Source organism: Flectobacillus major DSM 103, from assembly GCF_000427405.1.
Taxonomy (GTDB): Bacteria; Bacteroidota; Bacteroidia; order Cytophagales; family Spirosomataceae; genus Flectobacillus; species Flectobacillus major.
Map to the genome: position 1 here is coordinate 57,672 of NZ_ATXY01000005.1, position 57,671 is coordinate 115,342.

Annotated in this window: 42 protein-coding genes (2 of these 42 cut by a window edge); 10 read left to right on the top strand and 32 right to left on the bottom strand. The window is 38.6% G+C overall.

Annotated features, from left to right (window positions below):
- The 12 genes from FLEMA_RS0101385 to FLEMA_RS0101440 form a co-directional block, all read right to left on the bottom strand.
- Nucleotides 1-1,193, bottom strand: partial view of a sulfatase-like hydrolase/transferase gene (locus FLEMA_RS0101385; RefSeq protein ID WP_026993910.1) — the 5' portion only. It extends 424 nt beyond the left edge of the window; only the first 1,193 of its 1,617 coding nucleotides appear in the window; the start codon lies at nucleotides 1,191-1,193; its stop codon lies beyond the left edge, outside the window.
- A gap of 37 nt (nucleotides 1,194-1,230) precedes the next feature.
- Entirely contained in the window at nucleotides 1,231-2,019 is a 789-nt protein-coding gene (locus FLEMA_RS0101390; protein WP_026993911.1) for a DUF2490 domain-containing protein, read from the bottom strand.
- Between the two features lie 206 nt (nucleotides 2,020-2,225).
- A complete protein-coding gene (locus tag FLEMA_RS0101395; protein WP_026993912.1) occupies nucleotides 2,226-3,794 on the bottom strand; it encodes a RagB/SusD family nutrient uptake outer membrane protein in 1,569 nt (522 codons plus the stop codon).
- A 98-nt stretch (nucleotides 3,795-3,892) separates the two neighbouring features.
- Nucleotides 3,893-6,958: a SusC/RagA family TonB-linked outer membrane protein gene (locus FLEMA_RS0101400; RefSeq protein WP_026993913.1), complete on the bottom strand. Its 3,066-nt coding sequence runs from the start codon at nucleotides 6,956-6,958 to the stop codon at nucleotides 3,893-3,895.
- A gap of 278 nt (nucleotides 6,959-7,236) precedes the next feature.
- Nucleotides 7,237-8,319 (bottom strand): formylglycine-generating enzyme family protein, encoded by a 1,083-nt coding sequence (locus FLEMA_RS67145; RefSeq protein ID WP_081681230.1) that lies wholly within the window; start codon nucleotides 8,317-8,319, stop codon nucleotides 7,237-7,239.
- An 11-nt stretch (nucleotides 8,320-8,330) separates the two neighbouring features.
- Nucleotides 8,331-8,645, bottom strand: coding sequence for a thioredoxin family protein (locus FLEMA_RS77090; RefSeq protein WP_218918513.1), 315 nt, complete (start codon nucleotides 8,643-8,645; stop codon nucleotides 8,331-8,333).
- Nucleotides 8,646-9,041 (bottom strand): rhodanese-like domain-containing protein, encoded by a 396-nt coding sequence (locus FLEMA_RS77095; protein WP_218918514.1) that lies wholly within the window; start codon nucleotides 9,039-9,041, stop codon nucleotides 8,646-8,648.
- Nucleotides 9,042-9,069: 28 nt separating this feature from the next.
- Nucleotides 9,070-10,722 (bottom strand): arylsulfatase, encoded by a 1,653-nt coding sequence (locus FLEMA_RS0101415; RefSeq protein WP_026993914.1) that lies wholly within the window; start codon nucleotides 10,720-10,722, stop codon nucleotides 9,070-9,072.
- Nucleotides 10,723-10,764: 42 nt separating this feature from the next.
- On the bottom strand, nucleotides 10,765-12,390 hold the full coding sequence (locus tag FLEMA_RS0101420; protein ID WP_081681231.1) for an arylsulfatase: 1,626 nt from the start codon (nucleotides 12,388-12,390) through the stop codon (nucleotides 10,765-10,767).
- 173 nt (nucleotides 12,391-12,563) lie between these two features.
- Nucleotides 12,564-13,472 (bottom strand): sterol desaturase family protein, encoded by a 909-nt coding sequence (locus FLEMA_RS67155; RefSeq protein WP_044170450.1) that lies wholly within the window; start codon nucleotides 13,470-13,472, stop codon nucleotides 12,564-12,566.
- 6 nt (nucleotides 13,473-13,478) lie between these two features.
- On the bottom strand, nucleotides 13,479-13,652 hold the full coding sequence (locus FLEMA_RS77190; RefSeq protein ID WP_169719923.1) for a hypothetical protein: 174 nt from the start codon (nucleotides 13,650-13,652) through the stop codon (nucleotides 13,479-13,481).
- Nucleotides 13,653-13,951: 299 nt separating this feature from the next.
- A complete protein-coding gene (locus FLEMA_RS0101440) occupies nucleotides 13,952-14,872 on the bottom strand; it encodes a hypothetical protein (protein WP_026993916.1) in 921 nt (306 codons plus the stop codon).
- Nucleotides 14,873-15,642: 770 nt separating this feature from the next.
- Between FLEMA_RS0101440 and FLEMA_RS0101450 the strand changes: the two genes are divergently transcribed.
- The 3 genes from FLEMA_RS0101450 (at nucleotide 15,643) to FLEMA_RS0101460 (ending at nucleotide 18,254) form a co-directional block, all read left to right on the top strand.
- Nucleotides 15,643-16,494, top strand: a complete 852-nt coding sequence (locus tag FLEMA_RS0101450) for a chromate resistance protein ChrB domain-containing protein (RefSeq protein WP_026993917.1) — start codon at nucleotides 15,643-15,645, stop codon at nucleotides 16,492-16,494.
- Between the two features lie 65 nt (nucleotides 16,495-16,559).
- Nucleotides 16,560-17,717, top strand: a complete 1,158-nt coding sequence (locus tag FLEMA_RS0101455) for a chromate transporter (RefSeq protein WP_026993918.1) — start codon at nucleotides 16,560-16,562, stop codon at nucleotides 17,715-17,717.
- Between the two features lie 30 nt (nucleotides 17,718-17,747).
- Complete coding sequence (locus tag FLEMA_RS0101460; RefSeq protein ID WP_026993919.1) at nucleotides 17,748-18,254, top strand: hypothetical protein; 507 nt, start codon at nucleotides 17,748-17,750, stop codon at nucleotides 18,252-18,254.
- A gap of 33 nt (nucleotides 18,255-18,287) precedes the next feature.
- Here the strand turns inward: FLEMA_RS0101460 and FLEMA_RS0101465 are convergent, their stop codons facing one another.
- The 3 genes from FLEMA_RS0101465 to FLEMA_RS0101475 form a co-directional block, all read right to left on the bottom strand.
- Nucleotides 18,288-19,109: a serine O-acetyltransferase gene (locus FLEMA_RS0101465; protein ID WP_044170457.1), complete on the bottom strand. Its 822-nt coding sequence runs from the start codon at nucleotides 19,107-19,109 to the stop codon at nucleotides 18,288-18,290.
- A 142-nt stretch (nucleotides 19,110-19,251) separates the two neighbouring features.
- Complete coding sequence (locus tag FLEMA_RS0101470; protein WP_026993921.1) at nucleotides 19,252-21,192, bottom strand: family 2A encapsulin nanocompartment cargo protein cysteine desulfurase; 1,941 nt, start codon at nucleotides 21,190-21,192, stop codon at nucleotides 19,252-19,254.
- Nucleotides 21,176-22,102, bottom strand: a complete 927-nt coding sequence (locus FLEMA_RS0101475; RefSeq protein ID WP_026993922.1) for a family 2A encapsulin nanocompartment shell protein — start codon at nucleotides 22,100-22,102, stop codon at nucleotides 21,176-21,178. The genes FLEMA_RS0101470 and FLEMA_RS0101475 overlap by 17 nt, the downstream gene beginning before the upstream one ends.
- Before the next feature lie 576 nt (nucleotides 22,103-22,678).
- Here FLEMA_RS0101475 and FLEMA_RS0101480 point away from each other — a divergent pair.
- Both FLEMA_RS0101480 and FLEMA_RS75840 read left to right on the top strand, forming a co-directional pair.
- Complete coding sequence (locus FLEMA_RS0101480; protein WP_026993923.1) at nucleotides 22,679-23,626, top strand: ParA family protein; 948 nt, start codon at nucleotides 22,679-22,681, stop codon at nucleotides 23,624-23,626.
- An 18-nt stretch (nucleotides 23,627-23,644) separates the two neighbouring features.
- Nucleotides 23,645-24,550, top strand: coding sequence for a ParB N-terminal domain-containing protein (locus FLEMA_RS75840; RefSeq protein ID WP_052353907.1), 906 nt, complete (start codon nucleotides 23,645-23,647; stop codon nucleotides 24,548-24,550).
- Here FLEMA_RS75840 and FLEMA_RS0101490 read toward each other — a convergent pair.
- The gene (locus tag FLEMA_RS0101490) at nucleotides 24,547-24,789 is read right to left on the bottom strand and encodes a hypothetical protein (protein WP_026993924.1); all 243 of its coding nucleotides are present in this window, start codon (nucleotides 24,787-24,789) and stop codon (nucleotides 24,547-24,549) included. The genes FLEMA_RS75840 and FLEMA_RS0101490 overlap by 4 nt on opposite strands.
- Before the next feature lie 339 nt (nucleotides 24,790-25,128).
- Here FLEMA_RS0101490 and FLEMA_RS0101495 point away from each other — a divergent pair, with 339 nt between their 5' ends.
- A complete protein-coding gene (locus tag FLEMA_RS0101495) occupies nucleotides 25,129-26,673 on the top strand; it encodes a replication initiation protein (protein WP_044170460.1) in 1,545 nt (514 codons plus the stop codon).
- 549 nt (nucleotides 26,674-27,222) lie between these two features.
- Here the strand turns inward: FLEMA_RS0101495 and FLEMA_RS0101505 are convergent.
- Genes FLEMA_RS0101505 through FLEMA_RS0101520 form a run of 4 tightly spaced genes read right to left on the bottom strand, consistent with a single transcriptional unit; the run spans nucleotide 27,223 to nucleotide 34,164 of the window.
- Complete coding sequence (locus tag FLEMA_RS0101505) at nucleotides 27,223-28,845, bottom strand: RagB/SusD family nutrient uptake outer membrane protein (RefSeq protein WP_026993926.1); 1,623 nt, start codon at nucleotides 28,843-28,845, stop codon at nucleotides 27,223-27,225.
- Between the two features lie 19 nt (nucleotides 28,846-28,864).
- The gene (locus FLEMA_RS0101510; protein ID WP_229359319.1) at nucleotides 28,865-32,386 is read right to left on the bottom strand and encodes a SusC/RagA family TonB-linked outer membrane protein; all 3,522 of its coding nucleotides are present in this window, start codon (nucleotides 32,384-32,386) and stop codon (nucleotides 28,865-28,867) included.
- A 36-nt stretch (nucleotides 32,387-32,422) separates the two neighbouring features.
- Nucleotides 32,423-33,433: a FecR family protein gene (locus FLEMA_RS0101515; RefSeq protein ID WP_026993928.1), complete on the bottom strand. Its 1,011-nt coding sequence runs from the start codon at nucleotides 33,431-33,433 to the stop codon at nucleotides 32,423-32,425.
- A 56-nt stretch (nucleotides 33,434-33,489) separates the two neighbouring features.
- The gene (locus tag FLEMA_RS0101520) at nucleotides 33,490-34,164 is read right to left on the bottom strand and encodes an RNA polymerase sigma-70 factor (protein WP_026993929.1); all 675 of its coding nucleotides are present in this window, start codon (nucleotides 34,162-34,164) and stop codon (nucleotides 33,490-33,492) included.
- A gap of 262 nt (nucleotides 34,165-34,426) precedes the next feature.
- Between FLEMA_RS0101520 and FLEMA_RS0101525 the strand changes: the two genes are divergently transcribed.
- From FLEMA_RS0101525 to FLEMA_RS0101535, 3 genes are all read left to right on the top strand, one after another.
- Nucleotides 34,427-34,891 (top strand): GNAT family N-acetyltransferase, encoded by a 465-nt coding sequence (locus FLEMA_RS0101525; RefSeq protein WP_026993930.1) that lies wholly within the window; start codon nucleotides 34,427-34,429, stop codon nucleotides 34,889-34,891.
- Between the two features lie 406 nt (nucleotides 34,892-35,297).
- Entirely contained in the window at nucleotides 35,298-37,874 is a 2,577-nt protein-coding gene (locus FLEMA_RS0101530) for a glycosyl hydrolase 115 family protein (protein WP_026993931.1), read from the top strand.
- Between the two features lie 57 nt (nucleotides 37,875-37,931).
- On the top strand, nucleotides 37,932-39,848 hold the full coding sequence (locus FLEMA_RS0101535) for a sialate O-acetylesterase (RefSeq protein WP_026993932.1): 1,917 nt from the start codon (nucleotides 37,932-37,934) through the stop codon (nucleotides 39,846-39,848).
- Between the two features lie 144 nt (nucleotides 39,849-39,992).
- On the opposite strand, the gene FLEMA_RS0101540 is transcribed toward FLEMA_RS0101535, so the two are convergent.
- The 7 genes from FLEMA_RS0101540 to FLEMA_RS0101570 all read right to left on the bottom strand — a co-directional run bounded on the left by FLEMA_RS0101540 (nucleotide 39,993) and on the right by FLEMA_RS0101570 (nucleotide 48,949).
- Nucleotides 39,993-40,742 carry an outer membrane beta-barrel protein gene (locus FLEMA_RS0101540; RefSeq protein WP_026993933.1) on the bottom strand — a complete coding sequence of 250 codons (750 nt, stop codon included), beginning with the start codon at nucleotides 40,740-40,742 and terminating at the stop codon, nucleotides 39,993-39,995.
- Nucleotides 40,743-40,753: 11 nt separating this feature from the next.
- The gene (locus FLEMA_RS0101545; protein ID WP_026993934.1) at nucleotides 40,754-42,043 is read right to left on the bottom strand and encodes a TolC family protein; all 1,290 of its coding nucleotides are present in this window, start codon (nucleotides 42,041-42,043) and stop codon (nucleotides 40,754-40,756) included.
- The gene (locus FLEMA_RS0101550; RefSeq protein ID WP_026993935.1) at nucleotides 42,027-45,143 is read right to left on the bottom strand and encodes an efflux RND transporter permease subunit; all 3,117 of its coding nucleotides are present in this window, start codon (nucleotides 45,141-45,143) and stop codon (nucleotides 42,027-42,029) included. The genes FLEMA_RS0101545 and FLEMA_RS0101550 overlap by 17 nt, the downstream gene beginning before the upstream one ends.
- A gap of 99 nt (nucleotides 45,144-45,242) precedes the next feature.
- Nucleotides 45,243-46,418: an efflux RND transporter periplasmic adaptor subunit gene (locus FLEMA_RS0101555; RefSeq protein ID WP_052353908.1), complete on the bottom strand. Its 1,176-nt coding sequence runs from the start codon at nucleotides 46,416-46,418 to the stop codon at nucleotides 45,243-45,245.
- 110 nt (nucleotides 46,419-46,528) lie between these two features.
- The gene (locus tag FLEMA_RS0101560; protein WP_026993937.1) at nucleotides 46,529-47,896 is read right to left on the bottom strand and encodes a HAMP domain-containing sensor histidine kinase; all 1,368 of its coding nucleotides are present in this window, start codon (nucleotides 47,894-47,896) and stop codon (nucleotides 46,529-46,531) included.
- Nucleotides 47,896-48,576: a response regulator transcription factor gene (locus FLEMA_RS0101565; protein WP_026993938.1), complete on the bottom strand. Its 681-nt coding sequence runs from the start codon at nucleotides 48,574-48,576 to the stop codon at nucleotides 47,896-47,898. Before FLEMA_RS0101565 ends, FLEMA_RS0101560 begins: the two co-directional genes overlap by 1 nt.
- A gap of 70 nt (nucleotides 48,577-48,646) precedes the next feature.
- Nucleotides 48,647-48,949 carry a winged helix-turn-helix transcriptional regulator gene (locus tag FLEMA_RS0101570; RefSeq protein WP_026993939.1) on the bottom strand — a complete coding sequence of 101 codons (303 nt, stop codon included), beginning with the start codon at nucleotides 48,947-48,949 and terminating at the stop codon, nucleotides 48,647-48,649.
- Between the two features lie 265 nt (nucleotides 48,950-49,214).
- Between FLEMA_RS0101570 and FLEMA_RS0101575 the strand changes: the two genes are divergently transcribed.
- Complete coding sequence (locus tag FLEMA_RS0101575) at nucleotides 49,215-50,129, top strand: ClpXP adapter SpxH family protein (protein WP_026993940.1); 915 nt, start codon at nucleotides 49,215-49,217, stop codon at nucleotides 50,127-50,129.
- A 204-nt stretch (nucleotides 50,130-50,333) separates the two neighbouring features.
- On the opposite strand, the gene katG is transcribed toward FLEMA_RS0101575, so the two are convergent.
- The 5 genes from katG to FLEMA_RS0101600 all read right to left on the bottom strand — a co-directional run.
- Nucleotides 50,334-52,583 (bottom strand): catalase/peroxidase HPI, encoded by a 2,250-nt coding sequence (gene katG / locus FLEMA_RS0101580; RefSeq protein WP_026993941.1) that lies wholly within the window; start codon nucleotides 52,581-52,583, stop codon nucleotides 50,334-50,336.
- A 570-nt stretch (nucleotides 52,584-53,153) separates the two neighbouring features.
- Nucleotides 53,154-53,411 (bottom strand): hypothetical protein, encoded by a 258-nt coding sequence (locus tag FLEMA_RS0101585; protein ID WP_026993942.1) that lies wholly within the window; start codon nucleotides 53,409-53,411, stop codon nucleotides 53,154-53,156.
- A gap of 116 nt (nucleotides 53,412-53,527) precedes the next feature.
- A complete protein-coding gene (locus FLEMA_RS0101590) occupies nucleotides 53,528-55,870 on the bottom strand; it encodes a GAF domain-containing protein (RefSeq protein ID WP_026993943.1) in 2,343 nt (780 codons plus the stop codon).
- Nucleotides 55,871-56,002: 132 nt separating this feature from the next.
- A complete protein-coding gene (locus FLEMA_RS0101595; RefSeq protein ID WP_026993944.1) occupies nucleotides 56,003-56,620 on the bottom strand; it encodes a TetR/AcrR family transcriptional regulator in 618 nt (205 codons plus the stop codon).
- Nucleotides 56,621-57,671, bottom strand: partial view of a TolC family protein gene (locus FLEMA_RS0101600; protein WP_026993945.1) — the 3' portion only. 233 nt of this gene lie beyond the right edge of the window; the window shows 1,051 of its 1,284 coding nt (coding positions 234-1,284); its start codon lies beyond the right edge, outside the window; the stop codon is at nucleotides 56,621-56,623.

Below are 57,671 nucleotides of genomic sequence, written 5' to 3' on the forward strand. Positions count from 1 at the left end.
TTGCCTTTCCAACGCAAGGCAAAAGGCACATTGATACCGCCTTCAAAATGAGAGAATTTTCCGCCTTTGAGGGGTGCGTTAGTTGTGGCGTGTGTGTAGGTAGCACCGCCATTGTCGCTGGCAAAAACGATAAGGGTATTTTCTTCTAAACCTTCGTCTTTTACTTTTTTCAAAATCTGAGCAATGGCATCGTCTAAAGCCGAAATCATGGCATAATACACCCTTTTGTTTTCGTCTTTTATGTGGGCAAAACGGTCGTAATACTTTTTACGAACCTGAAAAGGCGTATGTGGTGCATTGAAAGGCACATACAAAAGGAAAGGCTTCTTTTTGTTTTTATCAATAAAAGCAGTGGCTTCTTCGGCAAATTTTTCTGTTAAAAATGCTTTTTCATCAATAATTGTCGTATCTCTACGGATGCGACCCGTGCCAACTCGACCATTGCCCCAAATCATTTTGTCGGTAAAATCGCTGTGGTGATGGTTGATAATATCGGGATTATCTTCATGGGCAAAAAGCGAAAATGCTTGATAAAAACCATAATGATAATCGAAACCACGCTCTAAAGGCGTAAAGCCCTTGGTATGTCCCAAATGCCATTTACCGATAATTCCTGTGGCATATCCTTGTTTTTTGGCTAAATCGGCAAACGTAATTTCAGATTGTGGCAAACCTTGCGAAGCAATCGACTTGGCACTTGGATAGGTAATTTTGGGATTTGGATGCCAGTCGTTGGTATTCATAAAATATTTTACCGCCAAGTATTCCAAGTTATTTTTAGGGTAACGGTCGCCAGGTTGTAGCTCATGCCCAAAACGCTGTTGGTATCTGCCCGTGAGCAAACCTGCCCGAGAAGGTGAACAAATCGGAGCAGACACATAGCCATCGGTGAACGTAACGCCCGAAGCCGCCAAGGAATCAATCGTTGGTGTGGGTGCGGCCTTGCCACCGTACAAAGAAATATCGTACTTGCCCAAATCATCAGCCAGCAGAATAATTACATTAGGTTTGGCGTGGTTTGGTGTTGAATCAGGTTGAGCCAAGAAATCACGTTTTCCTTTTGCCAACACTTCGTCCACTTTTACCAAGGTATCATCTGTATTAATCGGGCGAAGCAAATACACCGCAGCAAGCCCCAATACGCCCAGTACGGGTAAGCCTATTTTTACGATTTTCTTCTTGAAAAATGCCATTGTATTATTTAGTAATGAGTGGTTTAGTGATTGATTGTCAGACTCTTTTTTTCTTAAACTGACTAAAAAGATTATCAAAGGTCAATACGCCCCAAATGATGTTTGAATAATCGGTTTCTGTTCCAGAAGGTCGCTCTTGGATTCCCCAGATGTACCCAAGACTGGTTTTGATATTTTTGGTTATGGGGTAATTAAAACCTACATAAACCCTGTTTTGGTCGAAAATATTCGGATTTCCACGCACAGCTTTCCCGAATTGGATAAATATTTCATCATTGGCAACCAAGGTGATAGGTTTGGGAAGCCAAGATGGTTTAAGTGTTTTTTCAAAGCGTAACATATAGCGAACCCTCCAATTGGGCTGAAAAACGCCATTGTTGAGTAAATCTCTTTGCCTATATTCAAGCCCATATCTATTTATCAGATTAAAATATTTTCCTTTTACTTCATTATCAACCCTCGCCGAAATACGCCATTCTGTGATTTCGGGTTTTTCTATGTCTGCTGGTTTAGCTACTAAAATCCAGCTTTTGAAATATCCCAAAGGAGAAAATGAGAATTTTGTCGTTGATGAAACTGTATAATGTAACCAACCCCAATAACTCGTAAATTGACTGGCTTCGAATATATCAAAATCCGATTGCTCAACATTTTGTCGCCTATGTTGCAAGTACAACTCCCATCTAAGCCTTTTATGGATGGTGTCGGTAAGGACTAACCTTCCCCAAGAAAGATTATGATGATAGCTTTTTTGAGCTTGTATTTTTATTGAAAAAATAATGAAACTGAAAATGAGTACACTGAATATTCTGTAAAGTTGTTTCATTCATTTTTGGCTTAAATTTGTTTTAATACACATAAGGTTTCTCAAATGAATTATGTGTGTATGTAATTAAGAAATTGAGCAAATTAGTGAGTTGTGAATGAGGTATTTTTATTTCTAAAAGAATGTAAACATATATTATCTAAATGCTTACTGGCTTAGAAGAATTTATACTTTTTAAAATCTCCCATTCACAATTCACTCAATAGTTACTTCCAAAGCGTATTTTGCTCCAACTTAGGGTTATTGTCGATTTCTGATTGTGGAATCGGATATAAGCGGTGCTTGTCGGTAGCGTTGGTTTTACCTACTTTTTGGAGATTAGCCACAAATGTACTTTTGCCCGAAGCGTCTTTTTGACGAATCAAATCGAACCAACGTTGGTATTCAAATACCACTTCTAAACGACGGTCAAGATACACCGCTTCACGGAATTGGTCTTTGGTCAAGCCTGTTTGTAAATCTGGCAATCCTGCTCTACGACGAACACGGTTGAGCGATTTGTAAGCCTTGGCAGTTGGTCCATTCAGTTCGTTTTCGGCTTCGGCATGAATTAATAACACTTCGGCATAACGAATAATAGCAACATTAGCCGCTGACTCGTTTGTGACAGAAGTAGAGTTCGGGTCCCAAGTTTTGTTGAAAAATGGCGTTGAATCGTTTGGCACAGCCAGATTGGCAATAGGTAAGCCGTACTTTCTACCGTTGGTTGGGCTTGTAAAGCTGGTGACAAAGGTTACACGCTTGCGTTTGTCGGCAGGGTCATACAATTTGTATACGCTAAAAAACTTATCATTTCCTACCGTATAGAAACGTACCATGTCGGCATATCCTCCAGACAAACCCGGAATACCAGTCAAAATAGAACGAGGGTTTTGGTTGTTTCCCTGTAGTTGAGCATTTGATTTAAACTGAGCCGAAAAGATATGTTCTTTACCATTTTTGGTAGCAGGCAAAAACACATCTGCAAAATTATCGAACAAATCATAGCCATAATTGCCTGTTCCGCCATCGGCAGGCGAAAGTACTTCTTCTGCTTTTTTTACGGCATCGGCATAATTTTGAGTAAGATTCAACGGTAATGAAGCTTTGGTCAAATACACTTTTGATAACAATGCTTTGGCGGCACCCGAAGTAGCTCTACCTACATCGGGCGAGCTATAGGTAGTTGGTAATACAGCAGCGGCCTCTGTCAAATCCTTTTCAATTTGAGCATACACTTCTGTTGATGGCGATTTGGCAATGGCATAATCAGCCGCATTTACGTACTTTTGGTAAGATGTAATCAATGGTACATCACCATATAGACGCACTAGATTGAAGTAATACAAGGCTCTTAAAAACTTGGTCTCACCCAGCAAACGAGCTTTAAGCGTTGCATCAATATTGATGGCTGGAATTTTTTCTAAAGCTACGTTGGCTTTTTTGATGGCAGCATAGTGTTGTTGCCAAAGTTCATATACACGCAAATTTGATGAAGAATGAGCCAATACTGCCAATGAGCGTACATCGGGGTTGGTTGCTCCTGGCCCTGGGTCTTCGTCGTCGCCTGCAAAATTCATTCCCGTATTAAACAATGTATTGTAAGGTGTTTGCACCGACGGCCCACCCGAGTTTAATAAGAAATAAACCGCATTGACGGCATTGATAGCATCCGTTTGCGTTTTGTAATATTGGTCTTCTGAAATAATAGAAGCGGGGTTTTCTTTCAAAAATGATTCGCAAGAACTCGCCGTTAATCCGATACTTGCAAGAGCGATATATTTTAGTACTTTCATGGTATTCCGAAATTAATTTTGATTTCATGGGGCTATAAGCAATAGGCTTTAAGCAGTTTGGTTGTGCTTATTGCCTAATGCCATTTGCTTACAGCTTTTTAGAATGATACTGATAAACCTGCTTGGTAAGATTTGCTGTTGGGGTATACACCCGAGTCAACCCCTTTATTGATAAGCGATTGGCCGTTTAAGCTAACCTCTGGGTCAAAACCTGTGTATTTCGTCCAAGTAGCAGCATTCTGAGCCGAGATGTATAACCTAAGATTTTTCAAATGCGTTTTTTTCAAAAACTTCGCTGGGAAATTATATCCAAACGAAATGTTTTTTAAACGATAGTAAGTTGCATCTTCAATAAATCTGTCAGAAATAGTAACGGCTGGGTCTTGGAAAGCCGCTTTTACATCAGTATTGGTATTGGATGGTGTCCAACGGTTCAATAAATCACGAGTAGCGTTGGTATAACCTGTTCCCAATTCTAGGTTGGCACGGTTGGCATTATAGATTTTGCCACCTACGTTGGCTTGAAAGAAAATAGACAAATCAAAACCTTTGTAACTAAAGGTGTTGGTTAAACCCGCTGTAAAATCTGGTTGATTAGCAATCACCACTCTGTCTCCTGCTTGTGTAATTACACCATCGCCGTTAATATCTTTATATTTCTGTCCTCCAGGGCTTTTATTAGACTGTGGCGTTAATGGTGTTTCGCCGCTTTGAATTACACCATCGGTTTGGTATACAATAAATGAACCCACAGGATAGCCAACTTTAGCAATAGATGGCGACGAAATAGATGGAATAATTTGTGATACGCCATCGCCTAAGCTCAAGATTTCGTTGATATTTTTAGAATATACCAAGGTTGAATTCCACTTGAAACCTTTGATATCTACATTGTGTGAGTTAATATAAATTTCATATCCTTTGTTTGAAACAGCTCCAATATTTTGATAAATCGTAGAAGCCTGTCCATTATAGAAATCAGATAAACCCGATGTACCCGGAACAGTACGAGTCAATAACAAATCTGTTGTTTTTTTGTAGTAATAATCCGCCACTAAACTAATACGGTTGTTGAATAATCCTACATCAAAACCAGCATCGACTTGGAAGGTTTTCTCCCAGCCTAAGTTTGAGTTTGGTACTGTATTGGGGGCATAACCCGAAACTGTAGTATTAGAGAAGTTGTAACGGAAATAGGCCAATTGCGATAGCGATTGGTAGGCAGGAATACTTTGGTTACCTGTCGAACCTGCACTTAAACGAAATTTAAGTTGATTAATGGTATTTGACTGTTGCCAGAATTTTTCATTGCTGATATTCCAACCAAAAGCTGCCGAAGGGAAATACCCCCATTTGTTACCATCCCCAAATTTGGAAGAACCATCGGCTCTTAATGTCAAAGTCAATAAATAACGGTCATCATACGAGTAGTTGACACGACCTAAATACGATGCCAAAGCCCAATCGTTTGCATAAGAACGAGGAGTACGGTTTGTAATACCAGTACCCAAGTTGTTATAGCCAAAAGCATCTGTTGCAAAACCAGCCGCTTCAGCAACAGTTCCTTCGGTTTTGGATTGTTGAGCTGTAAAACCAACAATAGCGTTTAATTTACCTTTTTGTCCGAGGGCTTTTTCATACGACAACGTATTTTCATTTAGCCAGTTGGTAGTAAACACAGAACCTACTGTTGCTAAGCCACTTAGGGCTTGCCCTTCAGCCGTTGTACTTGGCAGATAGCGGTTTTGTTTGTTGTCGAGGATATCAATACCAAACAAAACTTTCAATTTTAAGCCTTCAACCAATGTCAATTCTCCAGCTACATTACCTAATATACGATTGGTTTTTGTTTCGTTCAACTGGTTGTATAATGAGTTGATAGGGTTTTGTAAAGCAGACTCAAATGGACTTAATACCACAAAAGAACCATCTGCTCTATAAACCGGTAACGACGGAGGAGTTAGTAGTAAGTTACCAACAATAGCAGATGGAGCAACACTTGATTTAGTATAGCTCGTTACTAAACTTGAGGTAATTTTAAAGTTTTTGCTATAATCATGGTCCAAAGCAAAACGACCAGAATAACGAACAAAATCAGTATTTTGTAAAATCCCGTCTTGTTTTAGATAGTTTCCAGAAACAGACAGACGAGTTTTATCGCTTCCTGATAAAATAGAAATACTGTGGCTTTGAATACTAGCTTTGCGAAAGGCTGCTGCTTGCCAGTCTGTACCAACACCCGAAGTGTCTAATGTATAGCCCGAAACCGATGGTAATGTAGCTGTTTTGCCCGAGTTTTTGGCGGCATCTTTACGCAAAGCCCACCATTCGCCTGCATTCAAAAGCGGAATAGTACGGATTACTTCTTGTACACCATAATAGGCATCGTAATTGATAGATGATTTTCCTTTTGTACCATTTTTAGTAGTGATAATCACTACACCATTTGCTCCACGAGAACCATAAATAGCTGTTGCTGAGGCATCTTTCAATACGTCTATAGATTCAATGTCTGCGGTATTAAGGGTTGATAATGGGTTGATTTTTGAGCCATCAGTTACACCTGCATCGTTCAAAGAATAATCGTTGTTGATTGGGAAGCCGTCTATTACATACAATGGGTCTGAACCAGCTGTAATAGAGTTATTTCCACGAATTTGTACACTTACACCACCGCCAGGCTGTCCAGATGTTTGTGTAACAATTGCCCCAGCAATTGAGCCTTGCAATAGGCGTTCTACCGAAACAACAGGCTGTGATTTGATTTCTAGTGGAACAGAGGCTATCGACCCAGTAATATCGCTTCTTTTCTGAGTACCATAACCTACCACAATTACTTCGTCGAGGCGTTGACCTTTTGATTCTACTAGCTTGATATTGAGTGGTTCTATTTCAAACACCTCTATTTCTTGTCTTTTATAACCTACAAAGGTAACCAATACGGTAAATGGTGGCTTCTTGGTTGTTTTAAACGAAAACTCCCCATTGACATTGGTGTTGGCTCCGCCTGATGTTCCTTTTATCGAAATGGCAGCTCCAATAATCGCTTCTTTGGTTTTGGAGTCTACAATTTTACCTGTAATTGTTGCCGCTTGCTGCCCAAAGGTCTGACCTACGACAATAACCGACAGTAGCATAAAGAGATAATAAAATTTGTTTTTCATTGTTTATTTATTCTATAGTTTAACTATACTATTTCGTGATAAAATTAATTTCATATTATGCTTTCTAACACACTTGATTAGCATTACTTTGGTATAAATAATTAATTTAGCGAGCCAATGAATCGTTAAGACCGTATAGGCTAAATAGGTAATAATAACCTCGAAGACAAAGTGAAAAAGGTAGCCTTTAAACAAAGACATAACACACAAGCCACCAAGTAACTATAAGGTATTCTTGCCAAAAAGTTGATAACTAGCCTTTGTATTTTACAGTGTCACTAGAGGTCTTTTACACACCTAAATCCTAAATGATTACAAGCACTAGAGGTTTCGCCTTTGCCACGACTACCAGCTACGTACCTGATACAATATTGGTCGCTACAAAGAAACGATCCGCCTCGCTGAACATGCTTTTCAACGCCTGGCTCGTCGGGGTCGTAGCTACTTGTAGGCCCTTTAGGGTTAATTTTAGGACTATTTTTATAATAATCAGGGCGATACAAATCGCTACACCATTCCCAAACGTTTCCTTCTAAGTCGTAAATGCCTAGCGGATTTTTAGAAAATGACTTTACAGGAGCAGCATCAGCAAAGCCGTCTTCGGCTGTATTATTATTAGGAAAACTTCCCTGATAAATATTAGCCATCCATTTGCCTTGTGGTTTTAGTTGACTTCCCCAATAATATTTGGTATTGGGTCGGCCTGCTCTGGCGGCAAATTCCCATTCTGCTTCAGTTGGTAATCGCTTACCTGCCCATTTAGCATAAGCCAGTGCATCTTCATACGAAATTTGTACAACTGGATAATTTTCACGCCCTTTGATGCTACTTTCTGGCCCAGTTGGATGCCTCCAATTAGCTCCTGCTACGTATTCCCACCATTGTTGATAATTGTTGAGCGACACATTATCTTTTGTAGGCTTAAAAACCGCAGACCCCGGTACTAATTTATCGAGAGGGACACCCGGATAATCGGCGGGATTAAGGGGCCTTTCAGCTACTGTTACATATTGGGTAGCTTTGACAAACTCGGCAAATTGAGCATTGGTGACTTCGTGTTCATCAATCAAGAATTTATTTACCGTTACTTTATGCACAGGTTGAGCATCTGGAAACTCGGATGTCCCCATAGCAAAAGTACCACCTTCAACCAAAACCATCCCTGCAGTAGAAACCTTTTGGGCAATTGTGGTTTGTACAGATTGCATCAACAATGCTCTTTTTGAGCTAGTAGCTTTACAGGCTGTCTGACAAACGGTAATAGCTTGAGGGTTCTTAGCTTTTTTTTTCGATTCACCGCCACCTTTAACAGCAGCAATACCACCTAATCCTAACAATATAACAGAGCTTAAAACTTTCATAAATTACTTTATTACAATACTTTAGCTTTTGCCAAAGCTTGGTCTATTTCTATCTTTAAATCTTTTATTCCAGCTTTTTTCAAAACTGGTTTACCATCTTTATAAACAATCAAATACGGAAATGAAGTAACTGTTTTGAGAGAAGCTATCAAAGCAGGGCTTTCTTCCAGTTCTACTTCTACAATTTTGAGGGCTTCCCCATTTTCTTGACGAAGTGTTTCTAAAACAGGTTTTACTTTTTTACAAGCACCACAATACTTTGAACCTATATCTACTAAAACTAATTTATTACTGACCAAAATACGATTAAATTCTGAAGAAGACAATCATTTTTTGGCAGTAGTGAATAGCGGTTTTCCGCCCCCAACCCAGCTACCAATTCCTCCTTCAAGTTCATAGACCTCGGTAAAACCCTTTGTAAGAAGGTCTTTTGACAGAACGGCACTTCGGCCATTGCCAATAGAATACACAAAAACAGGCTTTTGCTTATCTAAAGAACTTAGAATAGTTAGGTATCCTTCTGTTTGCTGGGTAAGGTTAATAGCCCCTTCGATATGGTTCAATGCAAATTCTTCGGCACTTCTGGCATCTAAAATTTGGGGACGGGTCTGTGCGGCTACTTTAGCCGCAAAATCGGCCAAAGCAGTTGGTTTATGGTCTTGGGCAAAAGTCTGGCATGAAACTGCCAACAAAACTAAAAGGGAAAATATATGTTTTTTCATGATACTAAATTTAAGGGTTCACAAAAAGTTAAGGTTTTTTCTTTACAGGTAAAAGTGGCTGTTGAGGCTTAATTTTGTCGTAATCTACTACACCATTTTCTTTTGCCCATTCAAAATATTCTGCCGAAAGGGCATCTACCACCAACGGATATTTATTAGCTACATTTTGTAACTCACCTCGGTCATTTTCAAGGTCGTAGAGTTCCCATTGATAGCTTGGATAAATAGATACCAATTTCCATTTGCCTTTTCGTGCGGCTCGATTGCCTGCTCTCTCCCAAAAAATAGGTTTCTCACGCACAATTTCTTGGTTGTTGAATAACAAAGGAGTCAAGCTCTTACCCGGCAAAGGATTCACTGTATGTCCGTTATATTCACTTGGGTATTTTGCTTCGGCCAGCTCATAAATGGTTGGAGCAATATCTATCAAATGGCTTGTACCTTTGGCAATTTGCCCTGCCTTGATTTTGGAAGGAAACCATGCTATAAATGGCGAGCTAATTCCTCCTTCATAAGCAAATGACTTGAACGAGCGAAAAGGGGTATTTGATACAAACGACCAATTTTTACCTTGCGACTCAAACGACCCTGATGTACCAACAGGCCCTTTATTGTTGCCTGCTTTATCGCCCCAATGAGCAACATCCTCGGCAGGAGCTCCATTGTCGGAGATAAAAATAATTAGGGTATTTTCATCTTTTTTCAATGCTTTGAGCTTAGCAACTAAGCGTCCGATTCCTTGGTCGGCACGGTCAACCATAGCAGCATAAACTTCCATTTTGCCTTTCCAAAGTTGCTTTTCGTCGTAAGTGAGGGCTTCCCATTCGGGTACATCTACGTCACGGGTAGCAGCAGCATTGGCCTGAGCCTGCGAAATAATACCAAGTTTTACTTGTTTGGCTAATCGGTCTTTTCGTAGCTCGTCCCAGCCTTTGTCGTATTTGCCACGATATTTGGCAATATCTTCGGGTAAAGCTTGTAAAGGCCAATGCGGAGCAGTATAAGCTAAATACAAGAAAAAAGGCTTGTTTTCGTTCTTTTGCTCGTCGATAAACTGAATCGCATGATTGGTAACTTCATCGGTAAAATAATAAGAATCGGGTTTGGGTTTTAGTCGTTTGTTGTCTTCGAGTAAAACCACAGGATACGAACGCCCTAAAGGAATATTGTCGGCATTGAAGTAATTAGATGCCCCGCCCAAAATACCATAGAATTTATCAAAACCTCGTTGTTTTGGCCACGACAACGTATCGTTACCAACGTGCCATTTGCCCGACAAATAGGTATGATAGCCTGCATTACGCAAAACCTCTCCAAAGGTGAGTGATTCCTTGTTGAGGTACCCCTGATAAGGTGGTAAGCCTAAGTTAATATCAAAATAACCAATTCCTGCTTTGTGCGGATATTGCCCTGTTATAAGTGATGCACGTGTTGGGGCACAAATAGAATTATTATAAAACTCTTTTAGTCGAATTCCTTCGTTGGCCAACTTATCGATATTGGGTGTTTGGATTTCTGAACCATACGAACCTATATCTGAATATCCCAAATCATCTACCAAAACCAAGATGATATTGGGTTTTGATGGCTTAGTGAGCGTATTTTGGGCTTGTATTGGGCTGGTACTCCATATAAAAGCAAATAGCGACAAGACAGCCCAAGGATATGTGTGTTTTTTCATTGTGATACTTTTAAGAAATCAAAAACTAGACAAAACAGTGGCTTATTGCCCTCTACGAACCGCATTGGGAATCCCTAACACAGCGGGTTTGATTTTGTCAAAATTCTCGACATCTGTTTTCTTAGCCCACTCCTGATAATCGGCTATAAGTTCTTTTACTATTTCGGGGTTCTTACTGGCCAAATTGTTGGTTTCGCCACGGTCTTGGTCTATATCAAATAGCTCCCATGTTGTTTCAGGATAGGTTGATACCAATTTCCATTTGCCCTTTCGCACTGCACGGTTGCCTGCACGCTCCCAAAACAAAGGTTGTTCTCGTTGTAATTCTTTTCCTTCTGTCAAAACATCCTTGAGGCTTTTTCCAACCAAGGGGTTTGTTGTTCGCCCTTTGAAAGTACTAGGATAGCTTGCTCCTGCAAAATCATAAAAGGTTGGGGCTAGGTCTATTAAATGTCCTGTTCCTCGTACAATACCTCCTGCCTTGATTTGTTTAGGAAACCATGCAATAAATGGCGAGCTGATACCTCCCTCATGAAAGTTGTTTTTGTACTGGCGTAGGGGTGTATTCGAGGCCGAAGCCCAACTTTGCTCTTGGTAATCATAAGACCCTGCCGAGCCTATTGGCCCATCGTTTCGGGTTCTTTTTCTACCAGTAGGTATATATCCGCCCTGAGCACCATTGTCTGAAATAAAAACAATTAATGTATTATCGTCAATTTTCAACTCTTTCAGTTTGGCTAGAATACGACCCACGTTTTGGTCGACACGGTCGAGCATCGCTGCGTACACTTCCATTTTTCTTTGCCAAAACTGCTGTTCGTCGTAAGTATAACTATCCCAAGCTGGCACTTCAGTATCTCGCTCAGCAGGAATCTGCGAAGGAGCTACAATTCCCAATTGAATTTGCTTTTGTAACCTTTGTACTCTGAGCGAATCCCAACCAATTTGATATTTACCTTTGTATTTAGCAATATCTTCGGGTAATGCCTGCAATGGCCAGTGCGGAGCATTGAATGCAACATAGAGGAAAAAAGGATTTTTACTTTTTTTCTGCTCATCGATATAGGCTAAAGCATGATTGGTAATTTCGTTGGTCAGATACTGCCCTGGTTGCAAGGTAATCCGTTTGTTATCTTCTACCAATTCAACAGGAGTGTCTTTGTCGTGATGATAATAATTGCTTGCTCCATTAATAAAACCATAGAATCTATCGAATCCTCGTTGGTTTGGCCAATATAAGCTATCATTACCAACGTGCCATTTGCCCGACAAATAAGTATTATATCCTGCTTGCTTGAGTACTTCAGCAAAGGTCAGCGACTCTTTATTGAGCCATCCTTGGTAAGCGGGCAAGCCTAAATTAACATTGAAATAACCAACTCCTGCCTTGTGTGGATACTGTCCTGTTATCAAAGATGCCCTTGTTGGGGCACAAATAGAATTGTTATAAAACTCTCTAAATCGAATTCCTCCAAAAGCTAGCTTATCAATATTGGGAGTTTGTATTTCAGAGCCGTATGCTCCTATATCCGAAAACCCCATGTCGTCAACCATCACCAAAATAATATTAGGCTTTGCTTGCTTTTTTTGTGCCAAAAGCTCTCCTCCTATTAACAAATATATCATTGCAGATAGGAATAGGCTTTTTTTAGCATTTTTAATAAACATAAAATATCGAGTTATGAATACATTAAGTGAGTGCTTAATATGAAAGTACACTGTACATTTCTTGTCTGAATATCAGATTTTTAATTGCCAACTCACTCATCAATTTGTTGTATTACCTAGTAGTAAAAGTAGTGTCTTATATATGTCTGACCGTTTTTTTCACATGTTTATTGCTAATAAGCATGATATTCAGCTTTTTCAAATGTTGGCTGATACACCTCGTCTTCTACTTCGGGGCCATTGAGCGAAAGCTCACTTCCTTCTTTCTTCGACTTGAAAATTGGCCAAAGCAATTGTGCATACCATTCTTCTCCACGATAGTTTTTCACTCCATAACCCGAAGGATATTGACGAGTAATAAGAGCCGTACCAAAAATAATATCCCACAAAAAGAACATATTACCAAAATTGCCTTTGTAGTAGCCTACTCCGTCGTCGGTAGAATCGGCATGGTGGGCGTGGTGTGTAGCTGGCGTAGAAATAGTACGTTCCAAAACCCATGCTACAGGATGAAGCCATTTGTTATCATAAAAAGGTTTATCCCATTTAATACTTGAATGTGCCAGCCTAGTAATAAGCCCTTTGATAGTTTTAACAAAAAGAGTCGGATAGCCCAAGCCCAAATATACCAATACTGTAGTGAGGTATATCTGCGAGAAAAAAATAGTATAAATCACATTCTGGCGGCTAGCCATGGCCATTCCCATATAAGGGGCAGAGTGGTGAGTACGATGAAAACGCCACAAAAAAGGTACTTGATGATGTAAGCGGTGATACCAGTATTGTGTCAAATCGTCGTAAATAGCAATAATAAGCACACCAAAAGCAAATGGTATCCATGCTAAACTATTCTTGGCATCGGGCAATACAAAAGGTAATACTTTCAAGCCAAAATAGGCTACCGCAGGGCCTACTACCAATTTGGGTACCGAAAAGCAAGCTATATCTAATAGCTTTTCGTTGGTATTCCATTTTTTGCCGTATAAACCCAAAGAAAATTCGGCTATACCTAGTATAAAGGTTAGGGCTGTAAGTCCCCAGCCATTGAGGTTTTCAAAAATTGCTTCAATAAAATGAATCATTGCTAGTTAAAAGTTTAGTTTATTTTGAGATGATTGAACGGTCTTACTTGGTTTTAGCCATGGCTTTTCGCCTTTGTAGGCAAACCATGCAAACATCAAAATGACAGGCAATGCGTAAATCAATATACTAATTGAGGCATCTCGAATAATACGAGATTTGAGTGGGTTATCTAAGCTCATTGTTTTGTTAGTTTTGAGGTAAGCCAAAATATCTTTATGGTCAAAGTATTTGTTTTATCAGCCAAACGCCCCCTCCTAAGATCAATAATGGAGTAATAAAAACGATGATGCTAACAACAATTTTTTTGACTAGAATACCAATATCGTTTGTAATCATTTTGCTAAAATGTTAAAGGTGAAAATTATATCATAAGTACAAAACAACTTATCAATACACCATAAAAACCTAATAATCAACCAAATAAACACTTAATTATTCATTAAAACAGTTTCTTTAATTGACTCACGGCTTCCATTGATTATTTGTTAGCATCACGCTTTAAGCCCTGAATAGAAGCTCTTTGATTTCCAGATATTTCGCCAACATTCAAAAAGCCTAAACGCTGATTAAATGCCTGACCTTCTTTTTGTACCCATGTTACAAATCGGTTAAGCTCGTCGTTTTCGGTAGTTGTATTGGCAATAAAATACACTTTTTCGACTGGAATTGCCTTTATTTTAGGGTTTTTATCTAAATAGGAAATAAGTACGTCCAAATCCTGATAAATTTGTTCGTCTTTGTCCAATCTACCATTGTCGTTGATATCAATTGGCAATACTACCAAGCCTTGTTGCAAGGCTCTCGACTGCAAATCGTACAAATAACCCAAGTTATTATACGTTACACCCAATGAATCTCGACGGATAGCCTCTAGTAGGTGCTTGTCTTCGCCCGTAATTCCTTTGCCAACGATGTCGTCAGGCTTTGCCCCTAGATAATTCGCAAATGTAATAGAAGAACAAACCCTTGCCGAACGTGTATATACTTGGTAGCTGGCTTCTGTTTTTTTATCTTCCAAAGCATCTTCGGGGTCTTCCAAAAACACCTTTTTCAAGTCTTCTTGTTTTATTCCTCTTTTTTGAGCTTTTTGGGCAAGGGGGTTTTTGGCATTGGCTACAGGCAAAAGAGCATAGCGACTTACAGGAATAGCCACTTCGTTTTCTTTTAATTCAGCCTTGTCAATATCGTAAGAGGCAATTCGTACATTGGCTTGCTCTGCTCCTTCCTGATTTTTATCGACTAATTTAATGCGTGCTTCTGGATTTACTTTTTTATAGGCTGTAATCCATGTTTCTATCAACGGGTACGTAAATTTAGTACCACTCAATACCACTTTATTTTGGGCTTGAACGCTAAAAAAACTGGCTATAGCAATAGCGGATAGAATCGTTTTTTTCATCTCTGAAATATATTTAGTTGAAGGTTGTCCTTTGCGACAGCCCGCCTAAATACTACAAAAGCCAACCACCGACTATCATAGAAATCTAGACCAAGCTGTCGCAAAGGAATATAATATATACTACATTTTGTATAACGAAAAGAGCTCAAGGAAACCTTGTTGAGCAGATAGACTACAATGTGCAACAGCAACATCGCATTTGCATGCTAGACAAACTTACCACCTTGGTTGCTAGAAAAGAAGATACAATTGACATGACGTTTAGTTTTTTGGTTATTTTACCACAAAAATTTATCCACTTATGCTATATTAAGATAGCATTTGATGGTCACATTTGATAAAATACAATGATTTAATAGCTTAATATACAGCACATTGAGTAGGTGGTTTTTCAATTCGCTTATTAATCTACAATATCTATAGACAAAGATATATAAGATTTTTTTAATAACAATATTTTAGTAGAAAAGAATTTTTAAAATGCTTTTATTCATCATATTTTTATATTTATTACCCAAAAAACAATATAAAATCTGGCTAATAAAAGACATATATACAATATCTAAGCATATTTTTTTTTACTTTCATTTTTTAAATTACTTTGTCAAATACTATAATCAGCATTTGAGCTGTACAAAGGATTATACGGTTTTGGATGAGGAGTATTTTATTAGCCACACTTTCTAAATGAACAATACAGCCATTTTATCCAAAAAAAGAAATCCAAAATTGCATTTAAGTATTTGTATAGTCATAAACCCGAATCAACGATGAAGTGGATTACCCGAGAAAAACCCAAAATTGACCGCATAGCGTGTCCATGGCTTATTAAAAACTTTATTGATTCCGAAGCTGAGTTTTATTTTGTCCCTTTTGCCGATGTTTTACCTCAAGCCGCTATACTTGGAGCTATTCCATTTGATATTCCCAATGTAGAATTATCACATATCAATGATAAATGTACCTTCGATGCTCTGCTAAAAAAATACCACCTTTCAAGCCCTGCCCTTTTGACTATGGCCGATATTATAAGAGGTGCCGACACCGACCGACATGATATTTCGCCCTATTCGGCAGGATTATGGGCTATTTCGGCGGGCTTGGCTTATAATTTTCAAAACGACTACGAGCTACTTCAGCATGGTTTTATGCTATACGATGCACTATACAGCTGGGCATTGTATCTTCAAAAAGTGAAACATATTCAAAATCCTTTTGAAGACCTACTCGTGAATGTGTTTCAGAAAGTAATAACCCAACATCGCAAAACCCCAACCTGGGCAAAAGAGTTAAAGGATATTTTACAAGACCAAATAGACACCAACTTGGCGTTGAGTTTGAAAGATATTTCCAAAGAATTAGACATAAACCCAGCTTATTTGTCCAGAGAATTTTCAAAATATTTTGAAAACCTTAGCTATGGCGAATACATTAGGAAGTTGAGGGTAGAAAAAGCCATAGAACTACTAGAAACTACCAATTATACACTTACAGAGATTGCTTATCATACGGGTTTTTCTGACCAAAGCCATTTTACCCGCATTTTCAAAAGCCATACAGGTCAAAATCCTTCTTTTTACAGAAAAATGTTACGAAAAAGTAATTCTGATACAAAAGGTTAATTCTGTTCTATTTTAGCGAGGGTTTTGCATAGATTTTTGTACAAAACTTAAATACTAAACCCTCAATGCCTCATTATTCACTTAAAAATATCGTTTTATATTTCCTCCAACTCGGCTATTCAGGTTTTGGAGGGCCTGTAGCCTTGGTAGGCTATATGCACAGAGATTTGGTTGAAAAGAAAAAATGGATTTCTGAAGAAGAATACAAAACAGGACTTGCTTTAGCACAACTAGCACCAGGGCCATTGGCGGCTCAGTTGGGTATCTATTTAGGGTTTGTTCATTATGGTATTGTAGGAGCTACCTTGTGTGGGATTGCCTTTGTATTGCCCTCATTCTTGATGGTGGTTGTATTAGGATACTGTTATGTTGAATATAGCCATTTAGTATGGATGCAAACTGTTTTTTATGGTGTTGGGGCTGGTGTAATAGGCATTATTACGGTTAGTTCGTACAAACTTACGGTAAAGTCGGTAGGATTATTGACGGTATCGTCTTTCAAAAAAAATGCTCTTCTTTGGTTTTTTTATGGACTAAGTATCATTTTTACGATTCTTACACAACGAGAAGAAATATTATTTTTTGTACTATCGGGCTTTGCTTATATGCTGTACAAATTCCCACCCAAGTGGTCAAACAAACTCTTAAAACACTCTCCTTTGCTTGTTTCAAGCACATGGCTATTACCTATCGAAAATTCACGAATTGTTGATATTATATTATTTTTTGCCAAGGCAGGAGCATTTGTATTTGGTAGCGGACTAGCTATTGTACCTTTTTTGCATGAGGGGGTGGTTGTACAAAAAAATTGGCTCAACGAAGTTCAATTTTTAGATGCAGTAGCAGTAGCCATGATTACACCCGGCCCTGTCGTAATTACCGTAGGCTTTATTGGATATTTGGTTGAAGGCTTTTGGGGTGCTACAGCCGCAGCTTTTGCCACATTTCTTCCCTGCTATTTATTAACTATTTTACCAGCTCCATACTTCAAAAAAATATCGTCCAACTTATCCATCAAAGCCTTTGTAGAGGGAATCACAGCCGCAGTTGTAGGGGCTCTTGTAGGTTCGGTAGTTGTAATTGCCACTCGCAGTATTGTAGATACACCTACAGCATTAATAGCCTTATTATCAGGAACTTCACTATTATATATCAAAAAAATGCAAGAACCCTATATCATTATACTGGCGGGCCTGGCAGGAGTTGTATTCAAGCTATTATAACCTTTTTTTTATTCATTAAAACACTTTACGATGTACACTAAAACTTTACTTACATTATTTATTTCATTGCTTTTTCTTGTCAAAACAAATGCTCAAAACACATCGGGCTATCCCAAAATTGCAGGATATGTAGGTGTTATTCACCCTATTGTCAATTTTAGTTCGGAAGGTACAAGCCATAATTTTACGTCAAGCTACACAGTTGGCATGCCAACAGGAATCAATATTCTAAAAAGCGACCAAATAGGCTTTAGTTTTGAGTTTGTACCATTTATTAGGTCAGAAAATAACGTAGCCAAAATGAATAATTTCTTATTTCATCCAGGAGTAATGTTTCGTTTTAAGCATGGTTTTACGCTGGTAACACGTGCTGCCTTTGAAACATCTGGCCGTTTTGGTTTCACTCCAGTATTCAATAAGGTTATCAAGAAAAACAAAAATACCAATTACTTTGTAGCTCTTCCCTTGCCTGCCCGTTTTGGCAATGATAAACCTAGCACATGGGGTATTGGGTTTCAGTTTGGTATAGGCTTTTAAGCTCCTAAGTAGTTCTTCATGCTGAAAAACCACTTAATCTAATACCTCATGTTTGACATCAATCCGTAACTGATGTGTATTAAAAACATGAGAATAAGGGCTTACGCTTTTGGTTAAAAAAACGCTTCCCCCAATAATACTATGATGCCCAATGACCGTTTTTCCGCCCAAAATGGTTGTTCTAGCATAAATAATCACATTATCTTCTACTGTTGGGTGTCTTTTGGTTTCGGCTAATTCTTTGCTAACCTGCAAAGCTCCAAGCGTTACACCTTGATAAATACTTACGTTTTTTCCGATAATACTGGTAGCTCCAATCACAATACCCGTACCATGATCAATAAAAAAAGGTACTCCAATTTGTGCATTAGGATGAATATCTACCCCTGTTTTTCCGTGGGCGTGTTCGCTAATAATTCTTGGTAAAATAGGGATTTCTAAAATTGATAAAGTATTGGCAATACGATAAACGGCAATAGCATAAAACCCTGGATACGAAACTATTACTTCATGAATGCTAGTAGCAGCTGGGTCATTTTCATAGATTTTGGTAGCATCGGCTCTTAAATTTTGATAGAGGTTTTCTAACGACCCATAAAAAGCGTTTACTTTTTCTTCTATATTTATAATTTTAGGGTCGAGGTAGCTTAGTAAAATATTCTCAAGGTCTATTTGGTTTTTTTTCAAAATCCCTTCATAAGTTGATTGTTTGTGTAATCGGTTATTAGGAAACAAAAATTCTATCAAATCACTTAACCAAATAATGGCATCTTGAATTTTGGGTGTTGCCTCCCATTCTGCTTTATGGGTTTTATGAAGCAAATCGATGAAATTATGAATATTAGGATTATCCATACTAGCGTTTTTTTAAGGTTTTTGGAGACAGAAGAAGTTATACTAAATCAAAAATTTGAAGATGTGAAAACCTGAAAACAGAAAGGAATTACAACTAAATTCTATCTTCAAATTTCTCATCTTCAAATTTTTACATAAAAAATTAATAACCACTTTTCAGTTTATACAGCGATTCTACCAAAGTATCTATATCTTGACATGTATTATAAAATGCCAACGACGGGCGTACTGTACTTTCCAAGCCGAATCTTCTCAAGATAGGCTGAGCACAATGGTGTCCTGTACGTACAGCAATACCTTCTTTGTTGAGAGCCTGTCCTACTTCATCGTTTGTAAAACCTTTTAGGGTAAACGATAACACACTTGCCTTGTCGGGAGCTGTACCTACAAGTCTCAACCCCGGAATTTCCTTGAGTAAATTGGTAGCATACAACAGCAAATAATGCTCGTATTGATTAATATTGTCGATACCCAAGTGGTTTACGTAGTCGATAGCCGCCCCAAGCCCAACAGCATCAGCAATATTGCCCGTACCAGCTTCAAAGCGATTAGGAGCAGGATGAAACTGCGTATGTTCAAAGGTTACATCTTTAATCATATTGCCGCCACCTTGCCAAGGTTGGGTTTCGTTGAGTAAATCCTCTTTGCCATACAATACTCCAATACCTGTAGGGCCAAAAACTTTATGCCCTGAAAATACAAAAAAATCAGTATTCAAAGCCTTTAAATCTACCCGCAGGTGCGATACCGACTGAGCACCATCCAACAAGGTTTTTGCCCCTGCCTGATGAGCCAAATCAATAATCTGTTTGGCTGGTGTAACCGTACCTAGTGCATTAGAAACCTGCGTAAACGAAACTAATTTGGTTTTAGGGTTTAGCAATTTGATGTATTCTTCCAAAATTACCTGTCCGTCATCGTCGACAGGAATAACCCTCAATTTCAGCCCTTTTTTTGCTGCCAGTTGTTGCCAAGGCACAATATTAGCGTGGTGTTCGAGATTACTAACAATAATTTCATCGCCTGCTTGAAGGTTTTGTTCTCCCCAGCTTTTTGCTACTAAATTAATGGCCTCGGTTGCTCCTCGTACAAATACAATTTCGTTGGTTGAATTGGCATTAACAAAAGCCCTAACTTTCTCACGAGCAGCTTCGTAGGCATCGGTTGAACGAGCTGCCAACTCGTGTGCAGCACGGTGAATATTAGAATTTTCATGTTCATAAAAATAGCTAATCCTATCAATTACCAATCTTGGTTTTTGAGTTGTGGCAGCATTATCTAACCAAATTAAAGGACGATCATTTACTTTTTCTTGTAAAATGGGAAAATCCTTTTTGATAAGATTAGCATCAAAAGCAGCCTTAAAAGCCGATGCTTTGGGATGTTGTTTTTTTTCTTGAAAAAAAGCGTTCGTCAAATCCTTACCTGTATCATTTTGTAAAAAATAATACGATGCGTCCGACAACCCAGAAATGGGAATTTGTGGAGAAGGGGCAAAAGAAGGACTATCAGCAACGACAGTGTTTAGTACTGGAAAAAAATCAAGCCCCGAAGCAAAAGGTAATCCAGAAAATGTTTCATTACCTTCAATTGATGGCGAAATGCCACTACCTGCTACTGATTGTGGTACTCGACCCGCCCCCGCAAAATGCGGGTCGGGCAGGCTTGTCTGAGGATTAGCCAGATTTACTTCGTTGCCTTGATGATGTGCCGACGGTGAAATACCTTTTCCTGCAACCGACTGCGGTACATTTCCCTGACCCGCAAAGTTGGGGTCAGGAAAATTACGCTGTTGATGGCTTAAATCAATGGCATTCACGGCATTGATACTTCCTGTTGGAGAAATACCAGCCCCACCTAAGCTTGGCAAACCCAATGCACTACTTTCTGATTCGGGTATGGTTCTAGCAAAACTATGTACCTCTTTGGTACTATGCTGGCTAGCCAACGAATCATAATTGAGTTCTTGGGGATTGATCCCTACAGGGTTTGATACGGGTAATTCCGTAAAAAATTGATTGGCCAGTTCTTCCAAAAACTTGATATCGGGTAAACCTTGCGGTTGATTAATATTTATACTCATGGTAGTTTCCTATTTCTACGTCTTCCAAAACAGCAATAGCGTCGTCAACTAATACTGCCAAAGAGCAATATAAAGAAATCAAATAAGAGGCAATGGCTTTGTCGTTGATACCCATAAAGCGTACCGAAAGCCCTGGCGACTGCTCGCCTGGAAGCCCTGGCTGATATAAACCCACAACCCCTTGACGGCTCTCGCCTGTACGTAACAAAAGGATTTTTGATTTGCCATTTTCAATAGGCACTTTGTCTGATGGTATCAACGGAATACCTCGCCAAGTAATGAATTGTGAACCAAACAACGAAACCGTTGGGGGTGGTACACCACGACGGGTACACTCGCGGCCAAAAGCTGCAATCGTAAGTGGATGCAACAAGAAGAAACCTGGTTCTTTCCAAACTTTTGTTAAAAGCTCATCTAAATCATCAGGAGTAGGAGCGCCGTTACGGGTTTTGATAACCTGCGATGGAGCTACACTATTCAACAAACCGTACTCTTTGTTGTTGAGCAACTCGCTTTCCTGACGCTCTTTGATGGTTTCAATCGTTAAACGCAATTGTTCAGAAATCTGATTGTAAGGCTTGCTGTACAAATCCGACACCCTTGTATGAACATCTAATACCGTATTGACAGCACTGAGGTTGTACTCTCTTGGGTTTTCGATATAATCAACAAAGGTATGAGGTAGCTCACGCTCATCTCGGCCAGAGCAATCTACTTCTACACTGGTAGCATCTTTTACTTTGTTGAGACGATACACCCCAGATTCTACTGGAATCCAGTTCAATAGGCGTGTTAGCCATCTTGGCGTAATTGTCGAAAGCTGTGGCACTGTACGGGTAGCAATAGCTAGCTGCCGTGCTGCTACATCGCCCAAGGCCGTTTGATTTCTGTTTTTGTTTAATTCAGACATAGTTGGTAAATTTATAAAAATATTAAGTATATAGATTAAGTATATAGATTAAGTATATTAATATGCAACATAAAAACATTTGTACTAATAATAAATCCCAAGGATTGAGTTAGTCAATGTATAAGCTATTGATACAAAACAAAGAACTAACCCAAAAACTTATTCCCAAAAGTTTGGCAATACTACTATAAGTAGTTGTTAGTCTGTATTTAATTTTTTTGTTGCACTATTATAAAATTTCAAAAGTTGAAAAGTATGATTGATAAAAATTACATTTGAATTAGATAACTACTAGCTTTTACATCAACTTGTTTAGCAAATATAATCTACTAAATCTATAGAATAAACATTTTTATTGTTTTTTTTTGATTTTTTCTTCAAATCCATCAAAAAACCTTGGTTTATAAGATGTTACATTTTTTTCTTTTTTTGTAGTAAAAAGGGATAAACAAACTTTTATGATAGTTATCTTATAGTCGCGAATTTCATTTTTTATTATTTCAACACTATTTGTCCAATAAATTTGACAAATATATTATTTTATCCTAATTTTAGGACAAATAAAAATCTCAAACTATGCTATCTCACGATAAAACAATCCTATTCCTGAGAAGAAATCCTGCTTTATCTATATCAATTTTGGAAAAAGAGGCTGGTCTTCCTAACAGTACCTTGGCAAAAGCACTCAATGGCGACAGAGTTCTGAACCAAAAACACCTCAATGCCCTTTATCCAATTCTTATTAAATATGGTTATAACGAAAGCCAAAATAATAAAGCTAAGGTTATTTCGATTATCAACCACAAAGGAGGTGTTGGCAAAACTACCACCACAATCAACCTTGGTAAAGCTTTGTCACAGCTAGGATTTAGGGTTTTGCTGATCGATATGGATTCGCAAGGTAACTTGTCGCAATCGCTGGGTATCGATAACCCCGAAAAACAGGTTGTTCATGCTTTATTAAAAAATGAAGAATTGCCCGTTGTGAGTATCGCCGAAAATTATGACCTTGCACCCAGTGATTTAGAGCTAGCCTATGCCGATTTGGAATTAGTCCAAGCTGTGGGGGGAGTTAACCAGCTCAAAAACCGCATAAGCCCACTTCGTGAAAATTACGACTATATCTTAATCGACTGTCCTCCCGCTTTGAATATTTTTACCAATTCGGCCTTAGTGGCATCCAATAGCTGCTTGGTAACCCTACAGCCTGAGGTTTCGGCCATGAAGGGAATCAACAATCTCTTTGAAAGAATCACTCAGGTTCGAGAAAGAATCAATCCTGAATTGATGGTAGAGGGGGTATTGCTAACAATGGTAGATAAACGCTTGAAAGTCCACAAAGACATGATCGATTATGTTTATCAAACACTCAGCAATTTCAAAATTTATAAAACTGAAATCCGTATCAACGTTTCGTTGAAGGAATCTCAAATTGCTCAAATTAATATTTTCGACTACGATGCTCATTCAAACGGTGCTATCGACTATTTGAACTTTGCCAAAGAGTTTTGTTCAAATAACTAAACGACTTTTTTTAATCACATGAAAAAATATACCAATAATTTAGGCACCAAGGCAATTATCAAAGACCAAAGCTTATTGAATCATGAAGCTATCAAACAACAAATTGTTGTACTCGACGAGCTTCGTGATTTGATTCCGCCCTTGCAAGATGATGAGCAAAAACAATTAGAAAAAAATATCTTAGCTGAAGGCTGCCGTGAAGCCTTGATGCTCTGGCAAACCACTCGCAACACCATAGATACATCTGGCAGTAATGAAAATATCTATGTCCTTATTGATGGACACAACCGTTATGGGATTTGCCAAAAACATAAAATAGATTTCAAAATACACTTGGTTTCGTTTACTTCTTTGAAAGAAGCCAAAGAGTATATGATTGATAATCAGCTAGGTAGGCGTAACCTTATTCCCGAACAAGCATCTTACCTGAGAGGCTTGAGATATAATGCCGAAAAGCTCGAAAAAGGGAAATATGCCCGAGATGAGCATAAAGGACAAAATGTCCTTTATGGGTCAGAGGTCAAAAAAGAGCCTACTTCTGTAAGGTTGGCAAAGCAATATAATGTTAGCGAAAAAACTATCAAGCGCGATGCTGAATTTGCTGAGGGTTTAAACTTATTGTCGGTTGAACTCAAAAAGGATATTTTAGCGGGTAGAGTAAAAGCCAAAAAATCGGAAATACAACAGTTGGCTCAAATTACTCATCAGGCAGAACCCATTAACTCGCTTGAGCAGGTTGCCGAATTGGTAAAACCCGCTGGTGTCGCTCAAACCAAGCTACAAACCGATAACAAACAACAAGATAGACAAAACCTGAAAAAACAAATTCAGGATATTGCTCAAAGGTTGAGCAATACCGAAAGTACCACTTTGTGCGATGAATTAATTAGCCTTTCTCAAGCTCTCAAAAATCTATTAGTTTAAATACCTATTTCTTTCGGCCTTATTGTATCTGTTGATTTTGGTGATTTTATAAAATCACCAAAATCAACAATTAGAAATCCCCATTTTGAAGTATAACCAAAAACACGGAGAAGTATAACCAATTTCACGGAACTGCTTTTTTGTTTTTTAAAAAAATTAACAACAATACAAGCGAGTTGGATTTTAACTATAACCAATTTCACGATTTCACTAAATTTTGGGAAAGCTCTATTTTTCATTTTTTTTTAAACAAAAAATATAAAAAATCAACAACAACTCTTTTGTTTGTTTTTTATATTTTTATTTGTTTTTATTCTTTTTACCCTTTGTAACTAATTGATTTTCAGCATATTGCAAGACTAACTATAACCAATTTCACGACAACTATAACCAATTTCACGGATAACTATAACCAATTTCACGGATAACTATAACCAAAAACACGGATAACTATAACCAATTTCACGGAATTAATATAACTATAACTTTTAAGAGTTATTGTTATATTAATTATCCGTTTTTTAGTATGTTTGTATCAAAATTGGATGACCCTAACCTGTGTTTTACAACGATTTGTCATGGCCAAAAAAACAAGCACCAGAAAGAAACAAGACTATCAAGACCGTTACATTATTCGGATGCAAGGAGGTAAAGCTGGACTTGTGGAAGCTACGTCAAAAATGGACATCCACGAGTTTCGGGTGTTTACAACCATGCTGACAATGGTATTACCCGATGACGAAGATTTTGTGGAGTATGAAATCAGAACCCAGGATATTATCAAATTATTTTCGTTGAGCGACGATGGCCGTTATTACGAGGCCATTCGTGGGGCATCGGAAAGGCTGTTCAATCGAAAGTTTGTGATTTTTGAGAAGAAAGAAGACGGCGAGATTTATAGAACTACCATTCACTTAATTGATGAAACCAGCGAACCTGTAAATATCAGCCAACAAAATCGCATAAGGCTCAAATTTAATCCCAAACTCAAACCATACCTTTTACAACTCCAAAAAGAATACCTTACCATCGACGTAAGGAACATCGCCAATATTCAAAGTCCTAATTCTGTAAAATTATATTTGATTCTAAGGCATCAGTACAATCTGGGCAATCGGAAGGTGCGATATACTGTTACTCGTCTTCGTGAAATACTGGCCATTGAAGCCAAAGAATATCCTTTGTACGGTAATTTCAAACAGAAAATTATCCAGAAAGGAATCAAAGACTTAGAAAAATATACCGACTTGCTTGTAAGTAGCTTGGAAGAAGAAAAAGCAGGTAGAGCTGTCGAAGCGGTAGTTTTTTACTTAGAAGAAAAGAAAACCATTCGCCAAGAAGTGATGGCTCGAAAAATTACACGACAAGTAATAAAATCAAGCAACGGGAAAATTGTGGTGTCGAGCCATACGCCAGAAGAATACGAAATAGCCGAAATTAGTGAAGAGGTTATACCCCCGTCGGTCGAAGTGGTAAACGATACCTCAACCTTGGAGCTTTTGTACGAAAAAGTAAAAAAATACAAAGTTACCAAAACTACCCTCAAAAACTGGCTGAAAGAACTGCCTGTCGAACAAGTTGAATTGGGAATAGAATATGTACTCAATAAAATTGGTCAAGGTGAAAAAATGGTAAATATTGGTGGATACATGAACAATATGGTCAGAACGCCAAGTTTGCTAGAAAGCAAACAACAACAAACACAAGAGCTTGTTAAAAAGCAACAAGACAAAACGGTAGCACTACACAAAAAACAGCAACAAGAGTTTTTTGAGAATCGGAAAAATGAAATTCAAAATAATTTTATCCAAGCTAAAGCTCAATTTATTACCGATATTTTTCAACAAAACGAAGCATTAGCCACCGAACTCATTAACAATTTGCAAACCGAAAACCAAGTATCTAATCCACGCCTTTTGGCAGAATTGGCTTGGGCTAAATTTCAGGAATTGTCTTTGGCTGGAAACCCTCAGCAGCAGTTGCTAAATGCTATTAATCAAGCAGGATTTTCTTTCAACTCGTATGTATCGGAATGGGTCGAGCAGAAATTTGTGTTGCAGATTCAAGAAATTAAAAACTATTATCAGCGACAAGCCGATGATTTGGGCATAAAACTCGTGTAAGTGCCAATAGCAAAGAAAAAATTTATTGTGATTGATTCTTACAGGCTACGACAAATAGGGGTAAGCTATGAAAATTTGATTTTAAGCGACTTTTTGAACCTAAATGACCCAAGTGTACTCGTGGCTAAAAAAAATACGTAGAAACGAAAATAATAGGTATTTACGGCTTTGTTAACAAGAGTTTTACTTCAAAAAATAATGATAACCTTTCTGATTGTTGTTTTTTCTTGAATATTAGCGGCAATCCTCTTTTTCTTGCTTCTGTATGTATTCATATTTTGAGCCAATTTTAAGGTACATCTTTTGTTGCACACCAGTTCATAGAAAACCGTGATAAAGCACGTCATTGTACTTGGTAGGTTGATAAAAAAAACTAGTAACTCAGAAAAGCTATCTGAGCTACTAGGCCGTGAATGTATAAACAATAGACTAGGTTTAGAATAGGAGAGGAAACAGACTAGTAAAAAGGGTTTTTGTGAATAAATATCTTGGAGAAAATAACCCTCACAGTATTTTCCGATACAACAGGTGTAGTCCATATTTATATTATTACCACTTTGGATTTTGTTTTAAAGCTGGATTTAAGGCAATTTCATTGATAGGAAAAGGCCATAAATAGTCTTTTTCGGGGTCAAATTTTCTAAAAGTGGCTTCTTGAACAAGGATAAAATTATCGGGTGTTAGTTTTACGGCAGTAGCTGTCCCAAATTCGGCTTTGAAGAAATAATTGCCCAAAATAGGCTTTATCAATTCCTTTTCGGCTGTTTTCCAACGCATTAAATCCCAATAGCGAAACCCTTCTACCGCCAACTCGACCCTACGTTCACGACGGATTTCGTCGCGCATATTTAGGCCATTGGTAGTTACAAAGGCGTTGCTCAGCTTGGCAATTTTACCTCTTGTGCGTAAAGGATTGATAGCCAAATCCAAATCAGCATCTGAAATAGATTCGTTGAGTTCATATTGAGCTTCGGCGTAGTTTAGTAATACCTCGGCATAACGAATAATAATACCGTCGATATTAGACCGTTGCAAATTCCAGTCGTCAGAATTAAAGTATTTGCGAGAAAGAAAGCCCGTTAACTGAAACGCCAATACCGAAACATTGAATACAGGGTTGGTGGCAATATAGGCATCACCTTTTTTCATAATGGTAGCACTTAATCGTTCATCACGATTGATGAATACATCGGTAGATACCAGCGGAGCTTTGTAGAGTGGTGATTTTTCCATAGGTAGGCCATCGCTCATCAAATAAGCATCTACCAAGCTTTTGGTTGGGCTTGCACCGCCATTTTCTAAGGTACGAGCGGCCGTATGAGTAAGTACAATATCAGAAACACTTACGCCATACTGACGCACCAAAATATTTTCGGTGTTTTGGCGGCCTTCACCTGTAAGCTGAAACATATTGTAATAATTATTGAACAACCCATGCTCTTTGCTGTCTATTACTGCCTTTGCTGCTGTTAGGGCCAAGGTCAAATGAGCCTTATAGTTGCCATATTGGTGAAACTTGGCTCTTGTTCCTTCAAATAATGCTACCCTCGACTTGAATGCCAATGCAGCCGTTTTGGAAATACGGCCATAGCCAGCTGTACCTAACTGGGTAGGTGTTAGGAGTTTTTCAGAGGCAAAATCCAAATCTTGATAAATGGCTTGAACTACTTCTTCTCGGCTATTGGCGGGGGCTTGTAGTTCGGGCGAGGTCTCACGTAATACCTTCAAAATCAGCGGTACACCACCATATCGTTGTACAAGCGAAAAGTACCCCCATGCTCGGTAAAAGCGAGCTTCGGCAATATAGCGGTCGACTGTTGTAGCAGGAACACCATTAGCCAAAGCTAAAGGAGCTTTTTCGATAATATTATTGGCTGCTCGAATAAGTTGATAAGCCGAATTATAGTTGCCGTCGGTTGCAGGGGCAATACGGCTGCCATCGCTGATACCATTGGGGGCTCGGGCGTATGTATCGTCCGACCAGTTATCGTTGGTATTAGGGATTGCAGGTAAAAATGTATAGAGAAAATTGGCAGCTCCACGCAAGTCATTTTCTGTTTTCCAGAAAGCTGGGTCACTGATTTGTGTTTCAGGAATCCTGTCAACATCGCAGGCTGTTAGGCCACTCCAAAGAGTAATTGATAAACCGATATATTTTAGTAATGCTTTCATGATGGTTCTTTATTTAAAATCAAAATGTCAAATTCAATCCCATTGTGATAGTACCAAAGAATGGATAATCGTTTTCAACCCCATTTCTTTGTTCTGGGTTAAAATAGTTGTTGAATACGCCTAATCGGGTAAAGCTCAGTACGTCTTGTCCCGATATAAATACACGGGCTCTTGAAATACTGATTTTTTTCAACAGATTATCGGGCAGAGTATATCCGAGTTGAATATTTTTGAGTCGAGCATATTGTCCGTTCATTACCCATTTATCAGCAGGAAGATACCTAAAACTGCCTTGTAGGTAAGGCCTAGGGAAGGTTGCATTAGGGTTTTCGGGTGTCCAATAGTCGTTATGGATAGCCAAAGGCTGTTTCCATGCTTGCGATAGTGGTTCGAGGGCTTCGCTACTTGGCAAGAAAGTGCGTTGGCCAACTCCCTGAATAAAAGCCGATAGGTCTAATCCTTTCCATTGCATTCCAATGTTTAGGCCAAATACATAGCGAGGCTGGTCAGTACCAAGGTATACTAAATCGCCAGGGTCTTGGGGTGAGCCTTTTCCAACGTTGATTTTGCCATCACCATTTTGGTCGACATATCTGACATCGCCAGCACCAGTACGGCTATCTTGAAAAGCACTAGCTTTTACTTCGTCTTCAGATGTAAAATAACCAGCCGTTTTATAGCCCCAAATGCTATTGAGAGGATAGCCTTCTAATAGCCCGACTGTTCCGGCACTGATTACTTTTTGTCCTGCATAGCTAATTAACTTATTCTGGTTATCTGATAAGTTAAAACCGATGTTATAGCTAAAATCTTTTCCTATTTTATCACGGAATTTCACTTCTAATTCCCATCCCCAAGATTTTAGCTCGCCATTGTTGATTTTGGGTGTACCAACGCCAAACGTAGCAGGTAATTGTAAAGGAGTAAGCATATTACGATTGAGTTTTACATAATAATCGCCGCTGATTTGTAGGCGATTTTTTAATAAACCAAGGTCAAGCCCTCCGTTTGTGGTTTCGATAGTTTCCCAAGAAAGGTTTGACGAGGGTACTACGCTTTGCGAGAAATAAGACGTGCGTGATTCTGCCCCACCTAGTACCAAATTGGAACCTCTCGATAATAAGTTTAGATAATCATAATACCCAATGCCCAAGGCATTGCCTAGCTGCCCCCACGAGCCTCTCACTTTGAATTCTGAGATAAAGCCAAGGTTGTTGCTGAACCAGTTTTCGCGGTGCATATTCCAGCCAATAGAAGCCGATGGAAAAAACTTGTTGCGAAGTCCTGGTGCTAAGCGTGAACTTTCGTCCATTCTGAATGTAGCCTCCAATAGGTATTTATCATCCAAATTATAATTTATACGACCAAAAACCGATTGAAAAGCATAGGTATTAATCGATTCGCTATTAGATTTTGTTTTATCGTCGCCAAGATTTAGAGTAGGTTGGTCGTTGTTTACCAAGCTGTTTGATGTGGTGGCAATGGTCGTGAATCTATTGTCTTCCCACTGATAGCCCCCCAAAACATGGAATTTACTTTTGCCGATATTCCAGTCATAATCAGCCAAAAGTTGGATATTCGTATTATTGATGAGTTCGTTGGTTCTGGTATAAGAATTGGGATTATTCAAAAAGAAAATAGGAGCGAAGCGTCCCCACAAATCTACTTGTCGAGCAAATCTTTTTCTTTCGCCAAAACGGTACTGTTGGCCTACAATGGCACGCAAGTTGAGTCCTTTTACCAAGTCTTTAGCTGCCAAAGTAAACACGCCATCAAAGAAATTGCGTTCCATGTTGTTATAACCTCCTTCTTTGAGCAAGGCATAAGCATTATTGGCCGATGAACCCGCTCCACCATTTAGGCGACCTTCGGGCGTAAAAATCGGAAAGCGTGTTCGCAAACGATAGATTTGGTATACCAGTCCTTGCCCGTCTGTACCAGCCGACGAAGCTTGTTGGTCTTGTAAAGTATAAGCAATTCTTGAATCTAAAGAAAAATGTTTGTTGAGCTGTGTTCCTAAATTGATACGAACATTGTAGCGGTCAACTCGGTCGGGGCCTACTTTAAAAACACCTTGTTTGCCATAATAACCCAACGATACCAAATAATTGGTTTTGTTATTACCACCTTTTACCGAAAGGTTGTGGGTTTGCATGGGCGAATAGTCACGAACAACCTGCTTAATTTGGTCTTCTTGATTATAAAAAATGTATCTAGTAGAATCGGACGGGTTAACAATATAAGGAATACCGTCGCGGATACGCTGTAAATCGTCGGCGGTATATTCTGGGGCAATTTTTGCATTTTGGCGGGCCAAGTTGGCATATTCGGCTTCGTTGAGCAACGAAAGTCGCTGAGGTACATTCAATGCCCAATCTACCCCTATTTGGTTAGAATATTCAAAAACTGTTTTTCCTGAATTTCCTTTTTTGGTTGTAATCAATAGTACCCCACCAGCAGCCTGAGCTCCATAAATGGCCGCAGCGGCGGCATCTTTCAGTACACTAATACTTTCTACATCGTTGGGGTTGAGGGTTTGTAAAGTGAAGCTCGAAGCCGTTACACCATCAATCAATATCAGTGGGTCGACATTGCCGTTGGCCGAAGTAGCTCCTCTAATCTGGATACCTAAGCCTTCATTGCCAGGCTGTCCTGTGCCACGTGTTACAACTAAGCCCGATGCAACACCTTGTAGGGCATTGGCTACGTTGGCCACAGGTCTGTTTTCAATGGTTTTGGAGTCAATCATAGACACTGCACCCGTAAGATTGGCTTTTTTCTGAGTGCCATATCCTACTACCACTACTTCATCTAAGGCTCGGTTGTCGGTTTGGAGCGAAATATTGATACTAGCTTTGTTGCCTACTACAACTTCTTGGGTAATATATCCTACAAAAGAAAAGATAAGGGTTGTATTGGCATTGGGAACAGAAATTTTGTATTTTCCACTGGCATCGGTATTTACGCCTCGGCTACTTCCTTTAATAGCAATATTTACACCAGGCAAACCTGCCCCATTTTCATCGGCTACTTGCCCTGTAACCGTTTGTTCGATTACCTGAAGCATTTTTCCATTTCCTAAAAAAAGATTGGGGGTATTAAGCACCATTGGTACTTCTTGGCCAATGGTGTGGGGAACTAACACTTCCTGAAATCGTAAATTAGTGTCCTCATTTTTAGAGGTATTACTTTTTTCAAGAATAACAAATGCTCCATTTTTTACTTTTTTGTATCGAAGGTTTGTTGACTCTAAGAGTTTGTCAAGGTTTTTTTCGATTTTAATATCAAAATTTAAGGGTTCAGCAGGTACTAAAATTTTGTCGATAACACCTCCTTCAAATAGAATGTCGACACGGTAGTGGTTTTTGAGTTCTTTCAGAACATCACGCAGTTTTTGGCTAGTATTGGTATTACCCCGTTCTATTTTTGGGGTACTTTTCTGAGCCATTGCATAAATTTGGGCACAAGAAGGCTGTGTTCCCAAAGCCAGTGTTGTTACAAACACACTGACCTTGAGCATTGCAGGTAAAGATTTTTTCATGATAATGCTAGTTAGAAGTTATAATCATAGAGTTAATTAGTTTTCGGAAAGAATATAGCGGTTGCCAGCTTTGGAAACCTTCAAGTCAAAAATCTCCACAATGGTGTAAAGCAATTCTTCGGCGTTGTCGGCCTGATAAGTTCCTACCAAGGTTCGTTTGGCCAATGATTCGTTGGCCAGTACTACGTTTATCCCATAATTTTCGGCCAATATTTCGGTGAATTCCGATAAAGGGGTGTCTTCAAATACTAGGCGGTGTTGCTGCCATGCCATAAATTTTTCAGGAAGTTTGGCGGTATCTTTTTTGACGTGATTCTGTCGGTCGAATAGAATCAAATCGCCAGGTTTCATAATCACCTGTTTCATCTGAGTATCTAACTGGTAGCGAAGTTGTACTTTCCCTTTGTTGAGCATAACCCTTGCTCCTCTTTCTCGGCTAAACACCGTAAACTCTGTTCCCAGTACAACTACGTCGAAACTCTTTTCTGTTTTTACAACAAATCGTTGATTATCAATGGTATGTTTAATAGAAAACAAGGCTTCACCTTTTAGAAATACCTCTCTGGAGTTTTGGCCGAAACCAAAACGTGGTACTCGCAACGATGAATTGGCGTTGAGTGTAATCTTGCTACCATCTTGCAATTCAATGCTTTGGGTTTGTCCATAAGCTGTTTGATAAGTTTTGTAATAGAGAAGGTCTTTTGCCAGCCAAGATAATACGCCTAGTACCAACACTACCGACGACGCAATGGCATATCGATACCATTTTGACTGACTTTTGGTGGGTTTATTTGTCTGAAAATCAGTTTTTTGTAAACTATGCGGCTCATCTTGTATTTCAGTTATTTGTTTTTTGAATTGGGCTAATTTGATGTCAAGCGTAGGAATATATTGTGGAGAAAGGTGTTCCCATTCAAACAACCACAAGTAAAATAACTCTTGGTTGTCAGGATTTTTTAACCATTCCTCAATCAATCTTTTTTGCAGTGGTGTACTTTTTCCTGCAAAATGGTCAAAAAGCATATTTTTATTTATCGAAGGTTCCATATTCAATGAGTTGCTATTTTATCTAAAGACAAGGATTTGGGGATTTGTACGTAGGCTTATTGGATAAAAAGATAAAAAAATAAGCCTAGGAATGAATCTTTCAGTCCGCTCTTGAGGGTATTTAGTGCTTTCTGAATATGGGTTTCTACAGTTCTAACAGATATTTGTAGGTCTTCTGCGATTTCTCGACTTTTTTTTCCTTCAAATCTATTCATCAAAAAAACTTTTTGGCATTGTTTCGGAAGGCTTGCTACAATAGTATCTATTTGAGTATAAAGTTCTTCGTATTGCATAATTTGCTCGGGTAAATCTGAAAGTTGGCCTTCTTGTTGTGTTGCCAAATCGATAGAATCAGACTGTTTGAGTTCGTAAGCAATATAGTTGTAAGCTCTGTTACGAACAGCCCTGAATAAATATGCTCTATATGAGGTAGTTACGCTTAAATAAGCTTTGGTGTTCCAGAAATTGAAAAATATATCTCCAACCAAATCTTCGGCTATCTCTCTTGAATATACGTATCTAACAGCATGAGTACAAAGTGCTTGGTAATAGCGTTTAAAGAGCAGTTCACATCCTTTATGTGGGTCGGTGTCAAAAGCCTTCTTGATAAAAAGCTCTGAGCCATCTACAAGCATTCCCAATGGTTTGGACGATACCTTTACTTCAACCTCTTCTGTCATTTGGAGGGGAAATTCTTGAGGCTGGGTACTTGATAATTCATGCTTAGTCATATATCAAAGAGATAGTTTTACAGATTATTGGTATTTATTTTAAAGACAAGCTGGGGCAGAAAACTACGTAGTTTTTTATGAAAATTTTTAGATAAATCATGAAAAAACAGATTTTTGTGATAATTCATTAATATTTTGGCAATATATTTCCGATTGGTGTAGTGTTATTTGTTGTAATTTGAAAAATATTTGTCAAGCTAATATTTGATTGCCAATAGAAGTAATTAAATCGTGAAAATCATAAATAGCAAATCTCCAATCTATGAATCCGATACTAATCCGACAAGCAACTATGGCCGATATGCCTACACTTTTGCGTTTTGAGCAAGGCGTTATTCAAGCCGAAAGACCCTTCGACCCTACTTTACAAGACAATACTATTCATTATTATGACATAGAACAAATGATTACAGCATCGCATATCGAGCTATTGGTGGCCGAACAAAATCAGCAATTAATAGGCTCGGGATATGCCCGTATCGAAAGTGCCAAGCCCTATTTAAAACACAAGCAGTATGCCTATTTAGGGTTTATGTATGTCGACCCTGCTTTTAGAGGTTTGGGAGTAAATCAAAAAATCATGAAGTCGCTTGAGGAATGGGTTGTGTTGCAGGGTATTGCCGAACTACGACTCGATGTATATGACAACAATGTAAGTGCCTTAAAAGCCTACCAAAAATCTGGATTTGCAAAACATTTGGTAAATATGCGTAAGGCTTTATTGTGATATACCTTGGATTCTGTACCCATGATAATACGGTTTCTGAAATGGTTCAATAGACCCGAATTTACCGAAAGTTTTTGGTTAAAACTTCTATTATTGACAGCCTTTGGTCAATAAATATACCATCCTATTGGTGTCTTTGAGTGTTTCAAAACTACCCAATAGGCTATGTTTTAATTAAAATTTTATAAAAAAATAGCCAAAAATCCAACAAATAACACCAATCTTGTGGGGGACTGTCGGCTATTTGAACAAATGGAATATAGATTTAGTATTATGTGACATTCAATTTTTTTTGTTTCTACTTACTTTACGCCTCCAAAAAAGTTTTAATGCTTGTAGTATCACAATAAGTAATAAACTCTCTGGAATTTGTGCAGAAACGTATCTCAATAGAAACTAAAAAAACATGAAACATATTTTTAAAGTATTCTTACTGCTATTACCCCTGTCAGGATTTTGCATAAATCCACCAACTTATGTATCTTTTGAAGCAAAAGGAAAAAGCTTTTGTATTGCTTCAAAAGATAAACTTACGCCCATTTTGGTTGCTAACGACGATAGCCAAAGCGTTATTCGAGCTGCCAGTGATTTGCAAAGCGATATAGAACGTGTAACTGGCCATAAACCGAATGTACTCAACCAACTTTCTAAGCACGACGAAGTAATTATTGTAGGTACTTTAGGAAAAAATCAGTGGATTGATGCTCTAGTGGCTCACAAAAAAATCAATACTCAAAACCTACAAGGACAATGGGAAAGTTATGTGATTCAAACCCTCGAAAACCCTTTTCCCAATGTAAAAAAAGCCCTTGTGATTGTTGGCTCGGATAGGCGGGGGGCTATTTATGGTATCTATGATTTATCTAAACAAATAGGTGTTTCGCCTTGGTATTTTTGGGCAGATGTACCCACGCCCAAGCACGACAATATTTATGTACTGAATGGTCGTTATGCCGAAGGCAGTCCAAAAGTAAAATATCGTGGTATTTTTATTAATGATGAAGCTCCTGCTTTATCGAGCTGGAGCAGAGAAAAATTTGGGGGCTTCAACCACAAGTTTTATAGCCATGTATTTGAATTATTGCTCCGCTTGAAGGCAAACTATATCTGGACTGCTATGTGGGGAAGTGCCTTTTATGCCGACGACGTACAGAATAAACAAACAGCCGATGAATATGGTATTGTGATTGGTACGTCGCATCATGAGCCATTAATGCGTGCACACGACGAATGGCGACGAGAAAAAGGCGGAGTTTGGAATTACGAAACCAACCCAGCTAAGTTACAAGCCTTTTGGCGTGATGGTATGAAGCGAGCCACCAATGAAAAAATTGTGAGTATTGGTATGAGAGGCGACGGCGACGAACCTATGTCGAGAGAAACCGCTACGGCTTTATTAGAAAAAATCGTAAAAGACCAACGAGAAATTATTAGCGAAGTAACTGGAAAACCTGCTAGCGAAACCCCTCAGCTATGGGCTTTGTACAAAGAAGTACAAGATTATTATGATAAAGGTATGACTGTACCCGATGATGTAACCCTTCTGCTTTGCGATGACAACTGGGGAAATCTTCGTAAACTACCCAAGCCCGATGCCAAACCACGAAAAGGCGGCTATGGAATTTATTACCACTTCGATTATGTGGGCGGGCCTCGCAATTACAAATGGCTGAATACCAATCCACTTCCTCGAATTTGGGAACAAATGCACTTAGCTTGGGAACACCATGTAAAAGATATTTGGATTGTCAATGTGGGTGATATTAAGCCAATGGAGTATCCTATTTCTTTCTTTTTAGACTATGCTTGGAATCCAGAGAAAATTCAGGCCAGCGACATACAGCAGTACAGTGAACAATGGGCCGCTAAACAATTTGGCAATAAATATGCCAATGAAATTGCCTTTTTGTTGAATCAATACAGTAAATTCAACGGAAGACGAAAGCCCGAGCTACTAGATGCTAATACGTATAACCTCAAAAGTGGAGAATGGAAAACGGTAGTTACAGCCTATAATAGTTTGCTACAAAAGGCCGAGGGTATCAACAACAATTTACCACAAGAATACCAAGATGCTTATTTTCAATTGGTGTTGCACCCTATAAAAGCCTGTGCAAACCTTCATGAAATGTACTGTTATGTAGCATTGAACAAAGAAGCTTTTGAAAACAAATGGAAAGAAACCAATACGTATGCCCAAAAGGTAAAACAACTTTATGATAATGATTCTTTAATTACAAAAGAATACCATCAACTCAATAATGGCAAATGGAATCACCTAATGAGCCAAACACACATAGGTTATACGTACTGGCAACAACCCGAAAAACAGAAAATGCCAGCCATAAAATATCTTAGCGATGAAGCTATTACTGATAAAAAAGAAATAGCGACTCAACCCGTAAAAAGAGCCGATATTCCAAACAATGCAAAAGGAAATGTCTTTTATCAAGATGAGCAAAAAGGCGTATCTATCGAAGCCAATCATTTTACAAAAGCTATTAATACCAACGGAATACAGTGGCAAGTGTTGCCCGACCTTGGCAGAACAGGCTCGGCTATTACTACTTTTCCTGTTACAGCCAAAGAGCAAATACCAGAAGGTAATGCACCACACACCGAATATGAATTTTATACCTACAGCGAAGGTGATTGTAGTATTCAAGCGTATTTTTCGCCAAGTTTGAATTTTTATGGAACAGAAAATGGTTTGCAATATGCTATTTCTATTGACAACGAACAGCCTCAAATTATTAGCTTGAACAAAGAAGATAAAACGAGCGATAAAGGCATTTGGAACAAATGGGCTGCCGAAAATATCATTATCAAAACAAGTAAACACAACCTTTTGGGAAAAGGAAAACATACCCTTAAATACTGGATGGTTACAACGGGGGTTGTTTTGCAAAAGTTGGCCTTGGACTTTGGCACAACAGAACAACGCTACCTTGGCTCGGAAGAGACACTTGGGGCAAATAAATAGGAGTACATGCGTGTACTGGTTTTTGAAATTAAGTTAGTTGATAAATAGAAAATAATGATGAGAAAAATAGTATTGAGCTGTCTATTTCTTACGATACATATTTTAGCACAAGCACAATTACGCTTGCCCAAACTTATTAGTGATGGCATGGTGCTGCAGCGTAATACCAACCTAAGAATATGGGGATGGGCCAAGCCAAAAGAAAAAATTACACTCAAATTTAAAGGTAAAATTTACAAAACCATTACCGATACCAAGGGCGACTGGCAAGTAAATCTTCCCGCTATGGAATCGGGAGGGCCTTTTAGTATGGAAATTTTGGGCGATACTCGTTTGGAAGTAAAAGATATTTTGATTGGTGAAGTTTGGTTTTGTAGTGGACAAAGTAATATGGTTCACCAGTTAAACATTCACGATGTAACTTATGCCAAAGAAATTGCAACGGCCAATTTCCCACAAATAAGACAATTCTGGATTCCTACGCTAACGAATTTGCAATCACCTCAAAATGACCTCCCAAATGGCCAATGGAAGTCGGCAGTGGGCGAAGATGTGCGTCCTTTTTCGGCGGTGGCTTATTTTTTTGCCAAAAAAATCCATGAAAAATATAATGTGCCAGTTGGTATTATCAACGCAAGTGTGGGTGGTACACCCATCGAGGCATGGATAAGTGAAAATGGATTCAAGGATTTTGCCACACAAAAAAGTCTAATCGAAAAAAATAAAGATACTGCCTACGTCAACAGTCTGAACAGAAGAACAATGCCTCGGAATACGCCACCAGCTATTGACCAAGGACTGAAGACCACCAAGTGGTTTGAGCCTGATTACAGGCCCAAAAACTGGCGCAATATCAATATTCCTGGGTATTGGGAAGACCAAGGACTAAAAGACCTCAATGGTGTAGTTTGGTACAGAAAAGACATAGAGATTCCTGCAACAATGGTAGGTAAACAGGCAACAGTGTTTTTGGGAAGAATTGTAGATGCCGACGAGCTGTATATTAATGGTAAAAAGGTAGGAACTACTGGCTATCAATATCCACAAAGACGATATAAAATACCTGCTGATGCGCTAACAGCTGGAAAAAATACTTTTGTTGTACGAGTAACCAATACCGCTGGCAAGGGTGGTTTTGTACCCGACAAGCCTTATTGTATTTTTTCGGGAACAGATACCCTTGATTTAAAAGGCACTTGGCAATATAAGGTAGGGCTGGTGTTTAGACCTAGCATGATGGCTGGAGGTATGGGTATCAATGCCCAAAATCAGCCGACAGCTTTGTTTAATGCAATGGTTGCTCCGGTGGTCAATTATGCAGTGAAGGGTTTTTGTTGGTATCAAGGCGAAAGCAATACGGGTCGCCCTCACGAATATGCAAAATGGTTGCCTGCTTTGATAAACGACTGGCGAAATCAATGGAAACAAGAATCTCTTCCATTTTTGTATGTTCAACTCCCTGGTTTTATGGATTATAACTATTTGCCATCCGAAAGCAATATGGCAATTGTTAGAGAAGCTCAGTTAAATACATTATCTGTACCAAATACCGCAATGACTGTAGCGATTGACCTTGGCGAATGGAACGATATTCATCCCGATAATAAAAAGGATGTAGGCGAACGCCTTTCGTTATCGGCCTTAAAATTGGCTTATCAGGAAAATATTACCTATTCAGGGCCAATTTATCAGTCTGCTTCTATAGAAGGCAATACCATAAGTATTCTTTTTGACCACATTGGCTCGGGCTTGGCAAGCCACGACGGCGAAGAGCTGAGTGATTTTGCTATTGCGGGGGAAGACAAAAAGTTTGTGTGGGCAAAAACCAAAATCGAAGGAAACAAAGTAATTGTTTGGAGCGATGAAATAGCCAAACCTTTGTATGTAAGATATGCTTGGTCTGATAACCCTATAAATCCTAATTTGTATAACAAAGAAGGTTTACCCGCTTCGCCTTTCAGAACGGATAAATAGGATATAGAGTTTACTGTCAGGGCTATTGCACCAATAGCCCTGAAAGATTTATAAGGTATCAAAAATACTGATTTTGGCAGTTAAGTAAATAGTATTATTGGGGGATAATGTATTGATTATTAGTTTTTTATGAAAAAATAGCTATCATTTTGAAAAATGATAATTCAGAGCAAAGCACCACGTTTGATTATAGATATTGATGGTGGAGTGAGCCTGCCCAAAGGTATTGACATTGGCGTTGTCTAAAATAGGCGTAAATCCTCTTGAATAGCGTATACCAAGGCTCAAGGCTGTATTCAATTGGTATTCTGTACCCAGTACTATTCCAAAATCAAATTTTTGTAAATACTTATTTTGCTGCATATTCTCTGTTGGAGTTCCATAAATAGAGCTGTCCCAAAAGTAATTTCCAGCGGTATCCTTTTTTTGAATAGCACCACTCAACAACGCCGAGATATAAGGGCCTGTATAGAATTGAAAATTATGGTAATAAAAGGTCGGAGCGATTGGCAATACTTGTAACACATACATTTTGAGCGTAGAATTATAATGGCCATGACTACTGTCTTGTAAAGCTATTCCCGAACCTACCTGTTGGAATGTCAATTCATGTTTTAGACCTATATATTCACCCAACTTATCATCAGCAGCGATACCAATAACAAAGCCCTGCAAAACTGATGTGTGGGCATTGTTTGATAATAATGCTAAATCTTTTCCATAAAAATCAGATACCGTAAAGCCTCCCTTCAAGGTTAATCTGATGCGTCCTTTTGAGAAAAGTTTATTTCTATATGCCATGCTTGTGTCAAGTGGTAGCTCAGGGCTATTTTGTGCCACCGTTGCCGAATAAAAGCAAACACTACAAACTAGCATGATGATGAATTTTTTCATTGAAATGTCGTTTAAAAATTAATATCCCAGATTCCTGTAGCTCGTTCTAGTTCGGTCAAAGCAACCGCATAGCGATACAATGTTTGATAATAGCCTTGTTGTACATCGTTGTAGGTACGTTGAGCATTTAGTACCTCTAGTAAAGACGTTTCGCCACGTTCATAGCTATAGATTTTGCCCTCTAATATGGCCTTGGCCTCGTTAAGTAGCCCCGTATTGAATTGTGATACCTGTTTTTGAGAGGCTATATAATTAAAATAAGCCTGTGTTACTTCTGCCTGAATTTGTAGTTCTATTTGGCGATACTGTGTTTCGGCCTGTAGGCCATTATAATACGCCGCTTTTAGCTCGCCATGATGGTTGTTAGAAAACTTTAAAGGAATCGAAACACCAGCCCCAAGTTGTACAAACGAAGGCGTTGGAGCAACAATATTGATCGAATACGAGCTATATGTAGCTCCTGTCGACAAGCCCAAATCAATAACTCTATTAGCTTCGGCTAGTTTTAGGATATTCCTAGAAACGGTTTTGTTTTGCAAAGCGGCTAATAAATCGGCTCGGGTATTCTGAGCCTCAATAACAAGTTTGGATAAAGTAAAATTTCGTTCAAACTTGCTAAGGTCACCTTGAGGAAGCAACAAGGTATCGGTCGTTTTAGTACCTAGTAAGAGCGATAAATTGACCAATGAGTTTTTCCAACTAGCTTCGGCTTGTAATACATCGTTGAGCATAATACCTGCTTCGAGTTGGCTTTGTTTGGCATCAACTGCTGTAATTGACCCTAGTTTGGCACGAATATGATTAGACTGAGCCAGTTTTTGGACAGACTGGTAAGAACTCAACTGAACATCGAAGAGTAGTTTATACTGCACCGCTGTTAGGTAACTAATAGTGGCATCGGCACGAAGATTACGAAAATAATCGAGCAGAAGGTATTGGCTCAATGCCGTTTGGCTTTGAGCCAAGTCGATTCTAGCTTTGCGTTTTCCTCCTAATTCTAGTGTCCATCCTATTGTTGAGTTGAAGCCATACCCCATTCCCATTCTTCGTTGGCCGTTGTCAAACCAAGCAAAATCTAGCTGAGGGTCGGGAAAAACTTTTGCAGTTTCAATCCCAGCCTCGGCAATATTGACATTGAATTTTTGGGCAGCATAACTAAGGTTATTTTTCCCAACTAATCCAATGAAGTTAGGGAAATGAATGGCTTTTTTATGAAAAGTTGTGTCAATCTGTGCGGTGGCATACTTGCTTAGCAGTAATAAAAGGGCAAGTACACGCCATTTATTATATATCAAATTCATGATTGCTATTTGTGTGGTTGTCTTCATGCTCAAATTTTTTCTCAAGCAAATAATAAAGCGATGGCAAAGCATATAGTGTTAATATGGTAGAAAATAGGAGTCCATAAACAATCACAGTAGCCAAAGGTCTTTGTACATCGCTGCCTATGCCTGTTGCTAAAGAGGCAGGCAGTAAGCCTAGTATAGCAACAGTGGCTGTCATCAATACGGGTCTGAAACGTTGTTTGGCTCCTACAATAACGGCATCTAAAAGAACAAAACCTTTTTTACGAAGCTGATTAATATGTGCAATCATAATGACACCATTTTGGATAGCTACGCCAAATAAAGCAATAAAACCTACCGATGACGATACGTTCAGGGTCATGCCACGTACATTAAGGGCGAGCATTCCGCCAAATAGGGCGAGGGGTACTATACTCATCAATAAACCCGCCTGACGAAATTTGCCAAAAGCACTATACAACAATACAAACATGATGGCTAAGGCTAGTGGCACAATAATGGCCAAATGGCTATAAGCTCTATTTTGGTTTTCAAACTGACCACCCCATTTGATTTTGAAGTTTGTGTGATTGTATTGTACTTGTTGCTCAATTTTTGTTTGTCCCTCTTTTACAAACGATGATAAGTCGTTGCCACGCAAATTGAGGCGAACAGTTAAATGTCGTTTATTCATTTCACGGGCAATGGTACTTTCACCAGTGTTGAGGGTAATATCGCATACCTGCGACAAAGGAATTTTAGCTCCTGCCGAATTGGTTAGCATCAAATTGCCAATTCTTTCGGGCGTATTGCGGCTTTCCGCACTAAATCGGCAAGTAATGTCGTACACTTTGTTGCCCACAAAAACCTGAGCAACAGCACTACCGCCCATGCCTACTTCAATAAGCTCGGCAACATCGCCCACATTGAGGCCATATTGAGCTATTTTGGCACGATTGGCACGTATCTGGATTTGGGGTAAAGGTGGTTCTTGATCAATAGCCAAGTCAACAGCCCCTTTGATATGGCGTAATACCCTGATAATTTCCTCGGCAATTCTTCGGGTTTCTTTAAAATCATCGCCATATACTTTTACTACAAGTTCGCTATGTGCCCCAGAAATTTTGTCCATAACACCGTCTATCATAGGCTGAGAAAACCCAATATTATACCCTGGCATAGTAGCATAGTCGGCTGCTAGCTCGTTGATTAAATCAGCCTTGGTTTTTCCCCATTCCCATTCGCTATAGGGTTTTAGGCCAACACTGCACTCAAAATGCGAAGGTGTCCAAGCGTCTGTTCCGTCGTCGTTTCGGCCAGCTTGTACCATCATATAAGTTACTTCTTTGTGGCGAAGGGTATGATGTCGTAGCGAATCGCTCATTTCTTTTGATTTCTCCAAAGTAATTCCAGGAGGTAGCGAAACCTGTAGCCAAATAGAACCTTCGTCGAGTGGGGGCAAAAAATCTTTTCCAACAGTAATCGTTAAAATAATAGCCATTAACAAAACACCCATCAAAGGTATGAATACCTTTTTGGGAGCTTGCATGATTTTTTGAATACGGCTATTGTATCGATTGGTCAATAGCTCTAGCCATTTGTTATGATACATTTTTTGAGGCTTTCGATAAATAAAATACGCAAGCCCCGGAATAAGAAACAGAGCTACCAGCAAGGCCCCAAACAAAGCATAACCGATGGTAAAGGCCATTGGTGTAAATAATTTTCGTTCTACACGCTCAAAGGCAAATAAGGGTAAATAGGCCGTGATAATAATAATAGTGGCAAAAAAAATGGGTTTTGCTACTTCTTTGGCTTTATCGGCAATACTCTTTTCTTCCAATGCTGTATGTTCGTCTTCTTCTCTTATTTTCAAAATGGTTTCCATCATTACAATAGCTCCATCGACAATAATTCCGAAGTCTATAGCACCAAGCGAAAGTAAATTGGCTGGGATATTGGTAAATTTCATCAAAATAAAGGCTACCAACAAAGCAATAGGAATAGTAGCGGCTACAATAAAAGCCCCACGCCAACTGCCCAAAAAAACAATAAGTACGATAATCACAAGGGTCATACCTTCCAAAAGGGTTTTGGAAACAGTATGAAGGGTGGTTTCGATAAGGTTGGTTCTGTCTAAAAAAGTATGAATTTTTACGCCTTCGGGAAGAATGCCATTGTTGAGTTCATCTACGGCTTGGTTGACTCCTTTTAGTACATCAGAAGGGTTTTGGCGTTTGAGTAACAATACAATCCCCTGAATATTATCAGAATAGTCGGCACCTCTTTTATCGCTATAACCCAATGCTCCTTTGCGTTCTAGATTACCATATTTGATTTTACCAATATCGTTGAGATAAATCGGTATTCCATTGACTGATTTTACCACAATTTGTCCCATATCGTCCAAATCTTTTACCAAACCTATGCCTCGTACCACAAAAGATTGGTCGCCACGGTTGACAACACTTCCTCCTGCATTGGTATTATTTTTTGTGATAGTTTCAGTAACCTCGCTCAGCGACAAGCGATATTGCTCCATTTTGCTAGGGTCAAGTTCTATTTGGTATTGGGTAGTAATACCACCAAAATTGGTTACATCGGCTACGCCAGCCACTTGCTTAATGCGTGGTACTATCACATATTTTTGAAGTTCGGTAAGTTTTCTTAAATCATGGGTTTTACTTTCAATAACATACCGATAGATTTCGCCAGTAGGCGAAGTTAGGGGGTCTAACCCTGGAATAGCCCCATAAGGTAGTTGTACGTCGTTTAGGCGTTCTTGAATACGTGCCCTTGCAAAATAGTCGTCTACGCCATCTTCAAAAACAATCGTAACCATCGATAGCCCAAAGGTACTTTTGCTACGCATAACGTGCATTCCCGGAAGACCATTGATAGCGCGTTCAATCGGAATAGTAATTTGTTGTTCTATCTCTTCGGCAGCGAGTCCCGGCACTTGTGTTACTACTTGTGACGTAACATCGCCAATGTCGGGATATGCTTCAATAGAGAGCTGTTTCCACGAATAAAAACCAAATATTGAAATTAATATAAATAGTGCTAACACTAGCCAACGTTTGGCTATGGCTGTTGCAAGAAAATCCTTTTTCATTCTGTTATATTCAGTAAAATATAAGCCTAAAAAATAGTGTAATGATGATGTATTTGATAGGTCAGATATTAAATGATATTTGACCTATCGCTGATACATTTATTTAGCATCTAATAAATAAAATGCACCTTCTTCAATGATTTTTTCACCTTCGTGTAAGCCAACTGTAATCGCTACACGGCCATTGTCGGTAATACCTGTTTCTACAAATCTTTTGAGGTATTTTCCTTGGCCTACTTCTACAAATACAAAACTCTTGTCGTTGAATTGAAGCACCGATTTGGCTGGAACAAAGAGGTTGGTAGAAGGCGTATTGATAAAGTTTACATTGACATACATTCCTGGTTTTAGGATATGGTCGTTGTTGGGGCATTCTATCAAAACTTGTACACTTCTGGTTTCTTCATCTACGATTTCGTTTACATGGAATATTTTGCCGATAATTTTTTTCTCAGGAAAAGCGGCTATATTGATTGTAGCACCAGCCAGTTTATTGATAAAATGAATATCTTTTTCCTTAACCATACCTGCCACCCAAACTTTGTTGAGTTCTGCTACAATAGCATACGGTGGGTCTTCGGCCTTGATATATTGTCCCATTACTACGGTATTACTGATAATTTCACCAGTAATAGGCGATGTAACAACAAGGGGCTGGCCAATGATTATTTTGTTGATATCGACCCCAAATATCTTCAAACTTGCAATGGCATTCTGGTATTCTTTTTCTCTGATTTCAAAATTAGTTTTGGCTTCTTCCAAATCTCGTTCTGTTCCTACCTCATTTTTTTTCAGGTCTTGTTGACGCTTTAGGGTGAGTTGGGCTGCTAGTAATTCAGATTTAGCTTGGAAAAATAGCTTTTGAGCATCTATAAACTCACGAGAAGTAAGCTCAAATAAAGGCGTACCTGCGTGTACTTTCATTCCCAATTTTAGCAATACTTTGGTAACTCGCCCCGCAAAAGGAGGAGCAATTTGAGCATATAGGTTGGGAATAGCCTTTACTGTACCAGCCGTAAGAAGCTCAAAACGGTAGGGTTCGGTGTGAATCGCCCGTATTGTTAGTTTGGGGGCTATGGTAGACTGTTTGGGTACTATAATGGTATCGCCTTGAAGCTCAAAGTTGTTTTGTTCTAGCACCGCTTTGGGGTGGTGGCAAGAAAACAACACGATACAACTAAGTAATGGTATAATGCTTTGTTTAAAGAGGCTTGAAAAGATTGGCTTTGCCCTTTGGCCAATACCTTTATCAAAATAGATAAATACTTGATTCATAATTTTATGGTGATTAGTAATGAGAAATAAATAGGCACAAAAGTCCGATTCTATTACTAAAAAGGCTGTTAGAGAACTACTAGAAAAAAATTAGAATTTTATTAGAGCAATTAAATATGCGGTATTGTAATGGTAAAAGTAGTACCATAATTGGGCATGGATGTTATAGTAATAGTGCCTTTATGAAGCAAGATAATTTTTTGGGTTAGCGATAGCCCTATTCCATTGCCATCGGCATATATTTTGTTACTTCCTCGGTAAAAAGGTGTAAAAATATTCTTCTGGTCGTTGGCCGAAATGCCTATTCCCTTATCAGAAAAAGCTAGTAGAATATGTTCATCTGTAAAGCTCACAGAAACCTTAGATTGCTTATTTTCAGAGAATTTACATCCGTTTTCAAACAAATTGGCAAAGGCTACTTTTAGCAAGTATTCATTGCCATTAATCGAAATATGTCTGTCGTCTTCAAAGTCACCTTCAAAATGAATATCAATTTTGTAGTGGGTATTTGCATGCTGTACTTGTTGTCGTGCATCTAGTAAAGCCTCATCAACCCTAATAGCCTTAAAAGCAATTTTGGAAGGGTCATAACTGGCCTTGGCAAGGTCGAGTAAGCTATTGGATAGCTTCACAAGCTTTCGGGCATCGCTCAGAACATTTTGTATTACTACCTTGTATTCTTCAATATTGCGATTTTTGTTGGTCGATAGCTCCAATTCGGTAATAATAGCCGAAAGGGGTGTTCGTATTTCATGAGAAATATTAGAAACAAAATGCTTTTGGGTATCGAACGAATTCTCAAGTCGGTTTAGCATTTCGTTAAAAGTATTGGCTAGCTCGCCAAGTTCATCTTTGCTACCATTGGTATTGAGGCGCAAATCGAGGTTAGTTGCTGATATATTTTTGGCCTTATTTGTCATTTCTTTGATAGGCTCAAAGGCTTTTTTAGAAAAAAAAAGCCCTGCCAAGTAAATGAATACGATAGCAATAACAAATACAATGGCACTGTTTTGCAGTAAGCTATTGAGTTTTTTGTAGCCGTATTGGTCATAAGCCGTTGCTGTAATAATATAGGTTTTATTTTCAAACTGATGTTCTAGCCCAACAACCTGCCATTTTTGTTTAAAAAATTGTATTTCATGATGCCGAGATATTTGGTCTATCATCTGGCGATTTTCTTTGACAAAATCAATGTCGAGGGCATCATGATACAGCAATACAAAATTGGTGTCGTAAATAGCCACTTCAACCTCATTCAATATTTGGCGGTTGTTGCGGTAAATATCTTGTAGGGTTTTGGCATCTACTTTGGCATTAAAAAACAAATTAGCTTTGGTAATAGCTTCTTTTTTTAGAACGGCATAAAATTCATTTTCTCTGCTTTTTTTGGCTGAGTAATAAATAATAAAAGCAAATACCAATAAAATAGTGGCAGTAATGAGGGTAAATAAAAGGGTGAGTCGTGTTTTGGCTTTCATTATTCAGCTTTCAAAATAAAGCCCATTCCCGATTTGGTATGAATTAGCTTTTTGTCAAAATCTTTATCAATTTTTTTGCGTAAGTAATTGATATACACATCAATAAAATTTGTACCTGTGTCGAAATGGGTATCCCAAACCTTTTCGGCAATCTCAATACGCGACAAAACTCGGTCGGGGTTTTGCATCATATATTCCAAAAGCTTAAATTCTTTGGGTGTTAGGTTAATCTCTGAGCCATTTCTTTTTACCAATTTGGTATGTAGATTGAGTTCTAAATCGGCAAATTTTAGCAAAAAACCCATAGTATTTTGGTGCGAATGCTGTCGTTTTAGCAAAGCCCTAATCCGTACCAATAGCTCTCGCATTTCAAAAGGTTTTACTAGGTAGTCGTCTGCACCAGCGTCAAAGCCTTCTACTTTATCATCGGTTGTACCCAGTGCCGTAAGAATAAGAATAGGCGTGTCGGGCTGAATTTCACGAATTTGTTTGCATAAATCAAGACCATCTATTTTGGGCAAGATAATATCGGTAAGTATGAGGTCGTACGGATTGTTGAGGGCTAATTTTTTGCCCGATAGCCCATCGTATGCTACCGTTGGTATAAAGCCATGTTCTTCCAAGCCTCTTTGAATAAGCTCGGCTACTCTTTGATCATCTTCAACAATTAGAATTTTCATAGCACAATAGTATACTTATTATTTGTGTATAATATACTTATAATCAGTTGTTTGTATGTGGTTGATGCTGTTATAATAACGATTCTAATTGACGAAAAACAGGTATTAAAGATTGGCCTTTTTCAGATAAAGTATATTCAATATGTAAAGGTTTTAGTTTTATCACTACTTTATCGAGCAAGCCTTGCTCTTCTAATTCTTTCAGGGCCACCGCAATCGACTGCTTATTTGAGCCTTCAATTTGGCGTAATAGTGAATTAAAACGTACCGCACCATCGAGGGCAAGACGAAATATTTGAGGCTTCCATTTACCTGAAAGCATCTTTAAAAGTCCTTCTGCTGGACAATGTTCTGTGGTATTTTTTGAGGTCATAATTTTCTGACTAATTGACTGGTGCTTTTAAAGTCTCCAATTTTGTAGCGAAGTTAGCAAGTAATATTCAGAAATAAAGGAGACCGATTGAATGCTAAGAATAATCCTGCTAATAGGTTGTAATGTTATTAAAACAGATAGAATCCATAAAATGTTCCAAGGCTAGACACACAAATACCCTCTTGAACTTTAAATGAACCCAAAGATTATATTAACTGGAGTACTACTTGTCAACTTAGCTTGCCAAGCCCAAACAAAAAAAGAAATGGTAGAAAATAAGAATAATCCACTTTTATGCGACCCCGAAACAGGGATTTGTGAAATGCCAATGGTAGCATCTACAGATAACAATACTTATATAGTGGCACAAAAAAAGCCCATCAAGATTATTTATTTTACCGACCCTATTTGTTCTTCTTGCTGGGGTATTGAGCCTCAACTGCGAAAACTCAAACTTGAATATGGCAATGACCTAGAAATTGATTATCGTATGGGGGGGCTTTTGCCCGATTGGAGCTATAATAATGGCGGTATAAGCAAGCCTTCGGATGTGGCACACCACTGGGACGAAGTAAGCCAATATTATGAGATGCCTATTGATGGCGATGTTTGGCTCGAAAAGCCTTTACATTCTTCGTATCCGCCTTCTATTGCGTTTAAGGCTGCCCAATTGCAGGATATTACAAAGGCTATTAAGTTTTTGAGAAGAATAAGAGAAATGGTTTTTCTAGAAAAAAAGAATATTACATACTGGGAACACCTAAGCGATGCCGCTAGTCAGGTAGGGCTGGATACCATACAGTTGAAAAAAGATTATGAAACCCGTGCTAAAGAGTTATTTCTCCAAGACCTAGCTTTGGCCAAAAAACTTGGTGTAAGAGGTTTTCCTACTTTGTATTTTGCCGATAGTTTGAATAATCAACAAGTAATATTTGGTTTTAAACCTTACCGCTTGTTTGAAAATGCTGTTATTAGTACTTATGCTGGTGCTACCAAAGCGAGTTATGATACCTCGTGGGAAGGTTTGTTTGGGGTATATCCAACCTTAACGAGTAAGGAGTTTGCAGAATTGTCGGGGTTATCCAAAAATGAAAGTGAAGTAGTATTAAATAAGCTTGTTTCTGAAAAAAAGCTCACAAAATATGTGACAAAAAACGGAGCTATTTGGAGCATTCGCTAAGCGATATTGTTAGTTTTACAGAACCTTTACCGAACAATTAGTATGTTGTATAAATCTCTTGATAAAAATTAATCATAAAAAAAGCGGTGGATTTTATAATCTACCGCTTTTTTTGCAATAAAGCTGTTTGAACTTTTATAACTAGCGAATAAGCCCGCCAACTAATTGAACCATAAGTTGAAACAGCGTTGATATATCAAAAAACTATACTAAGTCAAAACGATCAAGATTTGTTACTTTTGCCCAAGCAGCAACAAAATCTTTAACGAATTTCTCTTGCGAATCTGCAGAACCATAAACTTCAGCAATAGCTCTAAGTTCAGAGTTTGAGCCAAAGATAAGGTCGGTACGAGTACCTGTCCATTGGAGTTCGCCTGTAAAGCGGTTACGGCCTTCAAATACATCTTGAGCGTCGGAAGAAGCTCTCCAAGTAGTAGTGATGTCGAGTAAGTTTACAAAGAAATCATTGGTAAGAGAACCAGCACGTTTGGTAAATACACCATGTTTTGAGTGGTCAAAGTTAGTATCAAGTACACGCAATCCACCTACCAATACTGCCATTTCTGGAACATTCAAGGTCAATAATTGTGCTTTGTCAACAAGCATTTCTTCTTCCGACACAGTATATTTTGTTTTTACGTAGTTACGGAAACCGTCAGCGTTTGGCTCAAGAACCGCAAATGATTCTACGTCTGTTTGTTCTTGTGTGGCATCGGTACGACCAGCCGTAAATGGAACAGTAATATCGAAGCCAGCATTTTTGGCAGCTTGCTCAATACCTGCATTTCCAGCCAAAATAATCAAATCGGCAATAGATACCTGTTTGCCACCCGAAGCCGAGCTATTAAATTCTTCTTGAATACTTTCAAGAGTTTGTAATACTTTGGCCAATTGAGCAGGGTTATTAACCGCCCAATCTTTTTGAGGAGCCAAGCGAACACGAGCACCGTTTGCTCCACCACGCTTGTCAGAACCACGGAAAGTAGATGCCGAAGCCCAAGCCGTAGAAACCAACTCAGCAATAGATAGTCCAGAAGCCAATACGTTGGCTTTTAGGGCTGCTGCGTCTTGTTCGTCAATCAACGGATGAGCAACCGCAGGTACAGGGTCTTGCCAAATAAGCTCTTCAGCAGGTACTTCAGGCCCAATATAGCGTACTTTAGGCCCCATGTCGCGGTGAGTTAATTTGAACCACGCACGAGCGAAAGCATCAGCAAACTGGTCAGGATTCTCAAAGAAACGTCTTGATATTGGTTCGTAGATAGGGTCCATTCTCAAGGCGATGTCGGTCGTAAACATGATTGGAGCATGACGTTTTGAAGGGTCATGAGCATCGGGCACGGTGTTGGCACCCATGCCATGTTTAGGAATCCATTGATGAGCTCCAGCAGGGCTTTTGGTCAATTCCCATTCATAACCAAATAAATTCCAAAAATAATTGTTACTCCATTTGGTTGGGGTGGTACTCCAAGCACCTTCCAAGCCACTTGTAATAGTATAGCCTGCGTTACCAGTGCCGTAGGTATTTTTCCAGCCTAATCCTTGTTCTTCAATACTAGCTCCTGCTGGTTCTGGACCAACATATACACTTGGGTCGGCAGCACCGTGTGCTTTTCCAAAAGTATGTCCTCCTGCAATCAACGCTACGGTTTCTTCGTCGTTCATGGCCATACGGGCAAATGTTTCACGAATATCACGAGCTGCTGCAATTGGGTCAGGGTTTCCGTTAGGGCCTTCTGGGTTTACATAAATAAGCCCCATTTGTACTGCTGCAAGCGGGTTTTCTAACTCACGGTCGCCTGAATAACGTTTGTCATCCAACCATTTTCCTTCTACACCCCAATAAATATCTTCTTCTGGCTCCCAAACGTCTTCACGGCCAGCACCAAAACCAAAAGTTTTGAAACCCATTGATTCTAAAGCACAGTTACCTGCCAAAATCATGAGGTCGGCCCAAGAGATTTTTCTACCATATTTTTGTTTAATAGGCCAAAGCAACAAACGAGCTTTGTCGAGGTTACCATTATCTGGCCAGCTATTCAATGGGGCAAAGCGTTGTGTACCCGCACCAGCTCCACCACGACCGTCGGCAATACGGTATGTACCTGCACTGTGCCATGCCATACGGATAAAGAATGGGCCATAATGGCCATAATCGGCTGGCCACCAGTCTTGCGATGTAGTCATCAAGTCTAAAACATCTTGTTTCAAGGCTGCAAAGTCAAGCGATTTAAACTCTTCTGCATAATTGAAGTCCTCATTCATCGGATTCGATAATGAAGAGTGCTGACGAAGAATATTTAATCTTAACTGATTTGGCCACCAGTCATGGTTTCTTGTACCACCGCCAGCACTTTGTTTAATTGTTGTACCACTCGCTCCATGATTAAATGGGCATTTGGCTTCACCATTAGAGCCATTGTGTGATGCGTGAGAAGATGAATGTTGTTCCATTTTGTAGTTTTTTTTAATTACTTATAATAATAAATATAATTACTAATTGAGTTTTGATAATGTATTAAGCAAATGAGTGGTTAGATGATTGGTTCTCTGTTATTGCTAAACTATCATCGAAAGAATTGCCTATTGTTGTTGAAGATAAACTCTTCGGTCAGATATTTTTTGCTTTATTGCATTAAGTTATAAATAAAAAATCAGAGATTATATATAAATTTTTTAATATTATATTCTCAAAATTACAAGAAGATTTAATATAAGTCAAATCGATAGTTTTTATAATAACATAGTTTTTGTCTATATATCACCTTCTGAAAATATCCTCAACATAGCTTTCAACGTTATACAGCTGTGTATCAGTTCGATCTAAAAATATAGCTTATTATTATTGAAAATTGGTCAATAGTAAACGATAGCATTAGTTGTTGAAAAACTAATAATTATGTTGAAATATAGGGAAGTAAAGAAATGTTTTTGGACGAATAGCCATTAGACACAAAGGGTTTTCAGACTGTAAACAGGTGTACCTTGTGCCTAATGTATGTGTAGTAGGGGGGGGCAATTAGGTTAATCTTGAAAAATTACGGTATAAATCGCCTTTTCTCGAAGGCAATCAATAATCTGATTACTTATTTGTTCTGGGCTGACAGATAAAACTATCCTGATGATTCTGTCGGGGTCGTCCCAATCTATCGTCCATTCTATTACAGAGTCTATTGGGTTAAGACACTTCTTGATATGCCTATTTTGTGTTTTTAATAGCTTTTGAGGCTTTAGCAACAAGATATTGCCTATCAAAGTTGGATTATAGCATATTGTTGTCATAATTACAGTACGTTGTGTGTCTAAATATGAAGGAATAGTGTAATTAACTAGGTCATTTGATCAAGGATACGTTTTATAAAGCACCAAGTAGATTGGAAGGTGCTTCTCTGGATTTTTTAATATACAACCCTTACCCTAATGGCACGAAGCCCACTAAGCCCCTGCATTTCTTCGAGGGCAAGGTCTTCGAGCGACGCTTCGAGCTGCTTGGTTTCTTGCAAATACTTAATAAAAGGTAAATAGTCGACCAAATCTTTTTTGTGAGAATAGATAAGGGCTATTGTATTGGGCTGAGTGAGCCGCTCGCCTGTGCCGTCTATGTGTACCTTATCGATTCTTTTTTTGGCCATTTGGTATCGTATATTATAAGCACCTTCTACATCAAATCTTTTTTCATCTTCTCTAAAACAAATATCTACTGGATGATTATGAATAAATATTAGTTGGGTAGTATAAAGAGGTTTAGGTAATTTTTCGACCAATTGCTGGGTGATTTTGGCCATAGCTATCATCGACGAAAGCTGCCAGAGGCGAATATCCTTCAAATGAAAGCGTGTAAAAGTTTTTCCTTGAGCAATTGACTGCCCAATATATATGTCGTATTCTATGCCATCGGTACGAAACTTTTCAAAGTAAAAAGGATAATGCTTTTGGATGGTTTTTGTTTCAGCTTCTAGATATTCATTAAGGCTTATATTGATTTGTTGCATAGAATATTCTAGTTGTTGTCGATTTTGGTAAAATAGCCCTTGCTTATCTTGTAGAGCCTGTAGGTATTCGACAATATCTTCCCGAATGAGGGGTTCTTGTTGAGCAATATGATGGAGGTAATCGGTACTATCGGTATTCAAGAAAAACTCTAAATTACCTTTTTCGCTATTGTCTAGCTTTTCTTCAGCAAGCAATTTTATCCATTTTTTACAAGTAAAGAGTAACTCTTGCATTGTTCTGGAAGTATCTGAATGCGTATAAGACTGCACGGTAGTTAGTACCTCATAGAGGCGTTCTAGCTGATACTGTAAATCTGCTTGTTCGGCGAGGTTTCTTTCTACTGTAGAGTTTCTGATATCGATAGCACCATACAAAGGAAATACCTCACTGAAGCGAATGGGGCTTATGTTTTCGGTAGTATGATTTTTTTTATGATATAAATAATGCCATGCTATTTCGTTAAATTTCCATTGTACAGTTGGGTGTATGTAAGTAAAGCGTTCTTTGATAATGGTATCTAAAGCGAGATTAAATTTATCTATGCGAGATTTGAACAGCTGTGCAATAGGCATAAGCACCGATTCAAGTGCCGACAGTTTTTTTTCGTCGAAGGTATGGCCTTTCCATGTGTGCATACAAATAACGCCCACGGGTTGAGTATCGTAAAAAAGAGGCAACAGAGCTATAGAGCCAACATTAGCCTTTCTGAAAGGCTCGAATGTATCAACGGTTTTTTCGTTATTATCCCAAATATCAGGCGAAAACAAGAATGTTGGCGTGGTTGCATAGGCATCAATCAAGGGGCTATCGTGTACAAGTTGCGAATCCCACACCTGAAGGAGAATACCAGAACCTGTTTGGGTATGACTTTTTACCAGTTGATTATTGACCCTACAAAAAGGAAGTAGGTCAAATTCGATGGTATTGTTTTGTAGCAACATTTTCAGTACTTGAATCACTTCATCGTAGCTTTCATTTTCAAGGGTATCGGTAGGTTTCTGGGTAATTTCCTTGATTTGTGCTACAGCCACTTGTGTTGTTACGTCTACCACATTGATAACGGTAATACCTCGCAAAACGAAGAGGTCGAGTGGAAGTTCTTTTTTGAGTATTTCAAAAAAATCTTCTGAATTTAAGTGATTATAGAGTTTGCCAAAATCAAGCTTGGGTAATTCTGTTTGGCAGGTAACCTCAATAAAATCAACGTTTAGGTCGACAGCATAAAAGTGTTGTAACCCTGTTTGGCTGTTGGTATGGGCATAACATTTGGCTGTTTTGACAGGTACTTGAAAATCATATAAACGTTGTAGAATAAGGGCATACGTAACATGCAATATTTCGTCTTGCTCCTTGACTTCTGCACCTCCTATTGGTGAATAAGACAAATTGTCCCAATCTTTTTCAAAAAGATCATAGATGAGGTCTGTTCCATAAAAAATAGAAGGCGACATGGGGGGCGATATTCCCCAAACCAAAAGTTTTTCAGGAACTAATGGGGGCGAAAGAAGCGAATAGAGGTATTCCAATAAGGTTTCGTATTGCTGTGCTTCATGAATTGTTATATCATGGCTGGGTATATCGTGTTGGCGGATATAGGTCAAAAGCGAATAATATTGCGATGCCTTATAAGACGACTCTTCGGTAGTAAACTTTTCAAGGTACTTGATAAATGGCCCAAAAGAAAGATTCATTTGAGGCATGGCTTGCATCAATCGATTCTCTGATATTTTTAATATTGTATTTTTCATACAATCTCTATTTTGTGAAGCATAATATAAATATTGTATTTTAGTAACTAGGCGAAAGAGAGATAAAGAACATGATAATTTCCCAAATATAATAACGAGCAGATGTTTTTCAATTTTCCAGTTATGGAATGCCTATTTAATAATGGGCGATGAGCTTTCTTTATTTAATGCCATTTTCCGCCCATTTCCATTAAGAATAGAACACAAAAACAGTTCATTGACACAAGTAATAAATTTATGATGTTCCTTTGCTATTTGTAACGAAATATCGCTAGAAATTTTTTGAATAAACCACCCATACAGCTTTGCGATAAAATGGGCATCTATATCCATCCGATACAGGTTTTCGTGTTGCCCTCTAGCGATATTTCTTGCCAAAAAAGGAAGTAATTTTTCGTTGGTATATTGTAATAGAATACGGTATGCTGTGTTATAATATTGTTGTATATCGCTCATAAACCTAGGTGTAATGAGCGATAAATGAGCTTCGGTATACTGGAAATAGTAGCGTATTTCGGAAATAGCATTAGGCGAAATATTGGGCCAAATCCTAATATGTTGCTCAATGCTACCTACGAAATGCTTGACTACGTACTCGATGAGTGTACTCTTATTGGTAAAATATTGATACAATGTTTTTTTAGAAATCCCACATTCGGCTGTAATATCATCCATAGTAACAGCCCTAATGCCTTGTTGGCCAAATAGGGTTATTGCTGTTTCGATAATATGGATTTGTTTAGGTTTCATTTATCTTAATTCGCCGATAGCTTTCTTATAGTTTGCTATATTTATTTTGTATTCTACTTTTGCGTCGATATTGTTGGAATAGGCTTGTTGCCAAATTACCTGAGCCTCTAGTACGTCTTTGCCTGTAATAGTTCCTGCTTTGTAGCGGTCGTTGGCCAATCGAAGGTTTTCTTCGGCTTGTTTAATAGAATAGGCCGACAAATCAATTTTTTTGACAGATTGATTAAGCTGTAGCCATGCACTTTGTACCTGAAGATTGATTAACTCTTTTGATTCTTCTAGTTCCCATTGTTTGGCTTGTATTTTTAATTCTTGTTCTTTTACTTTTTTGGCATTTTTGCCCCAGTCAAAAATAGGAATCGAAATATTGAATAAACCAAAATACGAAAGTAATGTGCTACCTCCATCAGTAAAATTGGCGTTTTTTCCTACAGCACTCATGGCTGACAGATATAACCCAACTTGAGGTTTCATATCGGCTTGTATTAATTGTGTTTGGATTTGCTCGATAGCGATTGCTTTTTTGAGTACATTAATTTCAGGGCGATTTTCGGCAATTCCGTCGAGTGGCTGAGCGGCTATTTCATTAAAACTTCCTGCCACCGAATCGTCGATATTAAAGTTGGTATTGTTGGGCTGGCCAATAATTTGAGCAAGGTTAAATTTAGCCAATACCAAACCGTCGTTGGCTTTGGCAATATTTAGCTCGGCTTCGTTGAGGTTTACTTCAACCCTCAGCAAGTCGTTTTTATAGGTAAGGCCTGCGTCGACAGCATTCTTTAGTTCGGTACGAAGCTGCAGAAGCATTTCTTTGTATTTGTTGGCCAGAATAACCTTTTCTTTTACTTGTACAATTTGCCAGTAGGCACTTTCTACTGCCAATAGTACGTCTACTTCGGTCATTACCTTTTGGCCTTCCGATATTTCTACAGCTTTGGAAGAGGCATCTTTACCGAGTTTTATTTTGCCCCCTGCATAGATAGGCTGAGTAGCCGACACAGAGCCATTGAGAGAGGCCACTGGTAGTAATTTACTAAGTGGACTGCCAACG

Coding starts and splice junctions, on each gene's coding strand:
- FLEMA_RS0101390 (WP_026993911.1), bottom strand. CDS start 2,019: ATGAAACAACTTTACAGAATATTCAGTGTACTCATTTTCAGTTTCATT.
- FLEMA_RS0101395 (WP_026993912.1), bottom strand. CDS start 3,794: ATGAAAGTACTAAAATATATCGCTCTTGCAAGTATCGGATTAACGGCG.
- FLEMA_RS0101400 (WP_026993913.1), bottom strand. CDS start 6,958: ATGAAAAACAAATTTTATTATCTCTTTATGCTACTGTCGGTTATTGTC.
- FLEMA_RS67145 (WP_081681230.1), bottom strand. CDS start 8,319: ATGAAAGTTTTAAGCTCTGTTATATTGTTAGGATTAGGTGGTATTGCT.
- FLEMA_RS77095 (WP_218918514.1), bottom strand. CDS start 9,041: ATGAAAAAACATATATTTTCCCTTTTAGTTTTGTTGGCAGTTTCATGC.
- FLEMA_RS0101415 (WP_026993914.1), bottom strand. CDS start 10,722: ATGAAAAAACACACATATCCTTGGGCTGTCTTGTCGCTATTTGCTTTT.
- FLEMA_RS0101420 (WP_081681231.1), bottom strand. CDS start 12,390: ATGTTTATTAAAAATGCTAAAAAAAGCCTATTCCTATCTGCAATGATA.
- FLEMA_RS67155 (WP_044170450.1), bottom strand. CDS start 13,472: ATGATTCATTTTATTGAAGCAATTTTTGAAAACCTCAATGGCTGGGGA.
- FLEMA_RS77190 (WP_169719923.1), bottom strand. CDS start 13,652: ATGAGCTTAGATAACCCACTCAAATCTCGTATTATTCGAGATGCCTCA.
- FLEMA_RS0101440 (WP_026993916.1), bottom strand. CDS start 14,872: ATGAAAAAAACGATTCTATCCGCTATTGCTATAGCCAGTTTTTTTAGC.
- FLEMA_RS0101450 (WP_026993917.1), top strand. CDS start 15,643: ATGAAGTGGATTACCCGAGAAAAACCCAAAATTGACCGCATAGCGTGT.
- FLEMA_RS0101455 (WP_026993918.1), top strand. CDS start 16,560: ATGCCTCATTATTCACTTAAAAATATCGTTTTATATTTCCTCCAACTC.
- FLEMA_RS0101460 (WP_026993919.1), top strand. CDS start 17,748: ATGTACACTAAAACTTTACTTACATTATTTATTTCATTGCTTTTTCTT.
- FLEMA_RS0101465 (WP_044170457.1), bottom strand. CDS start 19,109: ATGGATAATCCTAATATTCATAATTTCATCGATTTGCTTCATAAAACC.
- FLEMA_RS0101470 (WP_026993921.1), bottom strand. CDS start 21,192: ATGAGTATAAATATTAATCAACCGCAAGGTTTACCCGATATCAAGTTT.
- FLEMA_RS0101475 (WP_026993922.1), bottom strand. CDS start 22,102: ATGTCTGAATTAAACAAAAACAGAAATCAAACGGCCTTGGGCGATGTA.
- FLEMA_RS0101480 (WP_026993923.1), top strand. CDS start 22,679: ATGCTATCTCACGATAAAACAATCCTATTCCTGAGAAGAAATCCTGCT.
- FLEMA_RS75840 (WP_052353907.1), top strand. CDS start 23,645: ATGAAAAAATATACCAATAATTTAGGCACCAAGGCAATTATCAAAGAC.
- FLEMA_RS0101490 (WP_026993924.1), bottom strand. CDS start 24,789: ATGAAAAATAGAGCTTTCCCAAAATTTAGTGAAATCGTGAAATTGGTT.
- FLEMA_RS0101495 (WP_044170460.1), top strand. CDS start 25,129: ATGGCCAAAAAAACAAGCACCAGAAAGAAACAAGACTATCAAGACCGT.
- FLEMA_RS0101505 (WP_026993926.1), bottom strand. CDS start 28,845: ATGAAAGCATTACTAAAATATATCGGTTTATCAATTACTCTTTGGAGT.
- FLEMA_RS0101510 (WP_229359319.1), bottom strand. CDS start 32,386: ATGAAAAAATCTTTACCTGCAATGCTCAAGGTCAGTGTGTTTGTAACA.
- FLEMA_RS0101515 (WP_026993928.1), bottom strand. CDS start 33,433: ATGGAACCTTCGATAAATAAAAATATGCTTTTTGACCATTTTGCAGGA.
- FLEMA_RS0101520 (WP_026993929.1), bottom strand. CDS start 34,164: ATGACTAAGCATGAATTATCAAGTACCCAGCCTCAAGAATTTCCCCTC.
- FLEMA_RS0101525 (WP_026993930.1), top strand. CDS start 34,427: ATGAATCCGATACTAATCCGACAAGCAACTATGGCCGATATGCCTACA.
- FLEMA_RS0101530 (WP_026993931.1), top strand. CDS start 35,298: ATGAAACATATTTTTAAAGTATTCTTACTGCTATTACCCCTGTCAGGA.
- FLEMA_RS0101535 (WP_026993932.1), top strand. CDS start 37,932: ATGAGAAAAATAGTATTGAGCTGTCTATTTCTTACGATACATATTTTA.
- FLEMA_RS0101540 (WP_026993933.1), bottom strand. CDS start 40,742: ATGAAAAAATTCATCATCATGCTAGTTTGTAGTGTTTGCTTTTATTCG.
- FLEMA_RS0101545 (WP_026993934.1), bottom strand. CDS start 42,043: ATGAATTTGATATATAATAAATGGCGTGTACTTGCCCTTTTATTACTG.
- FLEMA_RS0101550 (WP_026993935.1), bottom strand. CDS start 45,143: ATGAAAAAGGATTTTCTTGCAACAGCCATAGCCAAACGTTGGCTAGTG.
- FLEMA_RS0101555 (WP_052353908.1), bottom strand. CDS start 46,418: ATGAATCAAGTATTTATCTATTTTGATAAAGGTATTGGCCAAAGGGCA.
- FLEMA_RS0101560 (WP_026993937.1), bottom strand. CDS start 47,896: ATGAAAGCCAAAACACGACTCACCCTTTTATTTACCCTCATTACTGCC.
- FLEMA_RS0101565 (WP_026993938.1), bottom strand. CDS start 48,576: ATGAAAATTCTAATTGTTGAAGATGATCAAAGAGTAGCCGAGCTTATT.
- FLEMA_RS0101570 (WP_026993939.1), bottom strand. CDS start 48,949: ATGACCTCAAAAAATACCACAGAACATTGTCCAGCAGAAGGACTTTTA.
- FLEMA_RS0101575 (WP_026993940.1), top strand. CDS start 49,215: ATGGTAGAAAATAAGAATAATCCACTTTTATGCGACCCCGAAACAGGG.
- katG (WP_026993941.1), bottom strand. CDS start 52,583: ATGGAACAACATTCATCTTCTCACGCATCACACAATGGCTCTAATGGT.
- FLEMA_RS0101585 (WP_026993942.1), bottom strand. CDS start 53,411: ATGACAACAATATGCTATAATCCAACTTTGATAGGCAATATCTTGTTG.
- FLEMA_RS0101590 (WP_026993943.1), bottom strand. CDS start 55,870: ATGAAAAATACAATATTAAAAATATCAGAGAATCGATTGATGCAAGCC.
- FLEMA_RS0101595 (WP_026993944.1), bottom strand. CDS start 56,620: ATGAAACCTAAACAAATCCATATTATCGAAACAGCAATAACCCTATTT.